The sequence below is a fragment of the Pseudomonas sp. GL-R-26 genome, assembly GCF_019947365.1.
Taxonomy (GTDB): domain Bacteria; phylum Pseudomonadota; class Gammaproteobacteria; order Pseudomonadales; family Pseudomonadaceae; genus Aquipseudomonas.
Map to the genome: position 1 here is coordinate 112040 of NZ_JAGYGI010000006.1, position 57671 is coordinate 169710.

Consider the following 57671-nt stretch of genomic DNA (forward strand, 5'->3'; position numbering starts at 1 on the left):
CGGCATCGGTGCCACCGGCGCCAGCAAACACTAAACGACGACCGAACAGTTGGCAGGGAATAAAAATAATGACACCCGCACGTACCACGTCTTATCGATCACTGTTTTCGCTGGCTGCCGCATTGAGCCTGCCCATGATCGCCCCCAGCGCCATGGCCGACTTCATCGGCGACAGCAAGGCCCGTATTGATATGCGCAACCACTACATCAACCGCGATTTCCGTCAGGACAACGCGCCGCAATCCAAGGCCGAAGAATGGGCCCAGGGATTCACTGCGCGCATCGAGTCCGGGTTCACCGACGGCACCTTCGGTTTCGGTCTCGATGCACTGGGAGAGTTGGGGCTCAAGCTCGACTCCAGCCCGGACCGCCGTGGCACCGGCCTGCTACCGTTCGGCCCGCAGAGCCATGAGCCCGACGACGATTACAGCGAACTGGGCCTGACCGGCAAATTGCGGGTCTCCAAGAGCGTGTTGAAACTCGGCACGTTGCAACCCTTGTTGCCAGTGGTCACTTACAACGACACGCGCCTGCTGGGATCGACCTTTGAAGGTGGCTTGCTGACCAGTCAGGAGATCGACGGCCTGACGGTGAATGCCGGACGCCTGACCAAGGCCAACCTGCGGGACTCTTCCAGCAACGATGACGTCGGCTTCGGCGCCGCCACTAGCGATCACTTCGACTTCGGTGGTGGCAGCTACGCGTTCAGTCCGCAACTGAACCTGAGCTACTACTACGGCAAGCTCGACCAGATCTATCGCCAGCAATTCGCCGGACTGGTGCATACGCAACCACTGGGCAACGGCTTCAACCTGCGCAGCGACCTGCGTTATTTCGACAGCCGGGGCGACGGCGCCGAGCGGGCCGGGCGTATCGACAACCGCAACCTCAACGGCATGTTCACGGTGTCCCACGGTGCCCACAAGGTCAGTGCCGCCTACCAGCAATTGTCCGGCGACAGTGCCTTTCCGTTCATCAACGGCGGCGATCCGTACGTGGTCAACCTGGTGACCTTCAACACCTTCACCCGCGCCGAGGAGGATTCCTGGCAGCTGCGTTACGACTATGACTTCGCGGCGCAAGGCATTCCCGGCCTGACCTTCATGACCCGCTACACCGACGGCAGCCATGTCAAGGCGGGCAAGGTCGACAACGGAAGCGAATGGGAGCGCGACACCGATATCAGCTACGTCATCCAGAGCGGTGTGTTGAAGAACGTCAGCTTGCGCTGGCGCAACGTGACCTTCCGTTCCGGCAATGGCTTGACTACCGCCGTCGATGAGAACCGATTGATCGTCGGTTACACCGTGGCGCTTTGGTAATTCCGAAAGGGCGCGGTCGCCGCCGCGCCATAACCCTTCATAACCAGGAGCAATCGTGATGTCTCACGCCCCTACCCTGCATGCCCCTACCCTGCAGAGTTTCATCGCCGGTCGCTGGATCGGCCAACAGGGCGCGCAAGTGCTGCGCAGTGCCATCGACGGCCATGAAATCGCCCGCACCCATGAGGAGCGCCCGGACTTCGCCGAGGCCATCGAACACGGCCGTCGCCAGGGCATCAGCGGCTTGATGGCGCTGGACTTCCAGCAGCGCGCCCAGCGTCTCAAGGCTTTGGCCCTGTACCTGAGCGAGCGCAAGGAACAGCTCTACGCGATTTCCTATCACAGCGGCGCAACCCGCGCCGACAGCTGGATCGACATCGAAGGCGGCAACAGCACGCTATTCACCTACGCCAGCCTCGGTTCGCGGGAGCTGCCGTCGGGCAACATCGTCCACGAAGGCCCGGCGATGCAGCTGAGCAAAATGGGCACCTTTGCCGGTACGCACATCCTGGTGCCTCGCGGCGGTCTGGCGGTGCACATCAACGCGTTCAACTTCCCGATCTGGGGCATGCTGGAAAAGTTCGCGCCGAGCTTCCTCGCCGGCATGCCGTGCATCGTCAAGCCCGCCAGCGCCACCAGCTACCTGACCGAAGCCGTGGTGCGCCTGATGGACGAATCCGGCCTGCTGCCGGCGGGCAGTCTGCAACTGATCATCGGCAGCACCGGCGACCTGCTCGACCGCCTGCAAGGCCAGGACGTGGTGACCTTCACCGGTTCCGCCGACACCGCGGCCAAGCTGCGGGTCAACCCGAACCTGATTCGTAACTCGGTGCCGTTCAACGCCGAAGCGGACTCGCTGAACTGCGCGATCCTCGCCCCGGACGTGACCCCGGATGACGAAGAGTTCGAGCTGTTCATCAAGGAAGTTGCCCGGGAAATGACCACCAAGGCCGGGCAGAAATGCACTGCCATCCGCCGCGCCATCGTCCCTGCCAAACACATCGATACAGTCGCCACCCGCCTGCGCGATCGCCTGGCCAAAGTGGTGGTCGGCGACCCGTCGGTGGAAGGCGTGCGCATGGGTGCGCTGGCTTCCCACGACCAGCAGAAAGACGTGGCCGAGCGTCTGGAAGCGCTGTTGCAGAGCAGCGACATGCTGTTCGGCGCCCGCGACGGTTTTGAACCCCGTGGTGTAAATGTCGACAAAGGTGCGTTCTTCGCCCCAACCCTGTTGCAGGCCCGCGACCCGCATGCCGAGGGCGGTGCCCACGATATCGAAGCGTTCGGCCCGGTCAGCACCCTGATGGCCTACGACGATCTCGACGAAGCACTGGCCCTGGCCGCCCGCGGCAAAGGCAGCCTGGTGGCCAGCCTGGTGACCAAGGACCCGCAAATCGCCGCCAAGGCCATTCCGGTCGCGGCTGCCTGGCACGGCCGCTTGCTGGTACTGGATCGCCATTGCGCCGGCGAATCCACCGGCCATGGCTCGCCGCTGCCACAACTCAAGCACGGCGGCCCGGGTCGTGCCGGCGGTGGTGAAGAACTCGGTGGCCTGCGCGCGGTGAAACACTACCTGCAACGCGCGGCGGTGCAAGGTTCGCCGACCATGCTGGCGGCGGTCACCGGCGAATATGTGCGCGGCGCCAAGGTCATCGAAACCGACGTGCATCCGTTCCGTCGCCACTTCCAGGACCTGCAGATCGGCGAATCGCTGCTGACTCACCGCCGCACCGTCACCGAGGCGGACCTGGTGAACTTCGGCTGCCTGTCGGGCGACCACTTCTACATGCACTTCGACGACATCGCCGCCAAGGAATCGCAGTTCGGCAAGCGCATCGCCCACGGTTACTTCGTGCTGTCGGCGGCGGCCGGCCTGTTCGTCTCGCCGGCACCCGGCCCGGTACTGGCCAACTATGGCCTGGACACCTTGCGCTTCATCAACCCGGTGGGCATCGGCGACACCATCCAGGCCCGCTTGACCTGCAAACGCAAGATCGACCAGGGCAAGAAGAGCCCGCAGGGCATCCCGCAAGGGGTGGTGGCGTGGGATGTGGAGGTGACCAACCAGTTGGGAGAGCTGGTGGCGAGCTATGACATTCTCACCTTGGTCGTAAAACGCGAAGACTAACGCAATACCTGTAGGAGCGAGCCTGCTCGCGATGAGGGTGTGTCAGCCAAGATCATTGGGCCTGACAGATCGCTATCGCGAGCAGGCTCGCTCCTACAGGGGTATCGGTAGGCCAAAAATTTTGGTTAATGCTTACGCAACCACTCGATAAACAGCGCAAACAACTCCGACTGCGAACCTACCTCCAGTTTCAGGTACAGGTTCTTGCGGTGCATGCGTACGGTTTCCGGTGAGATGCTCATCTGGCTGGCCGTGGATTTCACCGAATGCCCGCGCAACACCATGTGCGCCACTTGCCGCTCACGTTCGGTGAGCAAATCGCTGCCGAAATGCTCGAACGCCGACTGCACCCGGTGCTTGAGATCATCGCGCATGCCCTGGTCTTGATCGCACTGGATCTCGCCACTGCGCAGCATGCCCCGTTGACTGAACTCGCTGATGAATTCGCGCACCAGCGGTTCCACGGCGCGCAGCAGATTCAGCTGTTCGGCGCTCAGGCATTCACCGCCGAAACCCTGATAGAGACTGACGGAAATCTTCGTGTCATTGCCGGTATCGACGATGTAGTAGCTGTCTTCCGAGCAGCCCGCCTTCAGGTAATAGGATTTGTAGTAGTCACTGTCGAAGAAGTTGTCCGGGGCAATTTCCTCCAGGTGATAGAAGCCTTGCGCCAACCCCTGCTCCACCGCCAGGCAGAACGGGTCGAGCAAATAGCCCCCGGCAAAATAGCGCTCCAGGATCGAGACCTGATACTCCTGGGCAATCCCGCGCTGATGCAGTAACTGAGGCGCACGGTCCTTGCGCTCCAGGCTGATCATCATCGACTCGACGGACACCAGCTGCGCCAACGCTGACGCCAAGTGTTGCAGGGCGTCAGGCTCATCGATATGGGCGAATGCCTCGCGCATTCCCCCATGCCATTTGTGCAATGCCCCGAAGGGCACCGCGATCAGCGTATCGTCGTGTGGTTTGCTCATGCCCCGCAGTCTAGCGGCTGGACACGCCCTTGGTAACAGCCTGACTGACGAAATCATTGGCCCGCGTACTGTCCGCTCGCTTCAAGCTCGGCGGCCACTTCCAGAATGCATTCGCGCAGGGTCTCGACGATTTCATCGACCTGGGCAAACGTCAGGATCAACGGTGGCGACATCACATTGAGATGCATGATCGGCCGCACCAGCAAGCCCCGGGCCTGGGCCCGCACGTGGATTTTCTCGCCGATGTTGATCTCGTCGGGGAACAGCGCCTTGGTGCGTTTATCGGCGACGAACTCCACGCAGGCCATGAGTTTCTGGCAGCGCACATCCCCCACCAGCGGCAAGTCCCGCAGGGTTGCCAGGCGCACTTCCAGATAGGCGCCCACCGTGTCGACATGGGCCAGCAGGTTTTCCCGCTCGATGATCTCGATGTTCTTCAGCGCCGCGGTGCAGCACACCGGATGCCCGCTGTAGGTGAAACCGTGGGTGAAGCAGCGGCCCTTGCCCGGCTCGGCGATGACTTTCCAGATACGGTCGGAAAAGATGCACGCGCCCAGCGGCAGGTAGGCCGAGGTCAGGCCCTTGGCGGTGGTGATGATGTCGGGCTGCACGTCGAACACATCATAAGAAGCAAAGAACTTTCCCAGGCGCCCGAACGAAGTCACCACTTCGTCGGCGACGAACAGGATGTCGTAGCGCTGGCAGACGTCCCACATGCGCTTGAGATAACCCCGGGGCGGAATGATCACCCCGCCCGAGCCCATGATCGGCTCGGCGAAGAACCCGGCAACCTTGTCCGCGCCAATCGAGAGGATCTTGTCTTCGAACTCCTTGACCAGAAACTCGAGGAACTGCGCTTCGTCCATGCCCTCCGGCGCGCGGTACGGGTTGGGGTTGGAGACGTGGTGGATCAGCGGGTTGGCGTAGTCGAACTCCGGCACCCGGTCGGCGGCCTTGTTGCCGATCGACATGGTCAGGGTGGTGGAGCCGTGATAGGCGTTGAACCGCGCGATGACGTGCTTCTTCGCAGGTAGGCCACGGCAGTTCTGGTAGTACTGGATCAGCCGGTAGGCGGTGTCCACGGCGGTGGAGCCACCGGTGGTGAGGAACACATGGTCGAGGTCGCCGGGAGCGAGGCTGGCGAGTTTTTCGCACAACTGGATGGCGACGTTGTTCGACATGTCGGAAAACGGATTCGAATAAGCCAGTTGCCGCACCTGATCGGCGATGGCCTCGGCCATTTCCTCACGGCCCAGGCCAATGTTGGTGCACCACATGCCGCCCACCGCATCGAGAAAGCGGTTGCCCTGGGTGTCGTAGATGTAGGCGCCTACGCCTGCGACGATGTTCAACGAGCCCTGCTCGGCGTGTTCGTCGAACACGTGATAGCCGTGCATATGGTGAGCCTTGTCGGCCTTGACCAGCCGGGACTCGTCCGCTGGGGAAAAAACGCTGCGTGTTGGCGTCGCCATAAATAAACCTCTAACCGAATTGACTAACGTTCGAACCCATCAGATGCCGCTTTTCACCGTGCTCCAGACCCGGGTAATCGCCCGCATGTCCTTGGCGTCCTGGGTCTTCTGCGGGAACAGCCGCTCGCGGGTCTGTGGATCGGGGTAGATGGCCGGGTTGTTGCGCACATCGGCGTTCAACAACGGCGTGGCCGCTGCGTTACTGTTGGCGTAGTTGATGAAATCACTCACATCGGCCATCACCTGCGGCTGCATCAGGTATTCCAGGAATTTGTGAGCATTGGCGACGTGCGTCGCATCGGCCGGGATGTACATGTTGTCGAACCAGATCAGCGAGCCTTCCTTGGGGATGAAGTACGCCAGGTCGATCTTCTTCTTGGCTTCTGCGGCGCGGGCCATGGCGGTGGCGTAGTCGCCGGACCAGGTCATGGCCATGCACACGTCGCCGTTGGGCAGGCTGGTCAGGTAATTGACCGAATCGAACTTGCGGATGTACGGCCGCACCGACAGCAGCAAATCCTGTGCGGCTTTCAGATCCTCTGGTGCGGCGCTGCGCGGATCACGCCCCAGGTACTTCAGGGCCATGGGAATGACTTCGGTCGGGGCATCGAGCAGGGTCACGCCGCAATCGGCGAAGCGCGAGACGATCTTCGGATCGAAGATCATCGCCAGCGAGCCGATCGGCGCGTCCGGCATGCGCTCCTTGATCTTGTCGACGTTGTAGGTCACGCCGTTGCTGCCCCAGGTATAGGGCGCAGAGTACTGGGTGCCAGGGTCATAGCCTTGCAGGTCTTCGAGGATCTGCGGATCCAGGTTGGTCCACCCCGGCAACTGCTTTTTATCCAGCGACTGGAACACCTTGGCCTTGATCAGCGGTGGCGCGAGGGAGGCATTCAACACGATCAGGTCATAACCGGAATGGCCGGTGAGCAGCTTGGCCTGTACCGTTTCATAAGAATCGAATGTGTCGTAGACCACCTTGATACCGGTGGCCTTTTCGAAATCGGCGATGGTTTTTTCACCGATGTAATCCGCCCAGTTGTACAGCCGCAGCGTATTGCTGTCGTCCACTTGAGCGGCGTAGGCATGAAAGGTCAGCGGTACAACAAACAGACTGGAAATCACCTTAAGCAGCGTCTTGCCCATAGCAAATGCACCTTATAGCGAGTTCGGCTCTGGATGAGCGGATGCCCCCACTATTGGTCGATTCGCCGGGCGCGGCCATACCCCGAAAGGGTGTGTGTCGCTTTTTGGCACACCGGCATGGCAAAAAGCGGCAGTGCAGTTGACCCGTTTTGCCATAGATCCGGAGTTTGTCCGGCGCTTAAAGTGGCAGCCCTGAACCGACCCTGCAGAGCCTGCGATGACCGACCTGATCAAACACGAGCAACGCGACGGCGTGTTGACGCTGACCATCGACCGCCCGGACAAGCTCAACGCACTGAACAACGCCATGTACACGCAGTTGGCCGACCTGCTGCAGGCCGCCGACGAAGACGAGCAAACCGGCGTGATCATCCTCACCGGTGGCCCGGCGTGCTTCACCAGCGGCAATGACCTGGTGGATTTCCTGCAGAATCCGCCCACTCATCTGGACGCCCCGGCGTTCTACTTGATGAAGGTCGTCACGCGCCTGCAAAAACCGCTGGTCGCGGCAGTCTGCGGTGCGGCCATCGGCATCGGCACCACCTTGCTGCTGCATTGCGATCAGGTACTGGTGACCCGCAACGCCAAGTTGCGCATGCCGTTCGTCAACATCGGCCTGTGCCCCGAATTCGGCGCCAGCCTGTTGCTGCCACGCCGCCTCGGCCATGCCCGCGCCGCGAGCCTGCTGCTGTTGGGCAACGGCCTGGACGGTAACGAAGCGGTGGCCTGGGGTCTGGCCAACGAAGCCTTCGATGACGGCGAACAATGCCTGGCGGCGGCGACAAAAATCGCCCAGCGCTTCCTGGCCATGCCCCAGCAAGCCTTGCGCCAGTCCCGGCAGCTGATGAAACAGGCTTCCCTGGCCGAACTGGAAGCCACCCTGCGCGAAGAAAACACGCTGTTCATTCAGCGCCTGAATACCGACGAGGCGAAAACCGCCTTGAACGCCCTGCTCAATCGCAGTACAGATAAGAATCCACCGAAAGGAAACCAGTCATGAACACTCCAGAAATCTACGTCGTCAGCGCCGCCCGTACCGCCATCGGTACATTCGGCGGTTCGCTCAAGGACGTGCCACTGGCCGACCTCGCGACCACGGCCGTGAAAGCCGCCCTGGAGCGAGCCGCCGTGGACCCGGCGCTCGTTGGCCATCTGGTGATGGGCAACGTGATCCCGACCGAAACCCGCGACGCCTACATCTCCCGCGTCGCGGCGATGAACGCCGGCATCCCGAAGGAAACCCCGGCCTACAACGTCAACCGCCTGTGCGGTTCGGGCCTGCAAGCCATCATCAACGCCGCCCAGACCCTGATGCTCGGCGATGCCGACATCGTCGTCGGTGCCGGTGTCGAGTCCATGAGCCGTGGCCCGTACCTGATGCCGTCCGCCCGTTGGGGTTCGCGCATGGGCAACGCCCAGGTCATCGACTACATGCTCGGCATCCTGCATGACCCGTTCCATGGCATCCACATGGGCATCACCGCCGAGAACGTCGCCGCGCGCAACGGCATCACCCGCGAAATGCAGGACGCCCTGGCTTTCGAAGACCAGAAACGCGCGGCCCACGCGATTGCCAACGGCTACTTCAACGAGCAGATCGCGACCGTGGAAATCCAGGATCGCAAAGGCGTCAAGCTGTTCAGCGTCGACGAACATCCGCGCGCCACGTCCCTGGAACAGCTGGCTGCGATGAAGCCTGCGTTCAAGAAGGACGGCTCGGTCACCGCCGGCAACGCCTCGGGCCTCAACGACGGCGCCGCCGCACTGGTCATGGCCAGCGGCAACGCGGTCCAGGCCAATAACCTGAAACCCCTCGCCCGCCTGGTCAGCTACGCCCACGCCGGCGTCGAACCTGAGTTCATGGGCCTGGGCCCGATCCCGGCCACACGCCTGGCGCTCAAGCGCGCCGGCCTGACCGTCGCCGACCTGGACGTGATCGAAGCCAACATCGCCTTCGCTGCCCAGGCCTGCGCCGTCAGCCAGGAACTGGACCTCGACCCGGCCAAGGTCAACCCGAACGGTTCGGGCATCGCCCTGGGCCACCCGGTGGGCGCGACCGGCGCAATCATCGCCACCAAGGCCATCCACGAACTGCATCGCACCGGCGGTCGTTACGCGCTTGTGACCATGTGCATCGGTGGTGGCCAGGGGATTGCGGCGATTTTTGAACGCGTGTAAGCAATAACTGTAAAAAAGGCCGGTGATCGCGCAGATCACCGGCCTTTTTCATTCCAGTAAACCCGTAGCAATTCTATGTGGGAGCGAGCTCGCTCCCACAGGGTCCTCCAGCTCACACAAAATCTTCTTTATTTCCACTGGACAAACCATCTGACGACCGGCAGCAAAAACCATTTGCCACAAAATATTACATACGTCATATTACAGTCATCATAATTAACCGCCGCCCTGACAGGTATCCCTCCATGACCAGCATGTCCACCGTAGAACCCGATCTGGACTCCCCGGTGAAGCCGGCAAAACCTCCCCTGCTCAAACGCCTGCTGTTGCCAACCGTGGGCATCGCAGCACTGGTGCTGGCTGGTGTGTATGGCGCGCACTGGTGGAGCGCCGGGCGTTTTATCGAGGAAACCGATGACGCCTACATCGGCGGCGATGTGACGGTGATCGGGCCGAAAGTGGCGGGTTATATCGACGAAGTGCTGGTGGCCGACAACCAGCAGGTCAAGGCCGGCGACGTGCTGATCCGACTCGATTCGCGCGACTACCGCGCCAACCTGGCCAAGGCCGAAGGCGCAGTGGCCGCCCAGGAGGCCTTGCTGGCCAACCTCGACGCCACCGAACAACTGCAACAGGCCGTCATCGGCCAGGCCCTTGCCGGCATCGACGCCGCGGGTGCCGAAACCGCCCGTTCGCGGGATGACGATGCCCGCTACAAGAAACTGGTGATCACCAACGCTGTCTCGGTGGAAAGCGCCCAGCGCGCCAACACCACGTTCAAGACGGCCCAGGCCCAAAGCAACCGCGCCCAGGCTGAATTGCTGGCCGCGCAGCGCCAGTTGAATGTGATCGACACCCAGAAACAACAAGCCCGGGCCGCCTTGATCCAGGCCAGGGCCGAACGCGATCTGGCGCAATTGAATGTCGGCTACACCGAACTGAAGGCACCGGTCGACGGTGTGATCGGCAATCGCCGGGCCCGGGTCGGCGCCTATGCCCAGGCCGGCTCGCAATTGCTCTCGGTGGTGCCGACCAGCGGTCTGTGGGTCGATGCCAACTTCAAGGAAGACCAACTGGCCCACATGGTGCCGGGGCAACGGGTGGTGATCCATGCCGACGTGCTGTCGGGCCAGGAATTCCACGGTCACCTGGACAGCCTCGCCCCCGCCAGCGGTTCGCAATTCAGTGTGTTGCCACCGGAAAACGCCACCGGCAACTTCACCAAGATCGTGCAGCGGGTGCCGGTGCGGATCCACCTCGACCCGGCCGACAGTGTGCTCGGCCATCTGCGTCCGGGGTTATCGGTCACCGCTGAAGTGGACACGCGCAAGGAGCCTGAAGCGCCAGCCGTGGCCAGCGCGCCATGAGCCGCGCCCTCGCCGCCCCGGCGCAACCGTTCAATGCCGCGAACATGGCCACGGCGACCAAGGTCTTCGCCTTTGCCAGCATGTGCATCGGCATGTTCATTGCGCTGCTGGATATCCAGATTGTCTCGGCTTCGTTGCGTGACATCGGCGGCGGGCTCTCCGCCGGCACCGACGAAACCGCGTGGGTGCAAACCAGTTACCTGATCGCCGAAATCATCGTGATCCCCCTGTCGGGCTGGCTGTCCCGGGTGTTCTCGACGCGCTGGCTGTTCTGCGCATCGGCGGTGGGTTTCACCCTGACCAGCCTGCTGTGCGGCGTGGCCTGGAACATCCAGAGCATGATTGCCTTCCGCGCCCTGCAAGGGTTTCTGGGCGGCTCGATGATTCCGCTGGTGTTCACCACGGCCTTCGTGTTCTTCACCGGCAAACAACGGGTGATCGCCGCCGCGACCATCGGCGCGGTGGCCTCATTGGCACCGACCCTGGGACCGGTGATCGGTGGCTGGATCACCGACATATCGTCCTGGCACTGGCTGTTCTACATCAACCTGGTCCCCGGCATCTTTGTCGCCGTGGCCGTGCCGATGCTGGTAAAAATCGACCAGCCGGAACTGTCGCTGCTCAAAGGCGCGGATTACCTGAGCATGGTGTTTCTGGCGCTGTTCCTCGGCTGCCTGGAATACACCCTCGAAGAAGGCCCGCGCTGGAACTGGTTCAGCGACCGCACGATCCTGACCACCGCGTGGATCAGCGGCCTGGCCGGCCTGGCTTTCATCGGCCGGACCTTGCACGTGGCCAATCCGATTGTCGATCTGCGCGCCTTGAAGGATCGCAACTTTGCCCTCGGCTGTTTCTTCTCGTTCGTCACCGGCATCGGCCTGTTCGCCACCATTTACCTGACGCCGCTGTTTCTCGGCCGGGTGCGTGGCTACGGAGCGCTGGACATTGGTCTGGCGGTTTTCTCCACCGGGGTGTTCCAGATCATGGCGATTCCGCTGTATGCCTTTCTGGCCAATCGCGTCGATCTGCGCTGGATCATGATGACCGGCCTTGGACTGTTCGCCTTGTCGATGTGGGATTTCAGCCCGATCACCCATGACTGGGGGGCCAAGGAGTTGATGCTGCCGCAAGCCCTGCGCGGGATTGCCCAGCAATTGGCAGTGCCGCCAACGGTGACCTTGACCCTAGGCGGCCTGGCGCCGGCACGGCTCAAGCATGCGTCGGGGTTGTTCAATCTGATGCGCAACCTGGGCGGCGCTATCGGCATTGCCGCCTGCGCGACCATCCTCAACGACCGCACCAACCTGCATTTCACCCGGCTGGCGGAGAATCTCAACAGCACCAACGAGGCCCTCAACCAATGGCTGTCCCAGGTCGGCAACAACTTCGCCGCCCTCGGCCAGAGCGGTGACGCCGGAGTCACCGCCAGCCTGCATCAGTTATGGTTGTTGACTTACCGCGAAGCCCAGACGCAAACCTATGGCGACGCGTTCTTGATGATCATGGTCTGCTTCATTATCGCCACGGCGATGGTGCCCCTGATGCGCAAGGTGCAACCACCGGCCGCACCGAGTGCCGATGCTCATTGATGCTTGTGCAGGTCAGGCCTGAGGCATTTTGCGAAAGCCGATCGCCAGGCGGTTCCAGGCGTTGATGGTGGTGATGGCGACGGTCAGGTCGACCATTTCCTTGGCATCGAACTGGGCGGTAGCCAGTTCATAGTCTTCGTCCGGGGCATGGGTCTGGCTGATCAGGGTCAGGGATTCGGTCCAGGCCAGTGCGGCGCGTTCACGCTCGGTGAAGAACGGCGTTTCGCGCCAGGCCGACAGTGTCGCCAGGCGACGCTCGGACTCACCACCCTTGCGTGCATCGGCGCTGTGCATGTCCAGACAGAAGGCGCAGCCGTTGATTTGCGAGGTGCGCAGCTTGACCAGTTCGATCAGGTTTTTTTCCAGCGGCAGCTTCGACACCGCTGTTTCCAGGGCGATCATCGCCTTGAGGGCATCAGGGGAAGCGGTGTAGAAATCGATACGGGTTTTCATGGCGTGCTCCAGGGCAAGTGGGTGTGTCACTACGTTAGTCCCACGACCGGTCTGCACAAATAGCCAATCCTTCAGAAGTCGAGGAGGCCATTCAAACCCGATTGCGCAACCACTGCAAAAAGCCCTTTTTCGCCTCCGTCACCGGTAGCTCCTGAGTCAGGACTTTCGCTTTGTGCAGCCGGTAATCGAGCAAGGTTTTCATTGCATCGCTGATGTCGTGACGGGCATCCAGGCATGGCTTGAGGTATGACTTTTCGATGCGGTACAGGCCACAGAAGGTCTTGGCGGTAAACTGCGCAGGCAGCGCGCTGTCGGTCAGAATACCCGCCTCGCCGATCACCTCCCCTGGCCCCATGCGGCCGGATTCTAATGGTGCTCCGTGGCGCATCAGCGTCACCGAGACCACGCCGGACTCAATGATGTACAAGTGATCGCTGATCTCCCCCGCTTCCAGGATCGCCTCCCCGGCGCGGAAGGTTTGCAAGGTCATGTTCTGGCTGAACGTGTCTTTCTCTTCCTGACGCAAAGTGGAAAAAATCGGCGAGCTGTCGAGCAATGCCCGCGGCCGTGTCAAGTTGACCGGTGGATTGGGCTCCACGCTCGACAACAAATTGACCCCGGACGCCTGCAAGTGCCGGTAGGCCAGGTCGTATAGCTGATTGCGCGCTGAACGTTTCTCATCCATCGACGCGACAAAGCCGCTGATTTCGTAGACCGCTCCGGTGTTGCTGGCGTTTTTCAGGCCGACGCTTGGCGACGGGGTATCCAGAAGCGCACGGCAACCCTGCATGGCCCGCTCCAGGGCTTCGATCACCGTGTTCGGCCGCGCGTGGGGGCTCACTTCCAACGAAACGGAGATGCCGAACATATCGCTCGGCCGACTGAAATTGATGATCTTGGCCTTGGCTGCCAGGGAGTTGGGTATGACCGCCATGCAACCCTGGGAGGTCTGCAGGCGCGTGGCACGCCAGTCGATGTCGGTGACCCGGCCCTCCATGCCATCGATGGAGATGTAGTCATCCAGTTGATAGGGTTTGGTGGTATTCAGGACGATTCCGGAGAACACATCGCTGAGGGTACTTTGCAAGGCCAGGCCTACGATGATCGCCAACGCACCGGACGTCGCCAGCACGCCCTTGACCGGCAGATCCAGTACATAGGCCAGGGCGGCAATGACCGCGATCAGGAAAATCACCGCACCGAGCAAGTCCTGAAGCAATCGCCCGGTATGACCGACCCGTTGCATCATCACCGCGCCGATCAGCACGGTCAGGGTCCGCGCACCGAACAACCACCAGCCGATCTGCAAGCCGGTGGCCGCCAGGTGCAGCGGCACGTTGTCGGCCCAGGGCGGCGGCTCCATCGGGTTCAGGCCTTCGTTGAACAGCAGGAGACTGAACAACGAAAAAATAACCACCCGTACCAACAGCCGCCAGGCGCTGCCAACGGCACTGAGCAAGTACCACAACCCAAGATCGATCAGGATCAGCGCCATCGCGCAAATCAACGGGTGTTCGGTGAGCAATGACAGCATCAAGCAACTCCAGCCAGGGTCAATAACGCGAAGATCGCATGGATTGGCCATAGTGTAGGAGCAATTGATTTGGCAGGAGGAACACGTCTGGCAGGACACCCAAAAAACCTGTGGGAGCGAGCTTGCTCGCGATGGCGGCAAAACAGTCACTGATGTTCTGACTGTCAGGTCGCTATCGCGAGCAAGCTCGCTCCCACAGGGGGGGGGGATGCGTGATGCCGAAGTTACTTGCTATTGGCCAGCGAGCTGTAGCTGGTCATCAGGTTGCGGTAATCCGGAATATGGTTGGAGAACAGCGTGCCCAACCCTTCGATATCGTTGCGCCAGTCGCGGTGCAGTTCACAGGCCAGGCCGAACCAGGTCATCAGTTGCGCGCCCTGAGCGGTCATACGGTTCCACGCCGATTCGCGGGTCAGTTCGTTGAAGGTGCCGGACGCGTCGGTGACCACGAACACGTCAAAACCTTCGGCCAGTGCCGAAAGCGCCGGGAACGCCACGCACACTTCGGTTACCACACCGGCGATGATCAGTTGTTTCTTGCCGGTGGCCTTGATCGCCTTGACGAAATCTTCGTTGTCCCAGGCGTTGATCTGCCCCGGGCGAGCGATGTACGGCGCGTCCGGAAAAAGTGCCTTGAGTTCGGGCACCAGCGGTCCGTTGGGACCGGTTTCGAAACTGGTGGTGAGGATGGTCGGCAGCTTGAAGTACTTGGCCAGGTCGGCCAGGGCCAGCACGTTGTTCTTGAAGCGATCCGGGTCGATGTCGCGTACCAGTGACAGCAGGCCCGCCTGATGATCAACCATCAGAACCGCGGCGTTGTCCTTGTCCAGACGTTTGTAGGAAGTAGTCATTGCAGTAGTCCTCGCATGTTATCGATGCCGAATGAAAATCGGCGTGGGGTCACCGGTCAGCGCTGGGAGTCCAGCGCCTCGTGTTCGTTCGCCACTTGCTGGGCCTTGAGGTAACTCTCGATCAGCAATTGATAATGCGGCATGGCCTGGGCGTAGACAGCGGCCCACTGCTCGGCATCCGGACGGTTCCACGAGCCTTGCAGCTCAGAAAGCGTAGCCATGATGTCGATCGGTACCACCCCGGCCTGGGCCAGACGGGCAACGGTCAGATCAGTGGCCAGTTTCGAGTGGTTGCCGGAGGCGTCGACCACGGCAAACACCTTGTAGCCTTCATTCACGGCGGCGATGGACGGGAACGCCAGGCACACGCTGGTCAGGGTGCCGGCGATCACCAGGGTTTTCTTGCCGGTGGCCTTGACCGCCGCGTGAAACTCCGCGTTATCCCAGGCGTTGATTTCACCTTTGCGCGCCACGTACTGCGCATGGGGTGCGGCCTCGTGGATTTCCGGAATCAACGGCCCGTTCGGCCCCTGGGGAACGGAAGCGGTGGTGATCACCGGCATCTTCAGCAGGGTCGCGGCCTTGGCCAGGGCAATGGCGTTGGCGCGCAGTTGGGGCACGTCCATGTCCTTGACGATCTGGAACAGTCCGCTCTGGTGATCGATCAACAGCATCGCGCTGTCATTGGGGTCGATGGTCGGTTTCTGGCCGTTGAAGTTGGCCGCGTAGACAGTGTTCATGTGCGTTTCCTCTTTCTTTTGGGCAACAGCCATCCCTGGCCTGAAAACCGGCCTACTCATCCTGTGTAGAGTCGGGTGTTGAAGCGCTGCGAATTAAGCGTGCATCCGGCCGAACTGGCCGGACTGGAAGTCGGCGAAGGCCTGGTGGATTTCTTGCTCGGTGTTCATCACGAACGGCCCATGACCGACGATCGGCTCGTCGATCGGCTCGCCGCTGAGCAACAGCACCACCGCGTCTTCGCTGGCTTCGAGGGTCAATTGATCGCCCTTGCGGTCGAACAGGGCCAGTTGCCCCTGGCGCACCGATTCCAGGCCGTTGACCTGAACCGTGCCGCGCAGCACCACCAGTGCGGTGTTGCGCCCTTCATGCAGATCCAGGGTGAGCAACTTGCCGGCATTCAAACGAATGTCCCACACGTCGACCGGGGTGAAGGTGCGTGCCGCGCCCTTGTGGCCGTCGAACTCACCGGCGATCAGGCGCAGGCTGCCGGCGTTGTCCTTCAAGGCGATGCTCGGGATGTCACGGTCGAGAATCGTCTGGTAGCCGGGGTCGGCCATTTTGTCCCTGGCCGGCAGGTTGACCCACAGTTGCACCATCTCCAGGGTGCCACCGCTCTTGGCGAAACCTTCGGAGTGAAACTCTTCATGCAGGATCCCCGAGGCCGCGGTCATCCATTGCACATCGCCGGGGCCGATCTTGCCGCCGCTGCCGGTGGAGTCCCGGTGCTCCAGCTCGCCCTTGTAAACGATAGTCACGGTTTCGAAGCCACGATGAGGATGCTGACCAACGCCCCGTCGCTCGCCGGTCGGGGTGAACTCAGCGGGGCCGGCGTGATCCAGCAACAGGAACGGGCTGATGTGCTTGCCCAGGTTGTCGTAGGAAAACAGCGTGCGAACCGGAAAACCGTCGCCAACCCAATGGGTCCGTGGACTGGTGTAGATACCGATGATGTTTTTCATGGTGTCTCCTGATGAGGTGAGTGAAGCCATGGACAAAGCTTAAAACCGTGACCATTGCTGCGCTAGACTGCAAAAATCAGCTTTAGCGTTCTATTTGGAGAACGATGGTGGAAGACCTCAACACCCTCTACTACTTCACCCAGGTGGTGGAGCATCACGGTTTCGCCGCGGCCGGCCGGGCACTGGACATGCCCAAGTCCAAGCTCAGCCGACGCATTGCCGAACTCGAAGAACGCCTCGGTGTGCGCCTGCTGCACCGCACCAGCCGGCACTGTTCATTGACGGAAATCGGCCAGGCCTATTACCAGCGCTGCCTGGCCATGCGGGTGGAGGCGGAAAGCGCCGCCGAACTGATCGAGCGCAACCGCTCTGAGCCCCAGGGCCTGGTGCGTGTCAGTTGCCCGACGGCGCTGCTCAATTCCTGGGTCGGGCCGATGCTGACCCGCTACATGCTCAAGTTCCCCTTGGTGGAATTGTTCATCGAGAGCACTAACCGCCGGGTCGACCTGATTCACGAAGGCTTCGACATTGCCCTGCGGGTACGTTTTCCGCCGCTGGAGAACACCGACATGGTGATGAAGGTGCTGGGCAACAGCACCCAGAGCGTGGTTGGCAGCCCGATCTTTTTATCTCGCCTGTCGACACCGGCCTCCCCGGCCGACCTCAGCGGCTTGCCGAGCCTGCACTGGGGCGCGGCACAGCGCGAATATCAGTGGGAGCTGTTCGGTGCCGATGGCAGCACCGCGATGATCCGGCATGCCCCGCGCATGGTCACCGACGACCTGTTGGCCTTGCGCCATGCGGCGCTCGCCGGGATCGGCATCGTGCACCTGCCCAGTGTGGTGGTGCGCGATGAAATCGCTGCCGGGCAACTGGTGGAACTGGTACCGGGATGGGCACCGAAGAGCGGTGTCATCCACGCGATCTTCCCCTCGCGCCGGGGCCTGCTGCCTTCGGTGCGCACGTTGATCGATTTTCTCGGGGAGGAATTCAGTCGTAGTGATATTGCCTGAGGGCGGGGTAAGGCTTTGGACCGAGTGATGGCTATCGCGAGCAGGCTCGCTCCTACAGGGGGAACGCATTCCAAATGTGGGAGCGAGCCTGCTCGCGATGGCGTCAGACCAGACACCATCAACACATCTTCCTACCCCGATTCTTGACTTGCGGTAAACATTGCTTTGCCGATCCAGCAGTTTTTTCTCACGGATGCAGGCGCGGATACTGCCGCCCATTCCCAATGCAACCATGGCCTTGATCGCAACGCTGGATCGCGGCCACCGCTTGACCAGCCCGAAAGGCATCGCACCGAACTGGGATTGAGCCTCAATCCTGCCCCAGACGCTGGTCCAGGCGGGCCATGGCTTGCTGCAACTGGTCGACGGCTTCGTTGATCATTGCTGCGCGGCCGTCATTGCACGCCTGCTCCAGTTGTTCGCAACACTCGACCAGGGCGAGCGCTCGCACCATCAGCGCCCCGCCTTTGATCCGGTGTGCCAGTTCCTGTAAGCCCGGGCGATTGCCGCCAGCGTGCAAGGCGAGCAAATGCACGCGATCCTCGCGGTTGCTCAGCGCCAGATCGTGCAACAGTTGATCGATCAGCTCACGGTCCGCATCCGCATAACGCTCCAACCCGCTCAAATCGAACTCGGCGATGCCAGGATCGTCGATTGCCGTTGAGGGTGCGTTGGAAAACCGCTGGGCCAGCCACGCCTGCAAATCCACCAGGCGAATGGGCTTGAACAGGCAATCGTCCATGCCCGCCGCCTGACATCGAGCCTTCTCCTCGGCCTGCGCATTGGCGGTAAAGCCCAGAATCAGCGTCGACGACAGCCCCTGCACCCGCTCTTGCTCACGTATCGCACCCGCCAATTCATAACCATTGAGCTGCGGCATGTTGCAGTCGGTGATGACCAGATCGAACCCTTGCCCGCGCCACTGTTCAAGCCCCTGCGCCCCGTCTTCAGCCAGCACCACACGATGGCCCAGGTAGCTCAGCTGTCGAGAGAGCAACAGGCGATTGGCCGGATAATCATCGACCACCAGAATCGACAACGCTCGGGTCGTGAGCTGCGCCGGATCCAGGGGTTTGCCCCCCGCGGGTAACGCTTGCAGGGCAGGCAGCACCAGGCTGACGTCCACCCGCGTGCCGCGCCCAAGCTCACTGTCGAGATGCAACTGCCCGCCCATCATTTCGCACAGGGTACGACTGATCACCAGGCCCAGGCCGGAACCTTGCCGGGCACTCTGCTGGCTATTGCCCGCCTGCACGAACGGGCTGAACAGGCGTTGCTGGTCGAAAGCGCTGATACCGATGCCGCTGTCTTCGATGCGTACGCTGATGGCGAGGTGCGCCGGGGCTTGAGGTCGCACCCGCAACGTCAGGCTCACCTGGCCTTCCCGGGTGAACTTGATCGCATTGCTCAGCAGATTGGACAGCACCTGTTTGAAGCGCGTGGGGTCGAGCATCACGTCACAGTCACTGTGTTCGTCGAGTTCGACCCGCCACTGCAGAGTCTTCTGCACCGCCAGCCCTTCGAAAACCCGGCAGACCGACGTCACCAGCGCGTGCAGATTGACCCGTTCCGGCGCCAGCGACAAATGCCCGGATTCGATCCGCGCGACGTCCAGAATATCGCCGATCAAATCCAGTAACTGTTGCCCGGCATCGGACGCCACCTCGATGGCGGCGCGGTCGGTCTCCCCTTCATCGGCCCGTTTCAGTGCCAGTTCGAGCATGCCAATCAAGGCGTTCATCGGCGTGCGGATTTCATGGCTCATGGTGGCCAGGAAAGTAGTCTTGGCCCGGTTGGCCTCGTCCGCCGCGTCTTTGGCTTCCTGCAATTGCCCGAGCAATTGCTGACGCTGGCGAATCTGCCGCCGCTGCCAGACGATCCCGGCCAACGCGAGCAACAGCAAGACGCCTGCCACCGCAAATGCCTGCACGATTGCCTGGCGGTGTCGCAACCAGTAACTCTGTTCGACCATCGAGTCGTAGCGCCAGGGCTGGGTCAGCTCGTCAATTTCTTCGGGAGGGATGCTCAACAGCGCCTTGTCCAGGATCGAATGCAGCTCGGTGGCCTCGCGACCGGTCGCCAGGGTGCTTCGTGCAGGGTCGGTGCCCACGGTGCTGGTCACTTGCAGGCGATCGCGATACTGCCGGGAAATCAGGTAACGGGCGCTGATCAAGGAGTTGATGCCGCCCTGGGTCTTGCCCTGGTCGACCATTTCCATGGCATCCGTCGACAGGGGCGCATCCACCAGCTGGATCAGCGGGTAATGCTGGCGAAGGTACTCGCCGACAATGTTGCCCCGGGTCAGCGCCAGCGTCCTTCCCGCCATGTCATCCAGCGTCCTGGGGCTGTCCGTATCCACGCGGGTCACCAGCACCGAAGGGCTGCTCAGGAACGACCGGGTGAACAGCAACTCATCTTCACGCTGGGAGCTGAGGCCGATACCGGCCAGTACATCGATCTGCCCGCTCTTGATGGCGGTCATCATCTCGGCCACCGACTTCATGCCCTGGATGTCAAATTGCAGTCCGGTGCGCAAACTGATTTTCGCCAGTACATCGATGCCGATACCGCGAAACTTGCCTTCGCTGTCGACAAATGAAATCGGCGGGATATTTTCGTTGATCGCGACCCTTACCCGCGGATGGCGTTCGAGCCAGCGCTGTTCGGCCACGCTCAATTGCAATGACTGGGTGCCCGGGATAGATGCCCCGTTTGCCCCCCAACGACGCAGGATATTCATTTGTTCATTGGTGGTGATGGCCGCCAGTGCCTTGTTGACGATGCGCAACAGCGAGTTGTTGTCGCGGGCCATCGCAAAGGCAAAACGCCCGGACTCCATGGGTGAGAAGTCCGTCAGATGCACGTTGTCCAGGTTATTCCTGCTGATCAGGTAATGGGCATTGATCGCATCGCCCAGGTAGACATCGGCCTGGCCGAAAGCCACGGCGCCCACCGCCGCCAGTGTCGAGGGAAACAGCTGGACCTGCGCCCTGGAATAGAACTGTTGCACGCTGTATTCGGGCAGGTAGTGATACAGCATCACCAGCCGCTTGCCGGCCAGTGTCGGGTCGAGCACCGGCGGGAAATCGGTGCGGGTCACCAGCACCGGTTGATCGACCGCGTAGGCGCTGGACATCTGTAGCTGCGGATCTTCGGCTTCAAACCGATTGGCCGTTCCCAGCAGGTCCGCCTGCCCTTCCTTGATGGCCAGCACCGCGTCGGCCCGCGACGGATAACGTCGGACCTCGATGACGACGTTCAACAATTGTTCGAGCAAGCCGGCGTAATCGGCTGTCACGCCTTCGAATACCTTGCCCGCCGTGTTGAACTCGAAGGGGGGATAGTCCGGCGCCGAGACTGCCAGCACCAATCGGCCCTTTTGCTGTAGCCAGCGCGACTCGGTTTGCGAGAACCTGACGCTCAGGCCTTCGACGCTCGAGCGCCCCAACAGGGTCAACGACTGTTGCGCACAGGCCGTCGATGCCCAGAGAAGAAGGGCGATCAGCACCCCACCTGCCAGTCGTCGGAGTGCGTTCATTCAGATCAGATGATTGCGCAGGGCGAAATCCCTCAAGTGCACCGACGAACTCACGTTGAGCTTGAGGGTAAGTCGGGTCTTGTAGGTGCTGACGGTCTTGTAGCTCAGGTGCATGATCTCGGCGATTTCCAGGTTTTTCGAACCCCGGGCCAGGTACTGCAGAATGGTCAACTCACGATTGGAGAGCCTGTCGATCAATTGCTTTTCACTGCGTTGCAACTCCCCCATCGACACGGAGCTCGAGGGAATCTGGGCGAAATAGGTGTAGCCGGCCATCACGGAATTCACCGCCGCCTTCAGGTCATCCAGGTCCTTGCTCTTGGAAACGTAGGCAACAGCTCCGGCACGCATGCAGCGGTCCTGATAGAACTGGGCCTCCAGTGAAGTGAACACCACCACGCGACATCGCGTGTTTTCGGCCTTGATCCGGTCCATCACCTCAAGCCCCGCCACACCGGGAAGACCCAGGTCAAGCAGCACGACATCCGGTTGATGCTCCCGGATCAACGCCAGGACCTCATCGCCACGAGAGGCCTCGTAAATCTGCGTGAACCCCTCGCCCTTGAGTACGAGTTTGATCATGGAGCGAACCACCGGATGATCTTCCACAATCAGTGCTGACTTCATGACAACTCCCGTGCAAAACAACACGATCGGGCAAAAAATGCCCTCCAGGCACCGCAGCGGTTGGGCACAACGCTGCGCATAGACTTTTGCATGGAAGGCTGGAAAGTACTACCTGACAGAAATGACAGTTCCGACGAACGGCAGGCGCCGATCGACGGCGCTCATCAGCTGCGTAATGGACGCCAGGTCAGGCAGGGCGGCCTGGCTGACCTGGACGTTACCCACGACTGACGGCAACGGCGTCTGCTGTTCATTGAAGATAAAGGCGTGATGAACCTGCGGGTTGTCGGCAAAGAAATTCAACAGGTCCAGCCCTTCGTTGGCCATCGCTCCATTGATGAGCACCAGGTCCAGAGGCTCGCAACCGTACTCCACCAGTGGAAGGAGCTCTTCGAGGCTCTGCACCGGTGCCACGCGAAAGTAGCCGAGCTGATTGAACAGCCGCTCGATCCGCAGGCGGTTGAAGTGCTGCGCATCGGCGATCAGGATGCGCAAGGATTTGTTCGGCATGGTGACCTCCAAAAGGATGTCGGTTTCAAGAGGTCGCAAAGCCTACGGAAGACCTTCCTAGGTTTATGTAGGAATATTCCTAAATAAATGCCGGTTAATCTGACTTTACTCCGTGGTACTCGGACTCCAGAACGCCTGCACCACCAGGGTCGAGGTCGAAATCCGTGCCACCAGCGCATCCAGTTCATCACCATCGACCGAGGTGGTGGCCAGGGTGGCTTCGATTTCGATTTCATCCGCGCCGAAGGCATGTACATCGACATCGCTGGCCGGGTAGTTGCTGCGTTCCAGCTCGGCTTCGAGCAAGGCCAGCACGGTTTTCTGCTGCGTGCGCCGGGCAATGACGTAGACGATGTTGGTGACTTCCGCCGAAATCACATCCAGCGGCTGACGGTTGATGTTGTTGACGATCGGCCGCAGCAGCGTGTTTGCCGCGAGCACAAACAAGGTGCCAAGCAAGGCCTCGGCCAGCAGGTCGGCACCGGCGCAGGCACCGACTGCCGCCGAGGTCCACAGCGTGGCGGCGGTATTGAGGCCACGCACATTGCCCTCTTCGCGCATGATCACCCCGGCACCGAGAAAGCCGATGCCGGAAACCACGTAGGCTACGACCCGCACGGCGCCTTCGGCACCGGCGAGCCGGTTGGCCATGTCGACGAAAATCGCCGCGCCCACCGCCACCAGCACATTGGTGCGCAGGCCGGCGGTGCGCTGCCGGTACTGGCGCTCGAAACCGATCAGGCCACCGAGGATGAAGGCCGCGCTGAGGCTGACCAGGGTGTCGAGCAGGGAGGTCAGGTTGAGGTTGTTGATGGCTTGCATATGAAACTCCTGGAAAAACACACAACCCTTGTGGCGAGGGAGCTTGCTCCCGCTGGGCAGCGAAGCGGCCCCAAAACCTGACAATGCGGTCCCTCCAGCAAACCTCGCTCGCCGGTTTTGCGACTGCTACGCAGTCGACCGGGAGCAAGCTCCCTCGCCACAAAGATCATGCTGGCGGCTTTATTGCCAGCCAAACCGGCGAATGTAGAACCCCTTCACTGCCTGGGTCAGCGCCATGTACGCCAGCAGGATCACCGGCAGGAACACGAAGTACAGCGACGGCAACGCCTGCAATTTGAAGTAATGGGCCAGCGGTCCCATCGGCAGGAAAATCCCCACGGCCATGATCAGTCCCGTCATCACCAGCAACGGCATGGCCGCGCGGCTTTGCAGGAACGGGATCTTCGGCGTGCGGATCATGTGCACGATCAGGGTCTGGGTCAGCAGCCCGACCACGAACCAGCCGGACTGGAACAGGGTCTGGTGATCCGGGGTGTTGGCATCGAACACGTACCACATCAAGGCGAACGTGGTGATGTCGAAGATCGAGCTGATCGGCCCGAAAAACAGCATGAAGCGCCCGACATCCGCCGGCTGCCAGCGCTGCGGTTGCTTGAGCATTTCGTCATCGACGTTATCGAACGGGATGGCAATCTGCGAAATGTCATAGAGCAGGTTCTGTACCAGCAGGTGCATCGGCAGCATCGGCAGGAACGGGATGAACGCACTGGCCACCAGCACCGAGAACACGTTGCCGAAGTTCGAACTGGCGGTCATCTTGATGTACTTGAGCATGTTGGCGAAGGTCCGGCGCCCTTCCAGTACGCCCTCCTCCAGCACCATCAGGCTCTTTTCCAGCAGGATGATATCGGCCGCTTCCTTGGCGATGTCCACGGCGCTGTCCACCGAAATACCGATGTCGGCGGTGCGCAGGGCCGGGGCGTCGTTGATACCGTCGCCCATGAAACCGACCACATGGCCGTTGCCCTTGAGCAGACGGACGATGCGCTCCTTGTGCGAGGGAGTCAGTTTGGCGAAGACGTTGGTGGTCTCCACCGCCTTCGCCAGCTCGGCATCGCTCATGCGTTCGATGTCGTTGCCCATCAGCAGGCCTTGCTGTTCCAGGCCGACTTCGCGGCAGATTTTCGCCGTCACCAGTTCGTTGTCGCCGGTCAGCACTTTCACCGCCACGCCATGGGCGGCCAGAGCCTTGAGGGCGGGCGCGGTGCTTTCTTTCGGCGGATCGAGAAAGGCTACGTAACCGATCAGCGTCAGTGCCTGTTCATCGGCCAGGCTGTAGGTGTCGCGGCCTTCGACCATTGGCCGTGCCGCCACCGCAACCACCCGCAGGCCTTCGGCGTTGAACGTGGCCGTGACCTGGCGGATGCGCGCCAGCAGTTCTTCGGTCAGGGCTTCATCGACTTCGCCATGGCGCACCCGCGAGCACACCGCCAGCACTTCTTCCACCGCGCCCTTGCAGATCAGCAGGTGCGGTTGATCGCGCTCGGCGACCACCACCGACATGCGCCGGCGGGTGAAGTCGAACGGGATCTCGTCGACCTTGCGAAACGCCGTGCCGACTTTCAGCTCACGGTGGATCTCGACGTGTTCGAGCACCGCCACATCCAAAAGGTTTTTCAGGCCGGTCTGGTAGTAGCTGTTGAGGTAGGCCATTTCCAGCACGTCATCGGAGTCGTTGCCCCAGACGTCGACGTTGCGCGCCAGGAAGATCTTGTCCTGAGTCAGGGTGCCGGTCTTGTCGGTGCACAGCACGTCCATGGCGCCGAAGTTCTGGATGGCGTCGAGGCGTTTGACGATGACTTTCTTGCGCGACAGGAACACCGCGCCCTTGGCCAGGGTCGAAGTGACGATCATCGGCAGCATTTCCGGGGTCAGGCCCACGGCAATCGACAGCGCGAACAGCAACGCTTCGGTCCAGTCGCCCTTGGTGAAACCGTTGATGAACAACACCAGCGGCGCCATCACGAACATGAAGCGGATCAGCAGCCAGCTGACTTTGTTGACCCCGGTCTGGAACGAAGTCGGCGCCCGGTCAGTGGCGCCGACGCGCTGGGCCAGGGCACCGAAATAGGTGCTGTTGCCGGTGGTGAGAATCACCGCCATGGCCGTGCCGGACACCACGTTGGTGCCCATGAACAGAATGTTGTCCAGGTCCAGGGGGTTCTGCGTGTCGCGGTCCTGTTGGCGGGGAAACTTTTCCACCGGCATCGATTCGCCGGTCATGGCCGCCTGGCTGACGAACAGGTCCTTGGCGCTGAGCACCCGGCAATCGGCGGGAATCATGTCACCGGCAGACAGCACGATCAGGTCGCCCGGCACCAGTTGCCTGATCGGCAATTCGATACGCTGCGCGCCGCGGTCTTCGAGGTCGCGGCGCATCACCGTGGCGGTGTTGCTGACCATGGCCTTGAGGGCATCGGCAGCCTGGTTGGATTTGGTTTCCTGCCAGAAACGCAGAAAGGTCGAGAGCACCACCATGGAGAAAATCACAACGGCGGCTTTCATGTCTTCGGTCAGCCAGGAGATGACCGCCAGCAAGGTCAGCAGCAGGTTGAACGGATTCTTGTAGCAGTGCCACAGGTGCGTCCACCACGGCAGCGGCTGTTCGTGCTCGACTTCATTGAGGCCGAATTGTTCGCGCAGGGCATCGGCTTCGAACTCGCTCAAGCCGTCGGTGTGACTGCCCAGGGCGTCGAGCAATTGACCCGTATCGCTGCCGGCAGCAGCCACCAGGGTTTGCGCCAGGGTGGGCGGGACTTCACGGCTGACCGTGGTGTCAGTGAAGGTTTCCAGCAACGCCAGGCGACGAAAGTGCCGGGCGATGTGGCGGTTACGCAGGAAGCCTGCGAAGAGTTCCTTGAGGGTAAGTTTCATGGCTGGTGCCCCTTTTGTCAGCCGGGAAACCGTCGAGCAGGCAGGTCCACGCCTCTTCCGCCGGAACAACCGGCAAAGCAAGGCCTGGCACGCCGGTCACGAATGACAGGCGTGTCGATAGAGCGGCGGCACGACAAAAAAGTCGAAACCACGCACTGTTCAGCGTCGATGAGAGGGACGTCGGGACACGGCCAGGACTGGCCATGATCGGGATGCCGCTGCTCGCTTGTCGGCGAGACAACGGCACAGGAGACTGCGCGTTATCTTGCCGAGAAAATGCCGGTTACCGAGACCGGCCGACAACTGTCACTCGAACAAGTACCCACTGTGGGTCTCCGTAATGGATGAAAACGCGCGAAGCTTACGCCCCGATGTCTGGAGAGTAAACCCGTTACAAAACCTTGCAGGGGGAATCGCGGGGTTCTTCAGGAAGGGTTCAGGAATCAATATTTGCGGTGTTCTTTCAGGCCCCATCGCGAGCAGGCTCGCTCCTACAATGGACCTGTGTTCGCAGGACAAATGTAGGAGCGAGCCTGCTCGCGATGGCGGACTTGTAGTCGCCGCGGAACTCAGCTGGCCGTCGCCAACAACAAATCCACCACCGACCGCCCATGCCCGCGATGCTTACCATGCTCATACAACGACCCGGCAATCTCATCGGCACGAATCGGCAGGATCGACAGCAAAGTGTCGCTCAGCCCATGGCTGGCCTGGCAAAAGCCCTGCATGTAGAGGCCGGCCTTGCAGCGTTCATCGGTGATCAGTTTGTAGTTGCGATCGACTTCGAAATCCCCCAGGTACTCTTCCAGCGGTGCCAACAGCTTGCGGTGCATCTGCCGCTCGTAACCGGTAGCCAGCACCACGGCGTCGTAGTGACGCACCGAGACTTCGCCGGTGGCGTTGTTGCGCAACACCAGTTCGATGCCCCGTTCGTTGGCGGTGACTTTTACGATGGTGGTCAGGGTGTGGAACGCATGACGGGCGATGCCCGAGACTTTCTGCCGGTAGAAGATGCCGTAGATGCGCTCGATCAGATCGATGTCCACCACCGAGTAGTTGGTGTTGTGGTACTCGTTCACCAGTCGCTCGCGCTCGCTGTCGGGCTGCTGGAACACCAGGTCGGTGAACTCCGGCGAAAACACTTCGTTGACGAAGGGGCTGTCGTCGGCCGGCTTGAGTGCCGAGCCGCGCAGGATCATGTCCACCTGCACCGACGGGAAGCTGTCGTTCAAATCGATGAAGGCCTCCGCCGCGCTCTGCCCGCCACCGATGATCGCAATGCTCATCGGCCGGTTGTCCACGCACGGCTGCCTGGCCATCTGCGCCAGGTACTGGGAGTGATGGAACACCCGGCAGTCATCCTTGAGCGCCTTGAACACTTCGGGAATGCGTGGCGTGCCACCGGCGCTGACCACCACCGAACGGGTGGTGCGCACCTGTTGATGCCCTGTCGCGTCGCGGGAAATCACCCGCAGCGCCTCGACCTGATGGTTGTGCAGCACCGGCTCGATGGTCAGCACTTCTTCGCCGTAGCGGCTTTGCGCGGTGAACTGCCCGGCGACCCAGCGCAGGTAGTCGTTGTACTCCATGCGGCACGGATAGAAGGTGCCCAGGTTGATGAAATCCACCAGGCGCCCGTGGACCTTGAGGTAATTGACGAACGAGTAAGGGCTGGTCGGATTGCGCAAGGTCACCAGGTCCTTGAGGAAGGAAATCTGCAACTCGCTCTGGGTCACCAGTGTGTTGCCGTGCCAGCGGTAGTCGGCCTGCTTGTCGAGAAACAGCACATCCAGGTTGCCCTGGCTCGCCCCGCGCTCTTGCAGCGCGATGGCCAGTGCCAGGTTCGACGGGCCGAAACCGACACCGATCAGGTCGTGAACGAGGGGCGAAGCAATTGCCTGTGTCATTTCCAGTGTCCTCTGGATGTTCCCCTCAAAGGCGGGGCATTGAACCTAAGTGACCTGACCCACCAAGGGCCGCACAACAGGTCGTCTGTTGAGTAGGAACGAGGACCGTGAAAAAAAATTTAACCGCGCAGGATCACTGGGCGTCCCACTGTCGCATCCGCACACGGCAATGCTTCATGGCGTTGACAATGTGCTTCTCGACCATTGCCCGGGAAATGCCCAGTTGCTCGGCAATCTGCGGATGGGACAGGCCTTCGATCTTGCGCAGCAGGAAACTCTCGCGGCACAACCTCGGCAACTCCGCCAGGGCACACTGGAGCATTTCCAGGCGCTGGCCATGATCGAGCACGTTTTGCGGCGAAGGGGTGAAATAGCGCTCCTCATTGTCGAGCACGTCCAGGGGTTCGGCCTGACGCAGGGAGTTGCGTCGATGGTCGTCGATAACCAGGTTGAGGGCGGTGCGATAAAGGAATGCCCGGGGCTGCTCGATCGGCGTATCACTGGAACGCTCCAGGACCCGCAGGTAAGCGTCATGCACCACATCTTCGGCCACCTGACGGTTGCCCAGCCTGGCGTTCAGGAAACACACCAGTTCGCGATAGTAGTTTTCCAACATGACTCCCGTCCGCACGGGGGTGCGGTTTCTGTCCTTGAGCCGGTTCGGCGACTGCTGAATCACACAGTGGCACGATAGTGGCAGTTCGAGTCGCGTAATTTATAGTAATTCTCATATAGATTTAAAGTACTGCGTCGCCTTGCCCGATAAAAAGTCATGGTCTAGCGGCTGTACACCGCTCCTACAGGTGTTACACCTTGTGTCGCTGGTTAAATTTCCCGCCCGGTTCATCGTTTACAGGACAGCTCCCCGTCCCTGTCCGGCCTAGCCGGCAGCGTTCAGCCATCGTCCCGCCGCTGAACGACGGGCCGATTTTCCTAGGCCGGAACCCTGCATGAAACGTCCCCGACAGACTCGACGCGCCCTGCTTGCAGCACTTTGTCTGATCCCCGTGGCTGCCATCGCCGCCTGGCAGTTCATCCCGCCGGGCCGCGACGGGTTCGCCACCGTCCAGGTCAGCCGCGCCGACATTGAAAGCAGCGTCACCGCATTGGGTACCCTGCAACCGCGGCGCTATGTCGACGTCGGTGCCCAGGCCTCCGGGCAGATCCACAAGATCCACGTGGAGGTCGGTGACGTGGTCAAGGAGGGCCAGTTGCTGGTGGAGATCGACCCGTCCACACAACAGGCCAAACTCGATGCCGGGCGCTTCTCCGTCGAAAATCTCAAGGCGCAGCTGCAGGAACAGCGGGCGCAACACGACCTGGCCCGGCAGAAATACCAGCGTCAACAGAACCTCGCCGCCGGCGGCGCCACCCGTGAAGAAGACGTGCAGACCGCCCAGGCCGACCTGCGTACTACCCAGGCACGGGTCGACATGTTCCAGGCGCAGATCCGCCAGGCCGAAGCCAGCCTGCGCAGCGACCAGGCGGAGCTCGGCTACACGCGGATCTATGCGCCGATGGCCGGCACCGTTGTGGCGCTGGATGCCCGCGAGGGTCAGACTCTCAATGCCCAGCAGCAGACTCCGCTGATCCTGCGCATCGCCAAACTGTCGCCGATGACCGTGTGGGCCGAGGTCTCGGAGGCCGACATCGGCCACGTCAAACCCGGCATGCACGCCTGGTTCACCACCCTGAGTGGCGGCACCCGGCGCTGGACCAGCACCGTGCGGCAAATCCTCCCCGTCCCGCCCAAACCCCTGGACCAGACCAGCCAGGGCGGCGGCAGCCCCGCCAGCGCCAGCAAAAGCGGGAGTGCCCGCGTGGTGCTGTACACCGTGTTGCTGGACGTCGACAACGCCGACAACGCGCTGATGGCGGAAATGACCACCCAGGTATTTTTCGTCGCCAATCAGGCGCAGAACGTACTCACCGCGCCCATCGCAGCCTTGCAGGCCGGCCCGCAGACAGACCAGCAGACCGCGCAAGTGGTCGCCAGCAATGGCAGCATCGAGCAGCGCAACGTGCGCACCGGCATCAGCGACCGCCTGCGGGTACAGATCCTCGACGGCCTGCAGGAGGGCGATCACCTGTTAATTGGCCCGGTCGACGGGAGTGGCGGCTGAATGCACACGCCCCTGATCGATCTTTCGGACATCCGCAAAGCCTACGGCGGTGGCGACGCGCCTGAAGTCCACGTGCTGCGCGGCATCGACCTGTCGATCCATGCCGGGGAGTTCGTGGCGATCGTCGGCGCTTCCGGCTCCGGCAAGTCGACGTTGATGAACATCCTCGGCTGCCTCGACCGCCCGACCTCGGGCGAATACCGCTTCGCCGGGGAAAACGTCGCGGCGCTGGACAGTGACGAACTGGCCTGGCTGCGCCGCGAAGCCTTCGGGTTTGTGTTCCAGGGCTACCACCTGATTCCCTCCGGTTCGGCCCAGGAAAACGTCGAGATGCCGGCCATCTACGCAGGCTTACCGGCCGCCGAACGCCACACCCGCGCCGCCGCCTTGCTCGAGCGCCTCGGCCTGGCTTCGCGCACCGGCAACCGCCCCCACCAACTCTCCGGCGGGCAGCAGCAACGGGTGTCGATTGCCCGCGCGCTGATGAATGGCGGCCACATCATCCTGGCCGACGAACCCACCGGCGCCCTCGACAGCCACAGCGGCGCCGAGGTCATGACCCTGCTCGACGAACTGGCCAGCCAGGGTCACGTGGTGATCCTCATCACCCACGACCGCGAAGTGGCGGCCCGGGCCAAACGCATCATCGAGATCCGCGACGGCGAGATCATCAGCGACAGCGCCCGGGACAATCCCGCCGCGCAACACTCGGCCAACCCCGGCGCCCTGCAAGCCGTCGACTTGCGCAGGCGCCTGAGCGAAGGCGCCGAAGCCACCGGCGCCTGGAAAGGCGAGCTGGTCGATGCCGTGCACGCGGCGTGGCGGGTGATGTGGATCAACAAGTTCCGCACCGCCCTGACCCTGCTCGGCATCATCATCGGCGTGGCTTCGGTGGTGGTGATGCTCGCCGTCGGCGAAGGCAGCAAGCGCCAGGTGATGGCGCAGATGGGCGCGTTCGGCTCCAACATCATCTACCTCAGCGGCTCGGCGCCAAACCCGCGCACGCCCATGGGCATCGTCACCCTCGATGAGGTCGCCGCAATTGCAAGCTTGCCCCAGGTGATGCGGATCATGCCGGTCAACGGCCAGGAGGCCGGGGTGCGATTCGGCAACCTCGACCACTTGAGCTACGTCGGCGGCAACGACACCAACTTCCCGGCCATTTTCAACTGGCCGGTGGTCGAAGGCAGCTACTTCACCCACGCCGATGAACAGAACGCCGCGGCGGTCGCGGTGATCGGGCACAAGGTGCGGACTAAACTGCTCAAGGACGTGGCCAACCCGATCGGCCAGTACATCCTGATCGAAAACGTGCCCTTCCAGGTGGTCGGCGTGCTCGCGGAAAAAGGCGCCAGCTCCGGCGACTCCGACAGCGACGACCGCATCGCCATCCCCTACTCCGCCGCCAGCGTGCGCCTGTTCGGCACCCACAATCCCGAGTACATCGCCATCGCCGCCGCCGATGCGCGCAAGGTCAAGGAGACCGAAAAAGCCATCGAACAACTGATGCTGCGCCTGCACGACGGCAAGCACGATTTCGAACTGACCAACAACGCGGCGATGATCCAGGCCGAGGCGCGCACGCAGAACACCCTGTCGCTGATGCTCGGCTCGATTGCGGCGATTTCGCTGCTGGTGGGCGGGATCGGCGTGATGAACATCATGCTCATGACCGTGCGCGAGCGGACTCGCGAAATCGGTATCCGCATGGCCACCGGTGCTCGCCAGCGCGACATCCTGCGCCAGTTCCTCACCGAAGCGGTGATGCTCTCGGTGGTGGGCGGCCTCACCGGGATTGCCTTGGCGCTGCTCGTCGGTGGCGTGCTGATTTTCAGCGAAGTCGCCGTCGCGTTCTCCCTGATAGCGGTGCTGGGCGCCTTCGGCTGCGCCCTGGTCACCGGTGTCGTTTTCGGCTACATGCCGGCCCGCAAGGCTGCCCGACTCGACCCGGTCACGGCCCTTACCAGTGAATGATCGATTGATGAAGCCGCCACTCAGTGTGTTAACCCTGTGTCTGTTGCTCAGTGCCTGCGGCACCCCGGCCCAGCGCCCCGACAGCGGCATCCAGCCGCCGGCCGCCTGGCAATCGCCGCACACCGCAGTTGCTGTCCATGACAACCAGCAATGGTGGGACCGCTTTGGCAGCCCGCAACTGGGGCACCTGATCGAACAGGCGCGGCTCGGCAGCTATGATTTGGCCGCGGCCATCGCCAGAGTGCGCCAGGCCCAGGCCGACACGGTGATTGCCGGCGGCTCGCAACTGCCCGAGGTCAAGGCCGCGGTCAACGCCAATCGCCAGAAACTGCTGCGGGGCAGCGGCTACAGTCAGCTCGATGCCGACAGCGATAACGACGCCGTCGACTACTTCACGGCGAACCTGACTGCCAGCTACGAAATCGATTTCTGGGGAGGCCAGCGTGCCAGCCGCGACAGTGCGCAATTCAGCCTCAAAGCCAGCGAGTTCGATCAAGCCACGGTGGAATTGACGTTGCTCAGCGGTGTGGCCAACGGCTACGCGCAAGCCTTGTCGTTGCAGGAGCAGAGCCGCATCGCCGAGTTGAATCTGGCCAATGCCCAAAGCGTGTTGAAACTGGTGCAGACCCGTTTCGATTCGGGTTCGGCCACGGCCCTGGAACTGGCGCAGCAAAAAAGCCTGGTGGCGGCGCAGCAACGCCAGCTGCCGCTGGTGCAGCAACAGGCCGAGGATGCGCGCATCAGCCTCGCCGCCTTGCTCGGCCGCCCGGTTCAGGCCCTGTCACTGGGCCAGGAACGCTTCGATCAACTGACCTGGCCGACGATTGACGCCGGGGTGCCCAGCCAGTTGCTCAGTCGCCGCCCGGACATTGCCCGGGCCGAGGCGCAACTGGCCGCCGCCCAGGCCGACGTTACCGTCGCCCGGGCTGCGATGTTGCCGACCGTGACCCTCACCGCCGAAATCGGCTCCGGCGCCGACCGGGCCGACGACATCCTGCGCAGCCCCTTCTACAACCTCACCGCCGGGCTGCTCGCTCCGGTGTTCAACAACGGCCGCCTCGGCGCCCAGCGCGACAAGGCCACGGCGCGCCAGGAAGAACTACTGGAGACTTATCGCGGCGCGATCATCAACGGCTTCGCCGACGTCGAAAAAGCCCTCAACAGCATTCGTGGGCTGGATGAACAGCGCGGGTGGCAGAGTGAAGAACTGAGCCAGGCACAGACCGCCTTCAACATCGCGCAAAGCCGTTATCAGGCCGGGGCCGAGGATTTGCTGACGGTGCTGGAGACGCAGCGCACCTTGTACGTGGCGCAGGATTCGAACGTGCAACTGCGCCTGTCGCGGATGCAGGCGAGTATTGCCCTGTACAAGGCGCTTGGGGGTGGGTGGCAGGTTTTGTAGTTGCGGAGCCTGTCAGGACGCCATCGCGGGCAAGCCCGCTCCCACAGTGGTTTTTGTTGTTCGCAGATTTCGCGTACACCCACTAACCCTGTGGGAGCGAGCTTGCCCGCGATTGAACGATAACGCGGGTATCAAGCCTGGTTCTGTCTAGCCTTCAGATTGCGCGCATACCACGGCCGCTGCGGCACTTTGCGGAACAGATCCTTCAGCGTCTTCTCGTCCTCGCCAAAGGTAATCCGCAGCGCCAGCTTCATGGTTTCCGGGTCCATTTCCACTGACTTGCCGGCCTGTAATCCCGGAGTGGTGCTGCAACCATGGGTGCTCGGCCCGAGCCAAGGGTCATCGATCTCGACCCAGCGCCCCGGCGCGAACCATTGCACGCCGTTGACCTGCAGCCGACTGACCTGCCCCGGATGGAAGCGCTCGTGGGCGCGGAACCAGTCTTCCAGGCGGTCGTCGATCCAGCCGTGGAAATGCCAGAACACCGGGCTCACATGGGAAGAAAACGGATCGCCGAGAAAATCGTTTTCCGGTGCAAACCAGCGTGCGGAAAAGTCCGCCGGATCCCGGGCGAACGGCACCGGCTGACCGTTGGACGGGTCACGGGGCACCGAAGCCCAGCGCATGTGCAGCCAGTCGTGCAGGCCCAACTCGACCTCCGAGCCAAACTGGCCGAGCGTCAGCGTCGACAGGTAACGCGGGTCGCGGTAGCGGGATTCCCAGACCTGGAAATTGCTGTGATAAGTCTCGCCAGTCTTGAGGTCGCTGACCCATTGCGTGTACTCGTCATCGTCCTCGGCCAGCCAGGTCGGCGGCAGCGCGGTGCCGTCGTGGTTGTCGAAGTAACGCGCAAAGCCGAGCCGGTCACGCGCCAGCTCCGGTTGCGGCAACGGGAAGTGCGTCCAGGACGGCAGGTCCTGCATCGACCGCGCCGTACCGAGCATGTGCCGGTGCATGAAGAAAAAGTCCACGCCCGAACCGTTGCGATCCTTGCGCTCGCCCCGGGCATCGCGCTCCTGGTCCCGAGAGCCAGGCTGCCAGCCGAGCCCGCGCAAGGCGCCGCGCTGGTCTTCGGAAAGCTTGTGCCACTTGTCCCGGGAGGCATGCCAGAGCTGGTGGAACAACCGGTGCTCCGGCGATACCAGCCAGGCCAGCAGGGTCGAATTGAGGCCGGCGCGCTCGCGGGCTTCAGGGAATACACGTTTGACGGCAATGAATCGATTGTCCTGGGCCGTCAGCATCAGCGGCCGATTCAGGTCCAGCACCCGCCCACTGAGACTGCCGCTGCCGGCGTTACCGAAACCGGCCCAGACTTCGTCCAGGGTCATGTCGAATTCGTAATCGCAACAGCCGCTAGCGCCCAGCAGCCGCCAGGCCAGCTGCTTCGGGTTGGCCCCGGACAGATCGCCGAGCACCCGGTAACGGGGCTCTTCGGTGGAGCGCAAACGCTCGGCGGTGTCGAGATATCCACTGACACCGCGCCCCTTGTGGCCGATGTCGAGGAACACCTCCAGGCCTTCGAGGGGCAAGCCTTCGATACCGGCATCACGACCTTCGAAACGAATCTGCCAGACCCCGCGCAAGGTATCCGCCAAGCGTTGGCCGGCAACATCCGCCACGTCGAACGAGGCTTCACCGGGGGTGATCGTCGGGTCCGGCCTGGTCAGTTCGCGATGCCCGTAATACGCCGCCGGCACGGCGGCACCGGTCAGCGCCAGACCCGCGAGGAACCATCGTCGAGAAATCGTCATTGCCCTACCTGTGTCAGCCATGGAGCAGGCTTTATCCAAGCTAGAACGTTTGTTGCCTGCATAAATTTAAAAAGCATCGCGAGCAGGGCTCGCTCCTACAGGAGAACGCATTCCCATGTAGGAGCGACGGTGCGGCGATCCGACCTGCTCGCGATGAGGCCATCAGCCGCGCTAAATTTTCCGGCCAGCCACTCGTTCCCCCCAGATAGCAAAGGCCCCTACGCCTGATCCTCGACGGCGAACCTGACTGAGACGGCAATGACAAAACCACGTTCGAAAAAGGCTCTTTTCATTGGCCTGCCGCTGGCCCTGGCGATCAGCGCGGGTGGGGGTTTCGCGGCCTGGGACTACGGGTTCAGGGACAACCCCGGCTACCCGGTCAAGGTGATGAAACAGGCCGATCAGTTGCAGGAACGCATCCTCTCTTTCGACAGCCACATCACCGTGCCCATGGACTTCGGCACCGCCGGCAACGAAGTCGACAAGGACGGTGAAGGCCAGTTCGACCTGGTCAAGACCGGGCGCGGGCGCCTGTCCGGTGCAGCCCTGACGATTTTCGGCTGGCCGGAAATCTGGAACGGCCCCAATGCCCCCCATCGCCCTACCGCCGGTTTCGTCGACGAGGCCCGCTTTGAGCAGGAAACCCGCTACAAGATCATCAGCACGATGGTGCGTGACTTCCCCAATCAAGTGGCCATCGCCTACACCGCCGACGACTTCCGCCGCCTGCACGGCGAAGGCAAGTTCGCGGTGTTCATCAGCATGCTCAACGCCTATCCGCTGGGCAATGACCTCAACGCCCTGGACAAGTGGGCCGCGCGCGGCATGCGCATGTTCGGCTTCAGCTACGTGGGCAACAACGCCTGGGCCGACTCGTCGCGGCCGCTGCCGTTTTTCAATGATTCGCGGGATGCCTTGGGTGGGCTGTCGGACACCGGCAAGCAAGCGGTGCATCGCCTCAACGACCTGGGCGTGATCATCGATGTGTCGCAGATGTCGACCAAGGCCCTGGAGCAAGTCGCGCAACTGAGCCGCACGCCGATGGTCGCTTCCCACTCGGCGCCGCGCGCCCTGGTGGACATCCCGCGCAACCTCAGCGACACGGAAATGCAACTGATCAAGAACAGCGGCGGCGTGGTGCAGATCGTCGGCTTCCCGACCTACATCCGCCCGCTGAGCCAGGCCACCCAGGACAAGCTCAACGCCCTGCGCGCCCGCTTCGACCTGCAACCGCTGCAAGGCCTGGAGATGGCCCTGATGCCCGGCGACCCGGTGATCACCGTCTGGCCCGAGCAGCGCTTCGGCAAGTACGCCAGCCAGCTCTATTCGATCCTCGACGAAGAACCCAAGGCCACCCTCAAGGATTACGGCGATGCAATCGACTACACAGTGAAGAAAATCGGCATCGACCACGTCGGCATCAGCTCCGACTTCAACGACGGCGGCGGCCTGGACGGCTGGAAAGACGTCAGCGAAGCCCGCAACGTGACCGCCGAACTGATCAGCCGCGGCTACAGCGAGGCCGATATCGCCAAGCTCTGGGGCGGCAACTTCCTGCGGGTCTGGGACCAGGTGCAGAAGTCCTCCCGGCCTGTCGCTAAAAACTGATTTCTCCTTTGCCAAAGCGAACCGAATCCATGACCAACCGTCGCTCATTCCTCAAGCAGGCCGGCATCCTCGCGGCCGGTATTCCCTTGGCCTCCGCCGTGAACCTGCCCGCACAGGCCGCCAGCCCCGCGCCACTGCCCAAGGACAAATGGGACCAGTTGCGCCAGCTCTTCACCCAAGATCCGAACTACCTGCACTTCGCCAACTTCCTGGTGACCTCGCACCCGCTGCCTGTGCGCGAGGCCATCGAGATGCACCGCGCCAACCTCGACCGCAACCCGGGCCTGGCCATGGACTGGCATCGCGGCGAAACCGAACGCCGCGAAGAAGAGGTGCGCGTGTGGGCCGGCCGTTACCTGAAGGCCAAGCCGTCGCAGATTGCCCTGACCGGCAGCACCACCGAAGGCCTGGCGATGATCTACGCCGGTATCCACGTGCGCCCGGACCAGGAGATCCTCACCAGCGAACACGAGCACTACGCCGCCAACAGCGTGTTCGAATACCGCACCCAGAAGGACGGCACCCAGGTTCGCAAGATCAAATTGTTCGAAGACCCGTACAAGGTTTCGACCGCCGAAGTGCTGGCCGCGATTGAACGCAACATCCGCCCCGAAACACGAGTGCTGGGCATGACCTGGGTGCATTCCGGCAGCGGCGTGAAGCTGCCCATCGGCGAGATCGGCAAACTGGTGGAGGAGAAAAACCGTGGCCGCGAGGACAAGGACCGCATCCTCTACGTGATCGATGGCGTCCACGGTTTCGGCGTGGAGAACGTCGATTTCCCGGACATGCACTGCGACTTCTTCATCGCCGGCACCCACAAATGGATGTTCGGCCCACGGGGCACTGGGATCATCTGTGCCCGTTCCGACGAGCTCAAGGACGTGACCCCGACCATCCCGACCTTCTCCGAAGCCACCCAGTTCTCCACGGTGATGACCTATGGCGGCTACCACTCGTTCGAACACCGCTGGGCGCTGAACGAAGCTTTCAAATTGCATCTGGAGCTGGGCAAGGCCGAGGTCGCGACGCGCATCCACGCCATCAACAGCTACCTGAAAAAACGCTTGCAGGCACACCCGTCGGTAGAGCTGGTCACGCCACTGTCGCCGGAGTATTCCGCCGGGTTCACCTTCTTCCGCATCAAGAACCGGGACTGCGAGGAAGTCGCCAATTACCTGATGGACCAGCGTGTGGTGTGCGATGCCGTCGACCGTGATGTCGGGCCGATCATTCGCGTGTCGCCGGGGCTGCTCAATACCCAAGCGCACATCGACCGCCTGATGGAACTGCTGGCCAACCAGGTCTGACCGAGCGATAGTCATTATGAAAAGCACCCTGAAAAAACTCGGCGCCCTGACGCTGCTGGCCGTGCTCGGCAGCGCCTTGCCCGGCCTCGCCCTTGCCTACACCGCGCCATTGCCTGGCAAGGTCTTCAAGGATTGCCGTAACTGCCCGGAAATGGTGGTGCTGCCCGCCGGCACCTTCACCATGGGCACCCCGGACGACGAGGTCGGCCGCGAGCCTGATGAAGGCCCGATGCATGCGGTGACGTTCGACAAACCCTTCGCCATGAGCCGCTACCAGATCACCGCCGGCGAATGGGCCCAATACATGAAGGAAACCGGGATCACCCTGCCCGATGGCGACACCCGCCCCGGCCGCGAGTGCATCAACAGCAAGCCGCGTTATCCACAGGGCCCGCGTCAGCCGGCGGTGTGCATGAACTTCGCCGAGGTCAGCGCCTACGTCGCCTGGCTGTCGATGAAGACCGGCCAGCACTACCACATCGTCAGCGAGGCCCAGCGCGAATACGCCGCCCGCGCCGGGTCAACGGGAGCGTTCCCCTTCCCGTTCGACCCGGGCACCGAGTACAGCATCGCCACCCATGCCAACACCTATGGCCCTACCGATGGCTACAGCTATTCCTCACCGGTGGGCAGCTATCCGGCGAATGCCTTCGGCATGTACGACATGCACGGCAACGTCTACGAATGGATCGCCGACTGCTACCACCCGGACTACGTCGGCGCGCCCACCGACGGCAGCGCCTGGACCGAACCGAACTGCGACACCCTGCGCATCCGTGGCAACGACTGGGGCGAAGCGCCGGTGTTTTCCCGCTCGGGCAACCGCAATGACATCGACCCGCAAACCCGTGGCGACTGGATCGGTTTCCGCGTCGTGCGCGACCTGACACCCAACCTCTGACTGCCTTTCTCAAAGGCATCTCCAGCGGCCACCGCCAGTCGGTGGCCGTCTAAATTAAACGCCTGACCGCACGTTCTACTGGGTATCTGCCTCAAGACCCAAGGAACCCTCTGCTCATGACCCAGCCAACGCGCGGTGCAATTCATGAATTGTTCACCCTCCTCAAACCGTTCCGGCTCGTCGTCAGTCTGGCGATCCTCCTGGGCATGGTGGGTGGCCTGAGCGTGACGGTGTTGCTGGCCACCATCAACAACGCGCTGCACTCGGCGGATGGCCTGACCCAAGGCGTGGTCGCCCTGTTCGGCGGCCTGTGCCTGCTGGCCCTGGGCAGTTCGATCTGCTCGGACATCGGCACCAACTACGTCGGCCAGCACATCATCGCCAGGCTGCGCAAAGAGCTCGGGAAAAAGGTGCTTTCAGCGCCCATCGAACAAATCGAGCGCTACCGCAGTCACCGGCTGATCCCGGTGCTGACCCACGACGTCGACACCATCAGCGACTTCGCCTTCGCCTTCGCGCCGCTGGCGATTTCCCTGACCGTGACCCTCGGCTGCATGGGTTACCTGGCGATGCTGTCGTGGCCGATGTTCCTGATGATGGTGCTGGCGATTGCCATCGGCACCGGCATCCAGTTCTACGCCCAGGGCAAGGGCATCCAGGGTTTCATGGCCGCCCGCGACGCCGAGGACGATTTGCAAAAGCACTACAACGCCATTGCCGGCGGCGCCAAGGAGTTACGCATCCACCGCCCGCGCCGCCAGCGCATGTTCGAATCGGGCATCCAGGGCACTGCCGATTTCATCTGTAACACTCAGGTGCGTTCGATCAACACCTTCGTGATCGCCAAGACCCTGGGCTCGATGCTGTTCTTCGTGGTCATCGGCCTGGCGCTGGCCCTGCAATCGTTCTGGCCCAGTGCCGACCAGGCGGTGATGAGCGGCTTCGTACTGGTGCTGCTGTACATGAAAGGCCCGATCGAGCATCTGGTCAGCACCTTGCCGATCATCAGCCGCGCGCGTATTGCCTTTCGCCGCATCGCCGAACTGTCGAGCCAGTTTTCCTCCCCCGAGCCGCACCTGTTGCTCAATGACAAAGGCACCCCGCCGACCGTGGTCAACCGTCTGCAACTGGACAACGTCAGCTACGCCTTCCCCGCCGCACCGGGCAGCGACGCGTTTCGCCTGGGCCCGGTGAACCTGACCATCGAGCAAGGCGACATCATTTTCATCGTCGGCGAAAACGGCTGCGGCAAGACCACCCTGATCAAGTTGTTGCTGGGCCTCTACGCACCGCAACAGGGTTCGATCCTGCTCAACGGCCAAGGCATCGATGCGCACAATCGCGACGACTACCGCCAATTGTTCACCACGATTTTTGCCGATTACTACCTGTTCGATGACGTGGTCCAGGGCGACCAGCACATCCCCGAAGAAGCCAACAAATACCTGCAACGGCTGGAAATCGCGCACAAGGTCAGCGTCAGGGACGGCAGCTTCACCACCACCGACCTGTCCACCGGCCAGCGCAAACGCCTGGCGCTGGTCAATGCCTGGCTGGAGGAACGCCCGGTGCTGGTGTTCGACGAATGGGCCGCCGACCAGGACCCGACCTTCCGCCGCATCTTCTACACCGAGCTGCTGCCGGACCTCAAACGCCTGGGCAAAACCATCATCGTCATCTCCCACGACGACCGCTATTTCGACATGGCCGATCAACTGGTGCGCATGGAATCGGGCCGGGTCATCACCGAGCGCGCAACCGCCTGAGCGTCGTTGCCGCGCGCAAATCATTGTTTTTTGAAGTTTGTTTTCCGGTTTAACGAAAGCGGTACGTCTAATAATAATTATCATTAACTAAAACACTGCACACACCATTCTGGAGCGATTCGAGCAATGCAAAGCCTTACTCTGTCCCGCGCACCCTTGGCGTTAGCCATCGAACGGCAAAAGAAATTCCGAACGGTCGTGCCGGGCGCGCTGCTGACCTTGTTGCTGCTGGGTACGTCCCAGGTCGAGGCAGCCCCGGTGAACGTCGATGTGCCGGCTCAGTCGCTGGCCAGCGCATTGCGCCAACTGGGCCAGCAGACCAACCTGCAGATTCTCTATAGCCAGGACATGGTCAACGGCATCAAGTCCACGGCGGTGTCCGGCAACATGGAACCGGAACAGGCACTGAAAACCTTGCTGCTGGGGAGCGGCATCAATTTTCAGTTGAATGGCAATACCGTGTCGCTGGTGCCATCGGCCGGTGACTCCAGTGCACTGCAGCTGGGCGCGACGTCCATCACCGGCGTGGCGCTGGGGCCGACCACCGAAGGCTCGCACTCCTACACCAGCGATGAAGTGACCATCGGCAAAGGCAACATCAAGCTCAAGGACATCCCGCAGTCAGTGTCCGTCGTCACGCGCCAGCGCATGGACGACCAGAACCTCAACAGCCTGCAGGACGCCATGCGTCAGGTCACCGGCGTGACCATCAAGACCTACAACTCCGGCTCCAGCCTCAACGACGTCTACATGCGTGGCTTCCTCGTCGACCAGGTGCAGGTCGACGGCGTCTCGCAGCCCACCGGCCAGGGCGACATGGCCACCAGCTTCGACCTGGCGATGTACGATCGCATCGAAGTACTGCGCGGCCCGTCGGGCCTGTACCAGGGCGCGGGTGAACCCGGCGGTACGATCAACGTGGTGCGCAAGCGTGCTCTGAGCAAATTCGCCCTCGGTGGCGAACTGGCTGCCGGCTCTTACGATCGCTACCGTTCTTCGGTGGACGTCACCGGCCCGTTGAACGACCAGGGCACCGTGCGCGGTCGCTTCATCACCGCCTACGAGAACAACCAGTCCTTCGTCGACTACGCGCAGAACGAACGCCCGATGGTCTACGGTCGCCTGGAATTCGATCTCGACCCGGCCACCACCCTGTCGGTCGGTGGCGCTTACCAGAAGAACAACTCCACCCCGGCCTTCGGCCTGCCGGCCTACGCCGACGGCTCGTTGCTCGACGTATCACGCTCGACCTTCGTCGATGCCAAGTGGAACACCCTCAACGAAAAAGTCTGGGAATCCTTCGCCGAACTCGACCACGAACTGGACAACGGCGGTCAGTTCAAGACCACCCTGACCTACCGCGACGCCGAAACCCCGCAGCGTAACTTCACCTGGGCCGACGGCGCGGTCGACCCGGCCACCGGTGACAGCTGGGCCGTGGCGTACGACTACTACACCCATATCAAGACCATCGGTGTCGACAGCTTCGTCACCACGCCGTTCGAGTTCGCCAATCGCCGGCACGAGTTCACCGTGGGCGCCGAGTACCAGCACCTGGACAAGGACTTCACCTACGGCGGCGGCGAGTACTTCCCGATCAACGTGTTCGACCCGGGCAGCATCGACATTCCCCACAACGACTATGCGCACGTCAACGGCAACTGGTCCAAGTCCGATCAGTACGGCGTCTACACCCGCGCCAAGATCAACGTCACCGACTGGCTCGATGTCATCGGCGGCAGCCGCGTAACCTGGTACGAAAGCGATGCGAAGAACGCCAACGCCTTCTTCAACAACTTCGGCGAAGCCCACACCAGCATCAACCGCAAAGTCGTGCCGTACGGAGCCATCATCGGCAAGATCACACCGGAACTGTCGACCTACTTCAGCTACACCGGCGTGTTCAAACCCCAGAGCGAAATCGGCACGGACGGCCAGCCGGTCGGCCCGCGCGAAGGCAAGCAGTACGAGATCGGCCTCAAGCGCGAATTCTACGACGGTCGCCTGAACGCCAGCATCGCCGCCTTTCGCATCTACGATGAAAACCGCGCCGAATACGACAACACCTCCGGTGCCTACATGACCGAAGGCAAGGCCCGCAGCCAGGGTTGGGAAACCGAGTTGAGCGGCAACCTGACCGAGAACTGGAGCATCGTCACCGGTTACGCCTACACCTCCACCAAGTTCCTTGACGGCGACCAGGCCAACAAAGGCAAGACCTTCAGCACCATCACGCCCAAGCACAACTTCAACCTGTGGAACAAGTACGAGTTCACCGACGGTCCGCTCAAAGACTTCAGCGTTGGCGGTGGCGTGCGTGTGGTCAGCGACACCTACTACCAGCGTGACGTGAAGTTCCAGCAAGGCGGCTTTGCCATCGCCACGGCACAGGTCGGCTACAAGTTCAACGAAAACCTGTCGTCGACACTGACCGCCAACAACCTGTTCGACCGCAAGTACTACGACCGCGTCGATGCCTCATGGGGCACCAATTTCTACGGCGACCCGCGCACCCTGACCCTGAGCCTGCGCGCGCAGTACTGATTGCCGGCTGCGTCAACAGCCACACTCCACCGGGCCGCTTGCGGCCCGGTGCTGATTCGCTGACGAACCGCAAAGGTGATGTGCGTTTATTGCTCCGGGTTCAGGATTCGACCTTGCGGCCGTGTGCGTCGGCTCTGAGTTGCCCGGTATCGACTCGGACAAAAGTGGAGTCCCCGACCGCGGTCAGGACATCCCCGGCGAAGACCTCACAGATGACCCGGCTTTTGCGCCCGACCTCGCCCTCGACTCTTGCACGCAGTGTCAGGGGGACACCCATCGGGGTGGGCTTGATGAACTTGATGCCCAGGTTACCGGTGACGCATGTAACGTGAGGCAGGCTGCCGACCTCGCGCTGTTCTGCCCGGTAGTGATAAGCCATCGCAGCCCAGTTGGAGTGGCAATCGACCAGCATCGCGATCAAACCGCCGTAAACCAGACCCGGCCAGCCGCAGTACTTGTCATCCGGCATATGCTGCGCCATGACATGCACCCCGTCTTCATGCCAGAAGCTCTTGATGTGCAGCCCGTGCGGGTTCTGGCTGCCGCAGCCATAACAAACGCCTTCAGGCGCGGCGATGTCTTGAAGCGAAGTATCCTGCGTGGTCATGCCGTGTCCATCCTTAATACCGGGGGCCAATTGTCGTGGTTGCGAACCGGGTCACCGGATCAATATTGGCAGATTGCTGTGCCGGAAACGACGCAATACCCTGAGAATCAGGGATACTCCTGCCGAGCATGCAAAACGCTCAATATCTCGATTCGATCCGTCACTCGGTAAACCACAAGGTAGTTGGGATGCACGACAATCTCCCGAGTGCCGGGTACTCGACCGAATCGATAAAGGTAGGGATGTTCAGGAAGGGCCGATGTAGCAGCCTCGATTGCTTGAAACAGCTCGCTGGCCGCTACGAAGTTTCGGTCGCCAATGTAGTTCAGGATTTGCCAGAGTTCGGCCCGTGCTTCGGGCCGCCACTCAACCAGCATCGTACTTGTTGCGCTTTGATTCGATGAGGGCTCGCATATCAGCCATCACTTGATCGTGCGGGACATTCTGGCGCGGGTCGTCAATCGAAGCTTGCACCTTGGCGCGGAACCAATGGTCATAGCTGGCGGCCTGCTCTTTGGTCTCAAACTCTGAAACGATGGGGGAAAGTTCGGCGCTCATGATGGCCTCCGGGGTCAATGGGTAGCAGTCTAATCGGTATCGGGGGCGCTGTCGTCGATCGCAAGATGAAGTGTCATTTGCCAAACCGACCAACGCGTAAAGCCAGATCGTAAGGGCTGTACTTCCGAGGGCCAACCGCAAACTTTCGTAGGACTCTTCCTGCCGACTCCGAGGAATTCAACGCTCTCTGACAAGGCATGACAGCAGGTTAAAAACCACTCAATAGCGCCTGTTTAAGCGGCCTACAGGTTACTTCGTGAAAGCCACAATGCCTTGCGCCGTTGCCTACAGGTACGCCAGAATCCGCCGGCTTGTGCGCCTTGGGAGTCGTCGGTAACTTGGTTCGGGTCACTGATTTCCAGTGATCGGGTTTAGTAGCCCGGTATTTCCACCATCGGTTGCATAAGCGTCGTTCAGTCAGGTTTACCTGTGCTTAATGGTGGCTGTGTGCATGGCGTCTTCGGATGCGCCGGGTTTTGGGTGGATTACCGGTCTACTAACTTGCACACAGCCGCCACCCTTTCGTTTAGTAGCGCGATGGTTGTGGCCCTAAATGGAATGCCACCAATGTTCAAGCCCACACCAAATCCGCCGGACTCCGACCCGGTCTCGCCGTACGAAAGCCCCGACTCCAAACAATTCCACGAAGCCGCCGAGCGCGCGCTCAATCACTACCTCAACCCGGGCGCCAACATCATGGCCACCCCGCGCACACCCAGCACCATGTTCATCGTCAACCCCGAACTGAGTACCGAAACCCTGCTGGTGCATGCGTGTGAATCGCTGGCGTCGGCCAATGTCATGGCCAACGATCTGGTGGATCACCTGGAGGGGACAAGCCGCCATGCGCTGCTAGGGATTGCGCAGGTGATCATGCTGGGGGAACTGGCGGTGAATCGGGCGCTGGATCGGCTTGATCCGCCTTAGTTATCCGGTTCAGCGCAAACAACCTGTAGGAGCGAGCCTGCTCGCGATGGCGGTGTGTCAGACACATCAATGCTGAATGTGCTGTCGCTATCGCGAGCAGGCTCGCTCCTACAGGGGGACGGCGTCGCTGATCACTACGCCATACGTCAGGCTAGACTCTCGCTAATCTGCGCCGCCAGTTGCACCAGCATCCCCGGCACTTCCTGGACCATCTCGCCCATGCGCGCAAAGTCGTGGGTCATGCCGGCCTTGACCTCCAGCACCACGGGTTGCCCCGCCGTGCGCAGTTTCTCGGCCCAGGCCAGGCCTTCATCGAGCAACGGATCGTACTCGGCCAGCCACAGCACCGTCGGTGTCAGCCGTTGCAGGTGCTCGGCGTACAGCGGCGAAAAACGCCAGTCGGCACGATCCGCTTCGCTGCGTTGGTATTGCTGGTAGAACCACTCCAGCGTGGTGGCTTCCAGCAGGTATCCTTCGGCGAACCGCTCAAGGGATGGGCGCTTTTTTACCGCGTCGATCACCGGGTACAGCAGCACTTGCAGGCGCGGCACCAGCGGCCAGCCCAATGGGTCCTGGGCAATGGCGATGCACAGCGATGCCACCAGGCTGCCGCCGACGCTGTCCCCCGCCAGCGCAATGCGCCTGGCGTCCAGCCCCAACGCCTTGGCTCCGGTGATGGCCAGCCAACGGGTGATGTCTTCGGCATCGTGGTAAGCGGTGGGAAAACGGTGTTCCGGCGCCAGGCGATAATCCGCCGACAACACGGCAAACTCCCCCGCCAGCGCCAGGCGCCGGCACAGGGTGTCGTGGGAATCGAGGCTGCCCACCACGTAGCCGCCGCCATGGAAGTACAGCAACACCGGGCGTGGCTCGCTGCCCGGTTGCGGTTGGACGTACAGCCGCGCGTTGAGCACATGCCCGTCCCGCGCGGGAATGCTGAGCGCCGTCACCGTCAACATGCCCGTCGGGGCCGCATCGAGCAACTGTGAGGTCTGTTCGAACTGCTGGCGCGCTTCGTCGGGGCTCAGCTCATGCATCGGTTGGCTTTTGCCGCTGAGGCGGCCGAACTCGGCCAGTTCTAGAAATCCTTCGATGTCCGGGTGCAGTGCCATGGGCGGTGGTCTCCAAAAATAAAAAAGCTCGCCCAATAAACGAACCGTGAGGACCGTTCATTAGGGCGTAATCCTGTTCAATCAAAAACCTCCTGCACCGAACGAAAATCTGTGGCGAGGGAGCTTGCTCCCGTTCGGCTGCGAAGCAGTCGTAAACCCGAGCAATGCGGTATACCTGAATCACCGCGATGCCCGGTTTTGGGGCCGCTTCGCGACCCAGCGGGAGCAAGCTCCCTCGCCACAGGGAAGCTGCCTTACCACAAATGATTGGTTTAGAACTGCGGCACCACCTCCCGGCCAAGCGCCGCCACCACGGCGTCCAGGCACTCATCCTGCTGCAGGATATCGAAGTGGCCGGCCATTACCGTTTGCACCTTGCGCAGCCGAGGTTGCTGACGCTCCAGGGTCGCGCGTTCGGTTGTCGGGTTGCCGTCGGCCCACCAGCAATGCAGCCCGGCCTGCGTAACTGGCAAGGTTTCAACCTGCCGCGACAGCGCCTTCAACCGCGTGCTGACCATGAACGTGTGGGCCAACTCGTCGGCACCGAGCAGCGCGTAACCGCTGGCCTGATCGCTTTCGCTGTCGATCACCGCGCGAATGACCCGCGCCACAGCGTCGTGGTCCCCTGACCTCTCGGCATTCAATGCCTGGGCGATCACTGCGTCGTCCATACCCAAAGTTGCACCAAGGAACTCGGCCAGATCCGCGCGCCACTCATCCGGGCTGACGATGGCATTGGCCTGGGTCGGCACAAAGCTGTCCACCAGACCGACGAATGCCACACACTGGCCCTGCTGTTCGAACAGGTCACTGACCATCAACGCCAACGCCCCGCCCAGCGACCAGCCCAGCACGTGGTACGGCCCCTGGGGTTGCCGGGCGCGAATCGCCTCGACGTAATCGCCGGCCATCTGCGCCAACGACGTGTCCTGCCACTGCCGGTCGAGCAGCATCCGGCATTGCACGCCGTACACCGTGCGCTCGCCCTCCAGGCGTCGGGCCAGTGGCTCGTAGTCGAACACCGTGCCGAAACCGGCGTGCAGGCAGAACAGCGGCGGCTGATCATTCACCACCTGATTGAGCAGCAACAGCGGTTGCGGATTCTGTCGCGCCGGCTGCTCATCGACACCCGACAACCCGGCGATCGTCGGCTTGGCCATCATGTCCCGCAGCTTGAGCTGGAAGCCAGGTTCATTCAGGGCACGGACTTTCGAGATCACCTTGAGGGTGCGCAGCGAATCGCCGCCCAACTCGAAGAAGTTGTCGGTAATGCCGACCTTCTCGATGCCCAGCACCTGCTGCCAGATCTCCGCCAGCGCCCACTCCAGCGGCGTGCGCGGGGCCACGTAGTCGCGACCGGTGAAGGCCGGATCCGGCAAGGCCTTGCGGTCGAGCTTGCCGTTGGGGGTCAGCGGGAAGCGCGGCAGCACCACGACCTGCGTCGGCACCATGTAGTCGGGCAGGCTTTCGCGCAATGCCGCCTGGCAACGCGGGCCGAGGCCTTCGTCTTGCGCTACCACATAGCCCACCAGTTGCGGCCCCTGCCCGCTGTCACGCACCACCACCAGCGCATCGTTGACCCCGGCCTGCTCGCGCAAGCGGGCTTCGATTTCGCCAAGTTCGATGCGGAAGCCGCGCACCTTGACCTGATGGTCGATTCGCCCGACGTAATCGAACACGCCATCCTCGCGCCGGCGCACCAGGTCGCCGGTGCGGTACAGGCGCCCGCCCTCGCTGCTGAACGGGTCGGCGACGAAGCGCTCGGCAGACTGCCACGGGTGACGATGGTAGCCGCGCGCAACACCCCGTCCGCCGATGTACAACTCGCCGACCATGCCCACCGGTAGCGGGTTGAGGTCCATGTCCAGCACGTGCAGGCTGCGGGCGCCGACGCGTTGGCCAATCGGTGCATACATCGCCTGGCAGTGGCCGTCGGCGGCGATTTTCCACAGCAGCGGCGTGACCACGGTCTCCGTCGGGCCGTAGCCGTTCACCAAATATTGCGGCTTGAGGGTGTGTTTGACCCGCTCGAAGGTGGCGTCCGGCACCGCATCGCCACCGAAGCAATAGATGCGCACCGGCGGCGGATCGCCGCCCTGCAACTCGGCGTGCTCGGCCAGTTGCAGCAGGTACGCCGGCGGGAAGCAGGCGACGCTGATGCGCTGGCGGTGCAGCACCGCCAGGGTCTGTTCGGCGGTCCACAAGGTGTTGTCGCGGATCACCAGGGTCGAGCCGCTGATCAGCGCGGTGATCCAGCGTTCATGAGCACCGTCGAAGGCGAACGACATGAAATGCAGCTCGCGATTGTCCGGGTCCATCTCGTACAGCTCGGCGATGGCCTGCACGTGCATGCTCAACGGCCCGTGGGCCACGGCGACGCTTTTCGGCTTGCCGGTGGAACCCGAGGTGTAGATCAGGTAGGCCAGTTGCCCGGCATGTACCGCGCGTTGCGGTGCCGGCACCTCGACGTCGAGGTTCAAGCGATCCACCGCGACCATCGCCGTGCCCGGATTGAGTTGTGCGCTATCGCGCAGTCGCTCCTGGGTCAGCAGCAGGCGCATGTCGCTGTCGGCCATCATGTAGCGCAGGCGTTCCTGCGGGTATTGTGGGTCCAGCGGCACGTAGGCGGCGCCGCACTTCATTACCGCCAGCAGCGACACCACCAGCTCCAGCGAGCGCTCCATGAACACGCCGATCACGTCTTCGGCCTGCACACCCTGTTCCAACAGATGCACCGCCAGGGCATCGGAGCGACGGTCTAGCTCGGCGTAGCTCAACTGCTCGGCGTCACGGTCGGCATAGCTCAGGACCAGCGCCGTGTGCTCCGGTTGCCGTCGCGCACGCTGACGGATCAGCTCGTGCACCGGGGTCTCGTCGCCGTCCGCCACTACCGGCAGTTCGCCGTCCAGCGCCCGGCCTTCGTCCAGGGTCAGCAGGCCCAGCTCACCGACGGCGCGCCCGGCGTCGTCGCACAGGCGCTGCATCAGGCTTTCCATGTGGCTGCGCAGCACTTCGACGGTCGCCAGATCGAACTGATCGCGCTGGTGCATGTACTCGATGCGCAACCCTTCATCGAGGCTGACCATCAGGTCCATGGCGAAGCTGGTCAGGCCGAAATCGGAGACATCTTCAAAGCGCAGGGAATCGCCGTTCCACTCGCGCAGGGTGCGGTCCACCGGCTGGTTTTCGAACACGATGATGCTGTCGAACAACGACTGTCCGCCCTGCCCGGCCCAGCGCTGGATATCGCTGAGCGGGGTCTGCTGGAAGTCGCGGATGTCGAGGTTGTAGGCCTGGAGTTCGCGCAGCCAGTCGCCGACTCGGGCTTCAGTCGGCACCGTGTTGACCACCGGCAAGGTGTTGATGAACAGCCCGAGCATGTTCTCCGAGCCGTTGAGGGTTTCCGGGCGGCCGGACACCGTGGCGCCGAAGGTCACCGTGCGCTGGCCGGTGTAGCGCTGCAACAGCAGCAGCCACGCGGCTTGCACCAGGGTGTTGAGGGTCACTTGCTGTTGCTGGGCAAAGGCCTGCAAACCCGCGGTCTGCTGTGCACTCAGATGCGTATAGATCGCGTGATAACCGGCTTGCGGTGCCTTGACCGGCAAGGCGCGGGCCAGGTGGGTGGCGCCTTCGAGGTTATTGAGTTTACCTTTCCAGAACGCTTCGCTGGCCTCGGTGACTTGCTGGCCGAGCCAGTCGATGTAGTCGCGATAGGCCGCCAGCGGCTCGTGCTCCTCACCGCTGTAATGACGCAGCACTTCACCGATCAGGCGCGACACGCTCCAGCCGTCCATGAGGATGTGGTGGTAGGTCCAGATCAGGCGATAGCGGTCGTCCTCCAGGCGTACCAGCAACAGGCGCAACAAGGGTGAACGGTTCAGCAAGAAGCCGCGTTCGCGCTCCTCGAGGGCCAGTTGGCGTACACGCCCGGGCTGATTATCCAGCCCGCGCCAGTCCAGTTCGGTGAGCAGTGACGGCGCGTCACGCAACACCACTTGCAGCGGTTCCTTGTCGCCTTCCCAGAGGAATGCGGTGCGCAGAATCCCGTGACGCCGAGCAGCATCGGCCCAGGCTTCGCGGAAACGCGCGCCATCAACTCCGCGCACGCCCACTTCGATCTGGTTGACGTACAGCCCCGAGTCGCCGTCCTGCACCGAGTGGAACAGCATGCCCTGCTGCATCGGCGACAGCGGATAGACGTCCTCGACTTCGTCCGCCGTCAATTCCAGCACCTGATATTGCGCTTCACTCAGTTCGATTTTTGCTGTCGGTGCAACCACAGCCGGTAAGGCTTGATCCGCCGTGAGCGGTTGAGCGACCGTCGCCAGTTCGGCGATGGTCGGGTGGCTGAACACGTCCTTGGGGGAAATGCTAAACCCGGCCTTGCGTGCGCGGCTGACGGCCTGGATCGAGACGATGGAATCGCCGCCCAGTTCGAAGAAGTTGTCCTGCATGCCAATCTGCGGCACTTCGAACAACGCCTGCCAAACCGCTTGCAGCGTTGTTTCCACGGCACTGCGCGGTGCAATGTATTCGCGCACTTGCTGGTCCGGTTGTGGCAGTGCGCGGCGGTCGAGCTTGCCGTTCGGCGTCACCGGCAACTGGTCGAGCAGCAGCACGTGGCTCGGCTGCATGTGCTCGGGCAGCGCATTGCGCAGGTGTTGCTCGAGTGGATCGACAGCGGCATCACCCACGACGTAAGCCACCAGTTGTTTGGATTTGCCGACGTCGAGGGCGATCACCACCGCTTCGCGCACCGATGGATGCTCCAGCAGGCAGGCTTCGATTTCCCCCAGCTCGATGCGCAAGCCACGGATCTTCACTTGATGGTCGATGCGCCCGACGTATTCGATCACGCCGTCCGCGCGGTAACGCGCCAGGTCGCCGGTGCGGTACAGGCGCTCGCCCTGCTCACCGAACGGGCTGGCGACAAAGCGCTCGGCGGTCAGGTCCGCACGGTTGTGATAACCACGGGCCAGGCCGATGCCGCCCAGGTACAGCTCACCGACGCAACCTTGCACTTGCGGTTGCAGGCTGTCGTCGAGGATGTAGGTCACCAGGTTGGCAATCGGATAACCGATCGGCACGCTGAAGCCACCGTCGTCGACACAGGTCCAGTGGGTCACGTCGATGGCCGCTTCGGTCGGGCCGTACAGGTTGTACAGACCGACGTTCGGCAAAACGCGGAACAGGCTGTGCTGCAAGTCCGCCGACAGGGCTTCGCCGCTGCACAGGATCTGCCGCAGGCTGGCGCAACGCTCGAAGCCTTCGCCCTGGACAAATGCCTGCAACATCGACGGCACGAAATGCAGGGTGCTGACCCGGTACTGCTCGATCAGGCTGACCAGTTGCGCCGGATCGCGATGGGCGCCCGGTTCGGCCACGGCCAGGCGTGCACCGGTCATCAATGGCCAGAAGAACTCCCAGACCGACACGTCGAAACTGAACGGGGTTTTCTGCAGCACCGTGTCGCGCCCGTCCAGTGGGTACGCGCCCTGCATCCACGCCAGGCGGTTGTACAAGGCATCGTGGTGGTTGGCCGCGCCCTTGGGTTTGCCCGTGGAACCGGAGGTGTAGATCATGTAGGCCAGCGATTGCAGCTCGACCACGCAGGGCAGGTTTTTTCCGCTGCGGCCTTCGAGCAACGGCGCCATGTCGTCCAGGCAGATCGCCGTGGTGGCGGCTGGAATCGGCAACTGCTGCAGCAAATGCCGCTGGGTCAGCAGCAGGTGTACGCCGCTGTCTTCGAACATATGGTCCAGGCGTTCGCGCGGGTAGTCCGGGTCCAGCGGCACGTACGCGCCACCGGCCTTCATGATCGCCAGCAAGCCGATCACCAGTTCCAGCGAACGCTCGGCGGCAATGCCCACCAACACTTCGGCGCCGACGCCCTGGCTGCGCAGGTAGTGCGCCAGGCGGTTGGCCTGTTGGTTGAGTTCGCGATAGCTGAGGGTCTGGCCAGCAAACACCAGGGCCGGGGCCTCCGGGGTTTGCAGTACCTGGGTCTCGAAGCATTGGTAGACCGGGCGCACATCCGGCCAGGCCTGCGCGGTGCGGTTGAAGCCTTCGACCTGCTGCGCCGTTTGTGCAGCATCGAGCAGGCTCAAGCGCCCCAATGGCTGCTGCGGCGCACTCACCATGGCATCGAGCAACGCCAGCAGACGTGTGCTCAAGCCTTCGATGGCTTCGGCGCTGAATAGCGCCGTGTCGTAGTTGAAACGCAAATCCAGGCATTCACCCAGCTCGGCGGCGATGGCCAGGGGGAAGCTGGTCTGGTCGTGGTGGCTGATGCCGGAGAACTTCAACGCGCTGGCGCTACCCTCTTCCAGCGCTTGCGCCACCGGATAGTTTTCGAACACCAGCAGCGTGTCGAACAGCGCTTCGCCGGAATGACCGGCCCAACGCTGTACATCCGCCAGCGGCGTGTATTCGACTTCGCGCAGCTTGAGGTTGAGCGCCTGGACTTCATCGATCCATTGGCTGACCGTGCGTTCGGGGTGCGGTGTGGCGATCACCGGCAAGGTGTTGATGAACAGACCGATCTGCTGCTCGATGCCCTGCAACTCACTCGGACGCCCCGACACCGTGGCGCCGAACGCCACGGTCTGCTGCCCGGTGTAGCGCTGCAACAGCAACAGCCACGCCGCTTGCAGCAGGGTGTTGGGCGTGACGCGGGCCTGACGGGCAAAGCCGCTCAGGCGCTCGGTGGCGGCGCGATCCAGGCTCAGGTGCAGGGTGCGATGAGCATCGCCCTGCCCTGCGACCGGCCCCGGTAAGGCGCCGGCCAGCCGCGTCGGTTCGGCGAACGACTGCAATTGCTCCAGCCAGAACGCTTCGCACGCGGCGCGATCACGGCTGCCCAGCCAGGTCATGTAATCGCGATAACGACCGACGCTTGGCGCGGGCATGATTCCGGAATAACGCTGCAGCACTTCGCCGAACAACTGCGAAGTGCTCCAGCCGTCCAGCAGGATGTGGTGGTTGGTGAAGATCAGGTGATGGCGGTCATCGGCGGTCTGCACCAGGGTCAGGCGCAGCAAGGGTGCTGCTGTCAGGTCGAAGCCGCGCAAACGGTCGTCCTCGGCCAGGCGATCCAGCGCTTCAGTAACCTTGGTGTGATCGCGCCAGTCGAGCACGGTCAATGGCAGTGTGGCGTCGGCCAGGATCACTTGCAGCGGCCGCGAGCCGTTGCTTTCGCTGAAGATCGCGGCGCGCAAAACTTCATGGCGATTGAGCGTCTGCTGCCAGGCGTCACGGAACGCCTCGACGTCGAGCCCCTGCACGTCCACGCGCATCTGCGGGATGTAGGCCCCGGCATCCGGGGCGAACAGGCTGTGGAACAACATGCCTTGCTGCATCGGCGACAGCGGCAGGATGTCTTCGATCTGGCTGGCCGCCAGCGGCAATGCATCCAGCTGCGCCTGATCGACGCGTACCAGCGGCACGTCGCTCGGGGTCAACCCGCCGGCACCGCTCAGGCAATGTTCGATCAGCTGTTGCAGTTCCAAGGCGTAGGCATCGGCCAGGCGCTGCACGGTCTGCGGGTTGAACACTTCACCGCTGAAGGTCCAGCTCAGGCGCAGTTGCCCGGCATATACCTGACCGTTGATGCTCAGGCCCCGGTCCAGTTCGGCCGACGCGCCCTGCTCGGCGCCACCGCTTTCCTTGGCCGGACGCCATGGCGCGTTCTCGTCGAAACTCGCGTCGAACTGGCCCATGTAGTTGAAGGTGACCTGCGGTGACGGCAGACCCTCAAGGCCGGCGTCGGCCAGATAGCGCAGGATGCCGAAACCGATGCCTTTGTCGGGCACGGCGCGCAGCTGTTCCTTGACTGCTTTGATGCTTCCGGCCAGATCGCCAGCCGGGGTGATTTTCACCGGGAAAATCGAGGTGAACCAGCCCAGGGTGCGGGTCAGGTCGATGTCGTCGAACAGGTCTTCACGGCCATGGCCTTCCAGTTTCACCAGGGTCGAAGTTTGACCGGTCCATTGGCCCAGCACCCGCGCCAGCGCCGTCAGCAACAGGTCGTTGACTTGGGTGCGGTAAGCCGCCGGAGCATCTTGCAGCAGTCGGCGGATCAAGGTGCTGTCGAGCACGGTTTCCACGCTGACGGCGTGCTGGCTGGCCAGGCTGCCTTGGGGGTTGTCGGCGGGCAGTTCAACTTGCACGTCGCGGTACTGGTCTTGCCAGTAAGTGGCCTGGCTGGCCAATCCGGCACTATGCGCATGGGATTGCAGGCGAGTGGCCCAGGCCTGATAGGCGCTGGTTTTCGCTGGCAGACGCAAGGGTTGAGCTTGCTGCGCTTGTTGATAGGCGGTTTGCAAATCCTCCAGCAGCAATCGCCAGGACACGCCGTCCACCGCCAGGTGATGCACCACCAGCAACAGGCGCTGACCCGCTGCGCCCATGTCCACCAGCAACGCGCGCAACAGCGGGCCGTCCTGCAGATTCAGGCTGACCTGCGCGGCGTTGCACAGTTCAAGCAGTTCATCGGTATTGGCGGCCTGGCGCTGCCACAGCACCTCGGCGCTGTTCCACTGCTCGGCTTGGGTCTGTTGCCAGACGCCGTCGACATTACGCAAACGCAGGCGCAATGCATCGTGATGCTCCACCAATGCAGTCAAGGCCTGTTGCAGGCTGGCGCTGTCCAGCGGCTCGCGCAGCTCCAACAGCAGCGACTGGTTCCAGTGGTGACGGGCCTCGATGTCTTGCTCGAAGAACCAGTGCTGGATCGGCGTCAGCAACACCTCGCCACGCACCGGTCCCTGATCGATCACCAGCCCTGCACTGCGTAAAGCGACCTTCGCCAGGCTCTGTACGGTCTGGTGCTGGAACAGGTCTCGCGGGGTGATGCGAATCCCGGTCTGACGCGCGCGGCTGACCACCTGGATCGAGATGATCGAGTCGCCGCCCAGTTCGAAGAAGTTGTCGTCGATGCCTACCCGCTCGAGCTTGAGCACGTCCTGCCAGATCGCCGCCAATGCAGCCTGCATCTCGTCCAGCGGTGCCGTGTAAGCCTGCTGCGCCAATGCCGCGTCGGGCTTGGGCAATGCGCCGCGATCCAGCTTGCCATTGCCGGTCAGCGGCCATTGGTCGAGTTTGATCAGGTGCGCCGGCACCATGTAATCCGGCAAACCGGCCTGCAAATGTTCACGCAGGGACTGGCGCAAATCGCTGTCGTCACCGGTCGCGGTGAACCACGCCACCAGTTGCGGGCTGCCATTGACCTTGGGCGCCAGGACCAGCGCCTGCTCGATGGCCGGATGGCTTTGCAGGCGGTCCTGGATTTCCCCCAGTTCAATTCGAAAACCACGGATCTTCACTTGATGGTCGATACGCCCGGCGTACTCGATGCTGCCATCGGCGCAGTACCGCGCCAGATCGCCGGTGCGATACAGGCGTGCGCCCGACTCGGCGGCGAACAGGTCCGGGACAAACCGCGTGGCGGTCAGATCGGAACGCTGGTGGTAGCCGCGAGCCAAGCCGGCACCGCCGACGTACAGCTCACCGACGCAACCCTTGGCCACCGGGTTCAGGCGCGGGTCGAGCACGTACCAGCGCAGGTCGGCGATCGGCTCCCCCAGCGGCGAGCTGTTGGCGCCGTCGAGGTCGGCGCGGGACAGCGGTCGGTAGGTCACGTGCACCGTGGTTTCGGTGATGCCGTACATGTTGATCAGCAACGGCTGCCGGTCGTCGAAGGCGTCATACCACGGACGCAGGCTGGCCACGTCCAGCGCCTCGCCGCCGAACACCACGCAGCGCAGGGCCATGTTTTGCGCGTTGGCGCAGGCGAATGGCATCAACTGGCGGAAGGCCGAGGGCGTCTGGTTGAGCACGCTGACGCGCTCGTCACTTAGCAAGCGGGCGAAGTCTTCCGGGGAGCGGCTGACCGCGTGGGGCACCACCACCAGCTTGCCGCCGTAGAACAACGCGCCAAAGATTTCCCACACGGAAAAGTCGAAGGCATAGGAGTGGAACAGGCTCCACACATCCCGCGCATTGAAACCGAACCAATGTTCGGTGGCACTGAACAGCCGCGTCAGGTTGCTGTGGGGCAGCAGCGTGCCTTTCGGTTTGCCGGTGGAACCGGAGGTGTAGATGACGTAGGCCAGGTTCGCTGGCGCGGTCAGGTTCGGCAGGTTGTCGGCGCTGGCCTCGGACAGCCAGTCGCTGGCGTGATCGAGGCAGATCACTTCAATGCCTGCGTTCAACGGCAGGCGCGGCAACAGCGCGGAATCGGTCAGCAACAGGCGCGTGCCGCTGTCAGCGAGCATGTAGGCCAGGCGATCCTGCGGGTATTGCGGGTCCAGCGGCACGTAGGCACCACCGGCCTTGAGGATCGCCAGCAGGCTGACGATCATCTCCAGCGAACGCTCCAGGGCGATGCCCACCAACACGTCCGGGCCGACGCCGCGCTCGCGCAGGCGATGGGCGATTCGGTTGGCGCGGCGGTTCAGTTCGGCGTAAGTGAGGGTGACGCCGTCGCAGGTCACGGCGATGTTGTTCGGGTGCGCGGCGGCCTGGGCCTCGATCAGTTGATGGGCGCACAACAGGTTCGCCTGATCGCTGTTCAACCCGGCAGTGCGATTCCAATCGAGCAAGGTCGCCTGCTGCTCGGCGGCGTCGAGCATGCACAGGTCCGCCAGGGCAACCGTGCTGTCAGTGCAAATCGCCTGCAACAGGTTCAGCCAGTGCCGGCCGAGGCGCTCGATGGTCGAGGCGTCGAACAGTTCGGTGGCGTAGACGAACGACGCATGGATGCCCTCGTCGCCCTCGACGGTGTCGAGCATCAGGTCGAACTTGGTGGTCTTTTCGTCCCAGATCAGCGGTTCGACGCTCAGCCCCGGCAAGTCCCAGCGTTGTGGGCCGCCACTGTCGCGCTGGTGGTTGAACATCACCTGGAACAACGGCGTGTGGCTCAGGCTGCGTTCCACCCCCAGGCCATCGACCAGTTGCTCGAACGGCAGGTCCTGATGGGTCTGGGCGCCGAGGGCCGCGGCCTTGATCTCGGCCAGCAATTGCCCAAACGGCTGGTCGGCCCGTGGCTGGCTGCGCAACA

Annotated in this window: 38 protein-coding genes and 1 pseudogene (2 of these 39 running past the window's edge); 18 read left to right on the forward strand and 21 right to left on the reverse strand. The window is 62.4% G+C overall.

Annotated features, from left to right (window positions below; all coding sequences use genetic code 11):
• The 3 genes in view from KGA96_RS08820 to paaZ are tightly spaced (at most 58 nt apart) and all read left to right on the forward strand, a layout consistent with a single transcriptional unit that may run on beyond the window.
• Positions 1-34, forward strand: the end of a protein-coding gene (locus KGA96_RS08820) for a cation acetate symporter (RefSeq protein WP_046042847.1). 1613 nt of this gene lie to the left of the window's left edge; 34 of the gene's 1647 nt are visible here — the last part of the coding sequence; the start codon falls outside the window, past its left edge; its stop codon occupies positions 32-34.
• 34 nt (positions 35-68) lie between these two features.
• Positions 69-1322 carry an OprD family porin gene (locus KGA96_RS08825; protein WP_223465859.1) on the forward strand — a complete coding sequence of 418 codons (1254 nt, stop codon included), beginning with the start codon at positions 69-71 and terminating at the stop codon, positions 1320-1322.
• Positions 1323-1380: 58 nt separating this feature from the next.
• Positions 1381-3450 (forward strand): phenylacetic acid degradation bifunctional protein PaaZ, encoded by a 2070-nt coding sequence (gene paaZ, locus KGA96_RS08830; RefSeq protein ID WP_223512424.1) that lies wholly within the window; start codon positions 1381-1383, stop codon positions 3448-3450.
• A 125-nt stretch (positions 3451-3575) separates the two neighbouring features.
• Here paaZ and KGA96_RS08835 read toward each other — a convergent pair whose 3' ends face one another.
• Genes KGA96_RS08835 through KGA96_RS08845 form a run of 3 tightly spaced genes read right to left on the reverse strand, consistent with a single transcriptional unit; the run spans position 3576 to position 7045 of the window.
• Positions 3576-4484 (reverse strand): helix-turn-helix domain-containing protein, encoded by a 909-nt coding sequence (locus KGA96_RS08835; RefSeq protein ID WP_223512427.1) that lies wholly within the window; start codon positions 4482-4484, stop codon positions 3576-3578.
• Positions 4481-5899, reverse strand: coding sequence for an aminotransferase (locus KGA96_RS08840; RefSeq protein WP_223512428.1), 1419 nt, complete (start codon positions 5897-5899; stop codon positions 4481-4483). Before KGA96_RS08840 ends, KGA96_RS08835 begins: the two co-directional genes overlap by 4 nt.
• Positions 5900-5938: 39 nt before the next feature.
• On the reverse strand, positions 5939-7045 hold the full coding sequence (locus KGA96_RS08845; RefSeq protein WP_223512432.1) for a polyamine ABC transporter substrate-binding protein: 1107 nt from the start codon (positions 7043-7045) through the stop codon (positions 5939-5941).
• A gap of 217 nt (positions 7046-7262) precedes the next feature.
• Here KGA96_RS08845 and KGA96_RS08850 point away from each other — a divergent pair, with 217 nt between their 5' ends.
• The 4 genes from KGA96_RS08850 to KGA96_RS08865 all read left to right on the forward strand — a co-directional run bounded on the left by KGA96_RS08850 (position 7263) and on the right by KGA96_RS08865 (position 12179).
• Entirely contained in the window at positions 7263-8045 is a 783-nt protein-coding gene (locus tag KGA96_RS08850; RefSeq protein ID WP_223512441.1) for an enoyl-CoA hydratase-related protein, read from the forward strand.
• Positions 8042-9223, forward strand: a complete 1182-nt coding sequence (locus KGA96_RS08855; protein ID WP_223512443.1) for an acetyl-CoA C-acyltransferase family protein — start codon at positions 8042-8044, stop codon at positions 9221-9223. The genes KGA96_RS08850 and KGA96_RS08855 overlap by 4 nt, the downstream gene beginning before the upstream one ends.
• Before the next feature lie 245 nt (positions 9224-9468).
• Positions 9469-10590 carry an HlyD family secretion protein gene (locus KGA96_RS08860; protein ID WP_223512445.1) on the forward strand — a complete coding sequence of 374 codons (1122 nt, stop codon included), beginning with the start codon at positions 9469-9471 and terminating at the stop codon, positions 10588-10590.
• Complete coding sequence (locus KGA96_RS08865; RefSeq protein ID WP_223512446.1) at positions 10587-12179, forward strand: DHA2 family efflux MFS transporter permease subunit; 1593 nt, start codon at positions 10587-10589, stop codon at positions 12177-12179. The genes KGA96_RS08860 and KGA96_RS08865 overlap by 4 nt, the downstream gene beginning before the upstream one ends.
• Positions 12180-12191: 12 nt before the next feature.
• On the opposite strand, the gene KGA96_RS08870 is transcribed toward KGA96_RS08865, so the two are convergent.
• The 5 genes from KGA96_RS08870 to KGA96_RS08890 form a co-directional block, all read right to left on the reverse strand.
• Positions 12192-12632: a carboxymuconolactone decarboxylase family protein gene (locus tag KGA96_RS08870; RefSeq protein WP_046043133.1), complete on the reverse strand. Its 441-nt coding sequence runs from the start codon at positions 12630-12632 to the stop codon at positions 12192-12194.
• A 91-nt stretch (positions 12633-12723) separates the two neighbouring features.
• Positions 12724-14166 carry a mechanosensitive ion channel domain-containing protein gene (locus tag KGA96_RS08875; protein WP_223512447.1) on the reverse strand — a complete coding sequence of 481 codons (1443 nt, stop codon included), beginning with the start codon at positions 14164-14166 and terminating at the stop codon, positions 12724-12726.
• A gap of 224 nt (positions 14167-14390) precedes the next feature.
• Complete coding sequence (ycaC, locus tag KGA96_RS08880; protein ID WP_046043135.1) at positions 14391-15017, reverse strand: isochorismate family cysteine hydrolase YcaC; 627 nt, start codon at positions 15015-15017, stop codon at positions 14391-14393.
• Between the two features lie 56 nt (positions 15018-15073).
• Entirely contained in the window at positions 15074-15757 is a 684-nt protein-coding gene (locus tag KGA96_RS08885; protein WP_046043137.1) for an isochorismatase family protein, read from the reverse strand.
• A 93-nt stretch (positions 15758-15850) separates the two neighbouring features.
• Complete coding sequence (locus KGA96_RS08890) at positions 15851-16717, reverse strand: pirin family protein (RefSeq protein ID WP_046043139.1); 867 nt, start codon at positions 16715-16717, stop codon at positions 15851-15853.
• Between the two features lie 104 nt (positions 16718-16821).
• Here KGA96_RS08890 and KGA96_RS08895 point away from each other — a divergent pair, with 104 nt between their 5' ends.
• Together KGA96_RS08895 and dkgB are read left to right on the forward strand one after the other, a co-directional pair.
• The gene (locus KGA96_RS08895) at positions 16822-17730 is read left to right on the forward strand and encodes a LysR substrate-binding domain-containing protein (protein ID WP_223512448.1); all 909 of its coding nucleotides are present in this window, start codon (positions 16822-16824) and stop codon (positions 17728-17730) included.
• Positions 17731-17947: 217 nt separating this feature from the next.
• Positions 17948-18037, forward strand: a pseudogene (gene dkgB, locus KGA96_RS08900) (2,5-didehydrogluconate reductase DkgB); the annotation flags it as partial.
• Positions 18038-18040: 3 nt separating this feature from the next.
• Here the strand turns inward: dkgB and KGA96_RS08905 are convergent.
• From KGA96_RS08905 to KGA96_RS08935, 7 genes are all read right to left on the reverse strand, one after another.
• The gene (locus KGA96_RS08905; RefSeq protein ID WP_223512449.1) at positions 18041-21268 is read right to left on the reverse strand and encodes a transporter substrate-binding domain-containing protein; all 3228 of its coding nucleotides are present in this window, start codon (positions 21266-21268) and stop codon (positions 18041-18043) included.
• Positions 21269-21895, reverse strand: a complete 627-nt coding sequence (locus KGA96_RS08910) for a response regulator transcription factor (protein ID WP_046043143.1) — start codon at positions 21893-21895, stop codon at positions 21269-21271.
• Between the two features lie 108 nt (positions 21896-22003).
• Positions 22004-22405 carry a hypothetical protein gene (locus KGA96_RS08915; RefSeq protein WP_046043144.1) on the reverse strand — a complete coding sequence of 134 codons (402 nt, stop codon included), beginning with the start codon at positions 22403-22405 and terminating at the stop codon, positions 22004-22006.
• A 105-nt stretch (positions 22406-22510) separates the two neighbouring features.
• Complete coding sequence (locus tag KGA96_RS08920; protein ID WP_046043146.1) at positions 22511-23227, reverse strand: MgtC/SapB family protein; 717 nt, start codon at positions 23225-23227, stop codon at positions 22511-22513.
• Between the two features lie 180 nt (positions 23228-23407).
• Entirely contained in the window at positions 23408-26122 is a 2715-nt protein-coding gene (gene mgtA / locus KGA96_RS08925; RefSeq protein WP_046043148.1) for a magnesium-translocating P-type ATPase, read from the reverse strand.
• 569 nt (positions 26123-26691) lie between these two features.
• Entirely contained in the window at positions 26692-28029 is a 1338-nt protein-coding gene (locus KGA96_RS08930; protein ID WP_223512458.1) for a lysine N(6)-hydroxylase/L-ornithine N(5)-oxygenase family protein, read from the reverse strand.
• 133 nt (positions 28030-28162) lie between these two features.
• A complete protein-coding gene (locus KGA96_RS08935) occupies positions 28163-28645 on the reverse strand; it encodes a sigma-70 family RNA polymerase sigma factor (protein ID WP_317850340.1) in 483 nt (160 codons plus the stop codon).
• A gap of 334 nt (positions 28646-28979) precedes the next feature.
• Here KGA96_RS08935 and KGA96_RS08940 point away from each other — a divergent pair, with 334 nt between their 5' ends.
• Genes KGA96_RS08940 through KGA96_RS08950 form a run of 3 tightly spaced genes read left to right on the forward strand, consistent with a single transcriptional unit; the run spans position 28980 to position 33528 of the window.
• The gene (locus KGA96_RS08940) at positions 28980-30152 is read left to right on the forward strand and encodes an efflux RND transporter periplasmic adaptor subunit (RefSeq protein WP_223512461.1); all 1173 of its coding nucleotides are present in this window, start codon (positions 28980-28982) and stop codon (positions 30150-30152) included.
• The gene (locus KGA96_RS08945) at positions 30153-32126 is read left to right on the forward strand and encodes a MacB family efflux pump subunit (protein ID WP_223512463.1); all 1974 of its coding nucleotides are present in this window, start codon (positions 30153-30155) and stop codon (positions 32124-32126) included.
• Positions 32127-32133: 7 nt separating this feature from the next.
• Positions 32134-33528, forward strand: a complete 1395-nt coding sequence (locus KGA96_RS08950) for an efflux transporter outer membrane subunit (protein ID WP_046043155.1) — start codon at positions 32134-32136, stop codon at positions 33526-33528.
• Positions 33529-33659: 131 nt separating this feature from the next.
• Here the strand turns inward: KGA96_RS08950 and KGA96_RS08955 are convergent, their stop codons facing one another.
• Positions 33660-35279, reverse strand: coding sequence for a PvdJ/PvdD/PvdP-like protein (locus tag KGA96_RS08955; protein WP_223465832.1), 1620 nt, complete (start codon positions 35277-35279; stop codon positions 33660-33662).
• 258 nt (positions 35280-35537) lie between these two features.
• Between KGA96_RS08955 and pvdM the strand changes: the two genes are divergently transcribed.
• The 5 genes from pvdM (at position 35538) to KGA96_RS08980 (ending at position 43408) form a co-directional block, all read left to right on the forward strand.
• On the forward strand, positions 35538-36887 hold the full coding sequence (gene pvdM, locus KGA96_RS08960; RefSeq protein ID WP_046043159.1) for a pyoverdine-tailoring dipeptidase-like protein PvdM: 1350 nt from the start codon (positions 35538-35540) through the stop codon (positions 36885-36887).
• Between the two features lie 29 nt (positions 36888-36916).
• Positions 36917-38197: an aminotransferase class V-fold PLP-dependent enzyme gene (locus KGA96_RS08965; RefSeq protein WP_223512465.1), complete on the forward strand. Its 1281-nt coding sequence runs from the start codon at positions 36917-36919 to the stop codon at positions 38195-38197.
• A gap of 16 nt (positions 38198-38213) precedes the next feature.
• Positions 38214-39098: a formylglycine-generating enzyme family protein gene (locus tag KGA96_RS08970; protein ID WP_046043162.1), complete on the forward strand. Its 885-nt coding sequence runs from the start codon at positions 38214-38216 to the stop codon at positions 39096-39098.
• A gap of 116 nt (positions 39099-39214) precedes the next feature.
• Positions 39215-40864 (forward strand): cyclic peptide export ABC transporter, encoded by a 1650-nt coding sequence (locus KGA96_RS08975; RefSeq protein ID WP_046043164.1) that lies wholly within the window; start codon positions 39215-39217, stop codon positions 40862-40864.
• Between the two features lie 126 nt (positions 40865-40990).
• Complete coding sequence (locus KGA96_RS08980; protein ID WP_223512467.1) at positions 40991-43408, forward strand: TonB-dependent siderophore receptor; 2418 nt, start codon at positions 40991-40993, stop codon at positions 43406-43408.
• A gap of 100 nt (positions 43409-43508) precedes the next feature.
• Here the strand turns inward: KGA96_RS08980 and KGA96_RS08985 are convergent, their stop codons facing one another.
• The 3 genes from KGA96_RS08985 to KGA96_RS08995 all read right to left on the reverse strand — a co-directional run bounded on the left by KGA96_RS08985 (position 43509) and on the right by KGA96_RS08995 (position 44573).
• Positions 43509-44015, reverse strand: a complete 507-nt coding sequence (locus KGA96_RS08985; RefSeq protein ID WP_223465823.1) for a PaaI family thioesterase — start codon at positions 44013-44015, stop codon at positions 43509-43511.
• 107 nt (positions 44016-44122) lie between these two features.
• Complete coding sequence (locus KGA96_RS08990; RefSeq protein ID WP_046043167.1) at positions 44123-44392, reverse strand: type II toxin-antitoxin system RelE/ParE family toxin; 270 nt, start codon at positions 44390-44392, stop codon at positions 44123-44125.
• Entirely contained in the window at positions 44382-44573 is a 192-nt protein-coding gene (locus KGA96_RS08995; RefSeq protein ID WP_046043169.1) for a hypothetical protein, read from the reverse strand. The genes KGA96_RS08990 and KGA96_RS08995 overlap by 11 nt, the downstream gene beginning before the upstream one ends.
• A 567-nt stretch (positions 44574-45140) precedes the next feature.
• Between KGA96_RS08995 and KGA96_RS09000 the strand changes: the two genes are divergently transcribed.
• The gene (locus KGA96_RS09000) at positions 45141-45500 is read left to right on the forward strand and encodes a DUF6124 family protein (RefSeq protein WP_223512469.1); all 360 of its coding nucleotides are present in this window, start codon (positions 45141-45143) and stop codon (positions 45498-45500) included.
• A 146-nt stretch (positions 45501-45646) separates the two neighbouring features.
• Here the strand turns inward: KGA96_RS09000 and KGA96_RS09005 are convergent, their stop codons facing one another.
• Complete coding sequence (locus KGA96_RS09005; protein WP_223512472.1) at positions 45647-46612, reverse strand: alpha/beta hydrolase; 966 nt, start codon at positions 46610-46612, stop codon at positions 45647-45649.
• A gap of 272 nt (positions 46613-46884) precedes the next feature.
• On the reverse strand, positions 46885-57671 hold the 3' portion of the coding sequence (locus KGA96_RS09010; protein WP_223512475.1) for an amino acid adenylation domain-containing protein. Its footprint extends 1015 nt past the window's final position; 10787 of the gene's 11802 nt are visible here — the last part of the coding sequence; the start codon falls outside the window, past its right edge — the gene reads right to left on this strand; it ends in the stop codon at positions 46885-46887.

Excerpts from the sequence above, each read along its gene's own strand:
- KGA96_RS08935 (WP_317850340.1), bottom strand. The coding sequence starts at position 28,645 with ATGTTGGAAAACTACTATCGCGAACTGGTGTGTTTCCTGAACGCCAGG.
- KGA96_RS08870 (WP_046043133.1), bottom strand. The coding sequence starts at position 12,632 with ATGAAAACCCGTATCGATTTCTACACCGCTTCCCCTGATGCCCTCAAG.
- KGA96_RS08890 (WP_046043139.1), bottom strand. The coding sequence starts at position 16,717 with ATGAAAAACATCATCGGTATCTACACCAGTCCACGGACCCATTGGGTT.
- KGA96_RS09000 (WP_223512469.1), top strand. The coding sequence starts at position 45,141 with ATGTTCAAGCCCACACCAAATCCGCCGGACTCCGACCCGGTCTCGCCG.
- mgtA (WP_046043148.1), bottom strand. The coding sequence starts at position 26,122 with ATGAAACTTACCCTCAAGGAACTCTTCGCAGGCTTCCTGCGTAACCGC.
- KGA96_RS08985 (WP_223465823.1), bottom strand. The coding sequence starts at position 44,015 with ATGACCACGCAGGATACTTCGCTTCAAGACATCGCCGCGCCTGAAGGC.
- KGA96_RS08975 (WP_046043164.1), top strand. The coding sequence starts at position 39,215 with ATGACCCAGCCAACGCGCGGTGCAATTCATGAATTGTTCACCCTCCTC.
- pvdM (WP_046043159.1), top strand. The coding sequence starts at position 35,538 with ATGACAAAACCACGTTCGAAAAAGGCTCTTTTCATTGGCCTGCCGCTG.
- KGA96_RS08995 (WP_046043169.1), bottom strand. The coding sequence starts at position 44,573 with ATGAGCGCCGAACTTTCCCCCATCGTTTCAGAGTTTGAGACCAAAGAG.
- KGA96_RS08895 (WP_223512448.1), top strand. The coding sequence starts at position 16,822 with ATGGTGGAAGACCTCAACACCCTCTACTACTTCACCCAGGTGGTGGAG.
- KGA96_RS08945 (WP_223512463.1), top strand. The coding sequence starts at position 30,153 with ATGCACACGCCCCTGATCGATCTTTCGGACATCCGCAAAGCCTACGGC.
- KGA96_RS08980 (WP_223512467.1), top strand. The coding sequence starts at position 40,991 with ATGCAAAGCCTTACTCTGTCCCGCGCACCCTTGGCGTTAGCCATCGAA.
- KGA96_RS08885 (WP_046043137.1), bottom strand. The coding sequence starts at position 15,757 with ATGAACACTGTCTACGCGGCCAACTTCAACGGCCAGAAACCGACCATC.
- KGA96_RS08845 (WP_223512432.1), bottom strand. The coding sequence starts at position 7,045 with ATGGGCAAGACGCTGCTTAAGGTGATTTCCAGTCTGTTTGTTGTACCG.
- KGA96_RS09005 (WP_223512472.1), bottom strand. The coding sequence starts at position 46,612 with ATGGCACTGCACCCGGACATCGAAGGATTTCTAGAACTGGCCGAGTTC.
- KGA96_RS08860 (WP_223512445.1), top strand. The coding sequence starts at position 9,469 with ATGACCAGCATGTCCACCGTAGAACCCGATCTGGACTCCCCGGTGAAG.
- KGA96_RS08825 (WP_223465859.1), top strand. The coding sequence starts at position 69 with ATGACACCCGCACGTACCACGTCTTATCGATCACTGTTTTCGCTGGCT.
- KGA96_RS08950 (WP_046043155.1), top strand. The coding sequence starts at position 32,134 with ATGAAGCCGCCACTCAGTGTGTTAACCCTGTGTCTGTTGCTCAGTGCC.
- ycaC (WP_046043135.1), bottom strand. The coding sequence starts at position 15,017 with ATGACTACTTCCTACAAACGTCTGGACAAGGACAACGCCGCGGTTCTG.
- KGA96_RS08910 (WP_046043143.1), bottom strand. The coding sequence starts at position 21,895 with ATGAAGTCAGCACTGATTGTGGAAGATCATCCGGTGGTTCGCTCCATG.
- KGA96_RS08875 (WP_223512447.1), bottom strand. The coding sequence starts at position 14,166 with ATGCTGTCATTGCTCACCGAACACCCGTTGATTTGCGCGATGGCGCTG.
- KGA96_RS08955 (WP_223465832.1), bottom strand. The coding sequence starts at position 35,279 with ATGACGATTTCTCGACGATGGTTCCTCGCGGGTCTGGCGCTGACCGGT.
- KGA96_RS08835 (WP_223512427.1), bottom strand. The coding sequence starts at position 4,484 with ATGATTTCGTCAGTCAGGCTGTTACCAAGGGCGTGTCCAGCCGCTAGA.
- KGA96_RS08965 (WP_223512465.1), top strand. The coding sequence starts at position 36,917 with ATGACCAACCGTCGCTCATTCCTCAAGCAGGCCGGCATCCTCGCGGCC.
- KGA96_RS08990 (WP_046043167.1), bottom strand. The coding sequence starts at position 44,392 with ATGCTGGTTGAGTGGCGGCCCGAAGCACGGGCCGAACTCTGGCAAATC.
- KGA96_RS08850 (WP_223512441.1), top strand. The coding sequence starts at position 7,263 with ATGACCGACCTGATCAAACACGAGCAACGCGACGGCGTGTTGACGCTG.
- KGA96_RS08915 (WP_046043144.1), bottom strand. The coding sequence starts at position 22,405 with ATGCCGAACAAATCCTTGCGCATCCTGATCGCCGATGCGCAGCACTTC.
- KGA96_RS08840 (WP_223512428.1), bottom strand. The coding sequence starts at position 5,899 with ATGGCGACGCCAACACGCAGCGTTTTTTCCCCAGCGGACGAGTCCCGG.
- KGA96_RS08905 (WP_223512449.1), bottom strand. The coding sequence starts at position 21,268 with ATGAACGCACTCCGACGACTGGCAGGTGGGGTGCTGATCGCCCTTCTT.
- KGA96_RS08855 (WP_223512443.1), top strand. The coding sequence starts at position 8,042 with ATGAACACTCCAGAAATCTACGTCGTCAGCGCCGCCCGTACCGCCATC.
- KGA96_RS08865 (WP_223512446.1), top strand. The coding sequence starts at position 10,587 with ATGAGCCGCGCCCTCGCCGCCCCGGCGCAACCGTTCAATGCCGCGAAC.
- KGA96_RS08940 (WP_223512461.1), top strand. The coding sequence starts at position 28,980 with ATGAAACGTCCCCGACAGACTCGACGCGCCCTGCTTGCAGCACTTTGT.
- KGA96_RS08920 (WP_046043146.1), bottom strand. The coding sequence starts at position 23,227 with ATGCAAGCCATCAACAACCTCAACCTGACCTCCCTGCTCGACACCCTG.
- KGA96_RS08930 (WP_223512458.1), bottom strand. The coding sequence starts at position 28,029 with ATGACACAGGCAATTGCTTCGCCCCTCGTTCACGACCTGATCGGTGTC.
- paaZ (WP_223512424.1), top strand. The coding sequence starts at position 1,381 with ATGTCTCACGCCCCTACCCTGCATGCCCCTACCCTGCAGAGTTTCATC.
- KGA96_RS08970 (WP_046043162.1), top strand. The coding sequence starts at position 38,214 with ATGAAAAGCACCCTGAAAAAACTCGGCGCCCTGACGCTGCTGGCCGTG.